Genomic DNA, 55,805 nt, shown 5'->3' on the forward strand with positions numbered 1-55,805 from the left:
GGCGCCACCGGCACGGTGCGCATCCTGGGGGACAGCACGGCCAGCGTGCTGGACCTGCGCGGCGTGACGATCACCGGCGCGAACGTGGTGATCGACGGCGGCAACGGCAACGACACGATCTTCGGCAGCGCTGGCGCCGACACCCTCATCAGCCACAGCGGCGAGGATGTGGTCGACGGCGCGGGCGGCGGCGACACGTTCCGGGTGACGGGCAACCTCACCACCGGCTTCCACGGTTACGACACCTTCAAGGACAGCGGCACCGAGGGCGTCGACCGCATCGTGGCGCAGGGTACCGGCAACGTCGACATCGGCGTGCGGGGCTTCGCGGCCAGCGGCATCGAGGAGATCGACGCGCGGGGCGCGACCGGCACGGTGCGGCTGCTCGACACCGGCGACGCCAACCTGATCGACCTGCGCGGCGTGACGGTGCTGGGCACGAACCTGGTGATCGACGGCGGACATGGCAACGACACGATCTTCGGCAGCGCGGGTGCGGACACGATCGTCGGCGGTGCGGCGGACGACCTGCTCGATGGCGGCGAGGGCGGCGACACCTTCCAGGTCAGCGGCAACGAGGCGGGGGGCTGGTCCGGCTTTCATGGCTACGACACCTTCAAGGACAGCGGCGCCGGCGGCACCGATCGCATCGTGGCGCTGGGCAGCGGGTCGGTCGACATCGGTCTGCGCTCCTGGGTCGACACCGGCATCGAGCAGATCGACGCCAGCGGCGCCGCCGGCACCGTCCGGCTGCTGGGTGACACGGGGCACAACCTGTTCGACTTCCGCAGCACGACGCTGACCGGCGCCAATCTGGTCATCGATGCGAACCGGGGCCACGACACCGTCTTCGGCAGCGCCGGCGACGACACCATCGTGGCCGGCGCGGGCGACGATCTGCTCGACGGTGGCGAGGGCGGCGATACCTACCGCATCACCGGCGGCGTCTACGGCAGCACCGAGTTCATGGGCTGGGACACCTGGGCGGACACTGGCCTGGACGGCATCGATCGCATCGTCGCGATCAGCACCGGGAGCATGGACATCGGTGTTCGCGACCTGTCGGCCGGCGGCATCGAGATCCTGGATGTCCAGGGTGTCGCCGGGCAGGCCCGGCTGCTGGGCACCAGTTCCGACGACATCATCGATCTGAGCGGCACGACGGTGCAGGGCAGCCTGCTGATCGACGCCGGCGGCGGGACCGACCTGGTGCTGGGCTCGTCCGGCAACGACACCATCCTGGGCAGCGGCGGCGCCGATTCTCTCGCCGGTGGGGCGGGCAACGATGTCTATCGCATCGGCCGCGATACCGGCCTGGACGTGATCTGGGACTGGGACGACGCCGAGGGCAACCAGGATGTGGTCGAGTTCGGTGCCGGCATCAGCGCCGAGCAGCTCTGGTTCCAGCGCCTGGACGGCTTCGTCGAGGTCACGGTCCTGGGCACCTGGAACCGCGTCTACCTGATGGACTGGGACACCGATCCGGCCGCGCGCATCGAGGTCTTCCGCACCGCCGATGGCCGCACGCTGCAGGCCGCGCAGGTCGACACGCTGATCGAGGCGATGTCGGCCTTCGCGATGCCCTCGATCGGCACGACCACGCTGCCGGCCGACTACCAGACGGCACTGCAGCCGGTGATTTCAGGTACCTGGTCTTCCTGAATGTAAAAACCATGTCCTGAGTGATGCATGTCAGGCAGATGTTCGCCGGGCGGTCCAAGATGTCCGTGACAAACGGACGCAAGGACCGGCCGCAGGCGGCACTGACCGCTCTTCGCGTGCCGGCTGCAACCCCCTTGGGACAGAAGGAGACAGGCACATGGCAGCACTCGTGCACGACGAACCCTGGGTGGACTGGATGCAGTCCTGGTCCCCGGCCGGCTGGCTGGGCATGGCGAACCGGGTGCCGGCCGCCTCCGCCGATCTGGTGCGCCGGCGCCAGCGCGACCTGCTCGAGCAGGCCCATGCGCGCAGCCAGTTCTACCGCCGTCATCACGGCCGCCATCCCGGCGCGCTGATGCCGGCCTGGCAGGATCTGCCGCCGGTCGACAAGACCATGCTGATGGCGAACTTCGACCAGTGGGTCACCGATCCGGCGATCACCCGCGCCGGCGTCGAGGACTTCCTGGCCGACCGCTCGCGCATCGGCGAGGATTTCCTGCGCCGCTACGCGATCTGGACCAGCTCCGGCACCAGCGGCGAGCCGGGAATCTTTGTCCAGGACAGCGGTGCGCTGGCGGTCTACTCCTCGCTGCTCGAGAGCCGCATGGACCGCCGCTTCGCGACCCAGCGCTGGTGGCCGATGGCCGCCAGCGGCGCCTTCGGTCCGTGGGGGCTGCAGCCGCGCAGCGCGCTGGTGGCCGCGCTCGACGGCCATTACGCCAGCGTCTCGTTCTGGCGCCGGCAGTGCCGCTTCAATCCGGTCTCAGGCAGTGCCTCGCGGGCCTTCTCGGTGACGCAGCCGATCGAGGAGATCTGCGCCGGCCTGCAGGAATGGCGGCCCGCCTTCCTGGCCAGCTATCCCAGCATGCTGGCCGAGCTGGCGCGCCAGCAGCAGGCCGGGCGGCTGCGCCTCACGCCCCTGGCGCTGTGGGCCGGCGGCGAAGGCCTGCCGGCGAGCACCCGCGACTGGATCGAGTCGGTCTTCGGCGCGCCGGTCATCAACGACTACGGCGCCTCCGAGTGCCTGAGCATCGCCTTCGAGTGCCCGCACGGGCGCATGCACCTGAACGACGACTGGGTCGTGATGGAGCCGGTCGACGCCGATGACCAGCCGGTCGAGCCGGGCACGCCGTCGAAGGCGGTGCTGCTGACCAATCTGGCCAACCGGGTGCAGCCGCTGATCCGCTACCGCCTGGGCGACAGCGTCACGATGCACGCCGACGACTGTCCCTGCGGCAACCACCGGCCGTCCTTCACCATCGAGGGCCGCGGCGACGACACGCTGCGGCTGCGCGACGCGCGCTCGGCCGAGGTGCGGCTGTCGCCGCTGGCGGTGACCACCGTGCTGGAGGAGGGCGCCGACCTGCACCGCTTCCAGCTGCTGCAGACCTCGGCCGATGCGCTGTCGCTGCGGCTCGACGACAGCCTGAGCAGCGATCCGGCCCGCCTGCGCGAGCGCGCGCTGACGGTGCTGCGCGACTACCTGCGCCGCCAGGGCCTGCCCGAGATCAAGCTCAGCGTCGACGCCGCGCCGCCCAGCGTCGACCCGGCCAGCGGCAAGCTGCGCCAGGTCATCGTGATGGCGGACTGATCAGTCGCCCTTGAAGCCGCTGCTGCGCACCACGCCTGCCCAGCGGCGCGCCTCGGCCACCAGCAGCCGCTCGGCCTCGGGCCGCGAGCTGCCGGTGATCGAAAAGCCGGCCTCGCTCAGCTTCGTGCGGGTTTCCGGATGCTGGAGTGCGCCGACCGTCTGGCGCTGCAGCAGGTCGAGCAGCGCGGCCGGCGTGCCCGCGGGCGCCATCAGCATGAACCAGGCCGAGACATCGAGCGCCGGCCAGCCGGCCTCGGCGAAGGTCTGCACCTCGGGCAGCGCGGCCAGGCGTGCCGGTGCGGTGGTGGCCAGCGCGCGCATGCGCCCGCCGCGGATCTGCGCCAGGCCCAGCGCGGTCGACACGAAGGCGCCGGCCACATCCCCGGCGATGATCGCGGTCACCGCGTCGCCGGTGGCCCGGTAGTGGACCGGCTCGACCGTGAAGCCAGCGGCCTCGCCGAGCATGTCGGCGGCGAAATGGCCCGGCGTGCCGGCGCCGAAGGTCGCCAGGTTGGTGCGGTCGCCGCGCAAGCGTGCGGCCTTGACGAAGGCGGCCAGCGAGGCGTGCGGTGAGGTGGCCGGCACCACGAACAGGAAGTCCGAGCGCACCGCCTCGCTGATGCCCGCCAGCTCCCGGGCGGGCGCATAGGGCAGCTTCTCGAAGGCGGCCGGCGCGATCGCGATCGAGCCGACTTCGCCGAGCAGCAGCGTCGTGCCGTCGGGCGCCGCACGCGCGACCGCCTGGGCGGCGATCTGGCCGCCGGCGCCGGCGCGGTTGTCGACGATCACCTGCTGGCGCAGCTGCTCGGCCAGGCGCTGCGCCAGCACCCGCGCGACCAGGTCCGGGCCGGTGCCGGGCGGAAAGCCGACGATCAGCCGGATCGGCCGGTCCGGCAAGCCCTGGGCCGACGCGGTCGGCGCCCAGGCGGCGAGCGGGGTCAGGGCGACGGCCGCGAGCAGGCGGCGGCGGGCGAGAGCGGTCATGCGCAGGTCTCCTCGGTCTGGACAGGCCGCAGTCTGTGCGCCGTGCCGCCATCCTCCTGTCGTCCGCGAGGTCGACAGGGTCAACCCGCAGCGGTGGCGCGAGCTCAGTGCGGTGCGTGGCCGAAGCGGGCGAACAGCTCGCTGCGGAAATGCAGACCGAGCCGCTCGAAGGCGCGGGCCCGGTAGGTCTTGACGGTCGACAGCGTCAGTCCGAGGTCGGCGGCGATGCCGTCATGGCTCCAGCCGCGCAGCAGCCGCTCGCAGACATCGAGCTCGCGCGGGGTCAGGGCCGCGCAGGCCTGCAGCAGCCGCTGGCGCGGATCGGCGGCCGGTGCCAGGGCGCAGGCGCGTCGCTCCAGCGCGAGATGGCGCTGCACGCTCGAGCGCACCAGCGGCGCCAGCGCGACCAGCATGTCCTGCTCGGCCGGCGTGAAGCGGCCCTGGTGCTCATGGTGGTAGAGGTTGATCGCCAGCAGCGAGCCGTCGGGCTCGACGCTGGCCACCGACAGCCGCTCGACCACCCGGTGGCGGCGGTAGATCAGCTCGCGGTGCGCCGGGCTCGGAGCCTCGTCGCCGTGCATGCGCAGCACCTGCGGGTCCGAGGGCGGCCCGCCGGGACGCAGCCGTGCGAAGCTGCGGTCCTGCCGGTACAGGCCGGCGTCCCGATAGGCGCGGAAGCAGTCTTGCGTCGCGTCCTCCACGCCCCGGCTGGCCGAGAGGTGCAGCTCGGGCGGCATGTCCTGCGGGTGCAGCCGGTAGACCGACCAGGAGGCTGCACGCACCGTCTCGTTCAGGGCGGCCAGCGCGCGGGCGGCGAAGTCCTCGCGGCCGATCGCGTCGATCAGGCCAGTCAGGGCGGTCTGGACATGCGGGGCGGAGAGGTCGGTCAAGCGCTGTCATCCTCAAGGTGGACACAAGGCCGGGGCCGGGCGACCGATGATCGGATCCCCGCCCGGACCGGAGCCCGATGATGACACCCGCCCCCTTCGCCTGCCCACCCGGCCTGACCCCGATGGCGCACCTGCGCTGCGAGGTCGGCGCGCTCGCCAGCCTGGGCGCCGCGCCGGCCGGCGAGCGGCGCTTCGTGCCGCTGGGCGCCGGCGAGGTCAGCGGCCCGGAGCTGTCGGGCACGCTGGTCGAGGGCGGCATCGACTGGCAATGGATGCGCAGCGACGGCGTGCTCGAGATCGCCGCGCACTACGTCATCCGTGCCGACGACGGCGCCCTGATCGAGGTGCGCAGCGAGGGCCTGCGCCACGGCCCGGCCGAGGTCATGGCCTGGCTGGCCGCCGGCGAGGCGGTGCCGCGCCAGGACTACTTCTTCCGCACCCTGGTGCGCTTCACCACCGGGGCGCCGGCCTGGGCGCATCTGAACCGGACGATGGCGCTGGCCACCGGCGAGCGCCGCGCCCGCCAGGTGCTGCTGGACCTCTACCGCATCAGCTGAGCGGGCCGAGGCGCTCGGGCCCGCCGACGATGCCGTCGGCGCGCAGCCGCGCGATCTCGTCTTCGCCGTAGCCCAGCTCGCGCAGCAGCGCCTGCCCGTGCTCGCCGATCGCGGGCGGCGCGTGGCGCAGCGGCAGGCGCTGGCCGTCGAGCGTCAGCGGCAGCAGCGGCAGGCGCGTCTCCACCGGCTGGCCGGCGCCGCTGGCATCGGCCGGCAGCGTGACCGGCGCCAGGCCGCCGGTGGCGTTCAGGTGCGCGTCGTCGAACAGCTCGTGCGGGCGCACGATCGGCGCGTAGGGCAGGCCGATGCGCTCGAAGCGTGCCGACAGCTCGGCCGCCGCGAAGCCGCCGAAGCGCTCGCGCAGCAGCGGCAGCAGCCACTCGCGGGCGCGCACCCGGTCGTTGTTCGTCGTCAGGCGGGCATCGTCCTTCAGGTCGCGCCAGCCGAAGGCCTCGCACAGCAGCGCCCACTGCGTGTCGCTGACCGCCGCCAGGAAGATCTGCTCGCCGCCCTGCACCTCGAAGACGTCGTACAGCCCCCAGGCGCTGATGCGCGCGGGCATGGGCGCGGCCGGGCGGCCGGTGACCGCGAACTGCATCATGTGCTGCGCCATCAGCAGCACGTTGTTCTCGAACAGCGCGCTCTGCACCTGGCGGCCGCGGCCGGTGCGCTCGCGCTGGGCCAGCGCCGCCAGCACGCCGATGGCGCCGAACAGCCCGCCCATGATGTCGTTGACCGAGCTGCCCGCGCGCAGCGGCCGCCCCGGCGGGCCGGTCATGTAGGCCAGGCCGCCCATCATCTGCACCACCTCGTCCAGCGCGGTGCGGTGCTCGTAGGGGCCGGGCAGGAAGCCCTTGTGCGAGACCTGGATCAGCCGCGGGTTCAGCCGTTCGAGCACCTCGACGCCCAGGCCGAGCCGCTCCATCGTGCCGCTCTTGAAGTTCTCGCTGAAGACGTCGGCGCCGGCGATCAGCCGCAGCACGATCTCGCGGCCGCGCGGGTCCTTCACGTCCACCGCCAGGCTTTTCTTGTTGCGGTTGAACATACCGAAGAAGCCCGCGCCCGAGCCCAGCAGCCGGCGGGTGTTGTCGCCGGCCAGCGGCTCGACCTTGATGACCTCGGCGCCGAGGTCGGCCAGCACCATGCCGCAGCTCGGGCCCATCACCATGTGGGTGAACTCGATGACCCGCACGCCGGCCAGCGGCAGCGCGTCGTCGTGGCCCGGGGTGGGGGCGGCGCTCATGCGGCCTCCTGCGGCGGGGTCGGGCGGCGGCCGTCGGCGTAGACGAAGCCCGGCGGCAGGCCGGCCTCGGGCGTCATGCCGTGCAGCGGCTCGTCCGGCAGGCCGGCGCGCAGCACCGCGCGCGCGGCCATCAGCCGCGCCAGGTCGATTCCGGTGTCCAGGCCCATCGCCTCGAGCATGAAGACCAGGTCCTCGGTGACCACATTGCCCGAGGCGCCTGGCGCATAGGGGCAGCCGCCCAGCCCGCCCTGCGAGCTGTCGAAGGTGCGCACGCCCGCATCCAGTGCCGCCAGCACATTGGCCAGGCCCAGCCCGCGGGTGTTGTGCAGATGCGCCGAGCCCAGGTGGCGGCCGATCGCCGCGTGGACCTGGCGGAAGCGCCGGCGCACCTGGGCCGGATCGGCCATGCCGGTGGTGTCGGACAGGCCGACCTCGTCGGCGCCGGCCTCGACGGCCGCCGCAGCCAGCCGCACCACCTCGTCCTCGGCCACCGGGCCCTGCAGCGTGCAGCCAAAGGCGGTGGACATGCCGACCTCCAGCGCCACGCCCGGCGCGACGCGGTCGCGCAGCCGGGCGATGGCGCGCAGCTCGTCGAGCATCTGCGCGCGGCTGCGGCGCACATTGGCCTGCGAATGCGCCTCGCTGGCCGAGAGCGGCAGCGTCAGCTTGTGCACGCCGGCGGCCAGCGCGGCCTCGGCGCCGCGCAGATTGGGCACCAGCGCCATCACCGTCCAGCCGGGGCGCGTGACCGCATGGCACACCACCTCGGCCACGTCGGCCATCTGCGGCAGCCGCGCCGCCGGCACGAAGGAGCCGACCTCTATCTCGCGCACCCCGGCGGCGTGCAGCGCGTCGATCCAGGCGATCTTGGCGGCGGTCGGCATCACCGCGGTGACGCTCTGCAGGCCGTCGCGCGGACCGACCTCGCTGATCAGCACTGTCGGAGCGGCAAGGGATGGAAGGGACATCGGGAATCCTTCATCTGTTCTGTAGAATGAAACATGCGTTTCAATGAACGATCAGGATCATAGCCGATGCCCCGCAAGTCCACGAACCCATCCGTCGCCGACGAGGGTGCCGCGCCCGGCGGCACCGCGGCGGTCGATCGCGCGCTCAGCCTGCTGTCGGCCTTCCGGCCGGGCGACCGCGCGCTGGGCGTGACCGCGCTGGCCGAGCGCACCCGGCTGCACAAGAGCACCGCGCTGCGGCTGCTGAACTCGCTGGCGCACGCCGGGCTGCTGGTGCGCGACGAGACAGGGGGCTGGTCGCCGGGGCCGGAGATCGACCGGCTGGCGCAGGTGCGCGCGGCGGCCTTCCCGCTGGAGGCGGTGGCGCTGCCGCGGATGCGCGAGCTGGTGGCGCAGACGCAGGAGAGCGTCGCGCTGCATGTGCGCCGTGGCGCGCAGCGGCTGTGCCTGCTGCGGGTGGATTCGCCGCATCTGCTGCGCGACCATGTGCGCGCCGGCGACCTGCTGCCGCTGGAGCGTGGCGCCGGCGGCCGGGTGCTGCTGGCCTTCTCCGGCGAGCCGGGCGCGCTGAGCGAGCAGATCCGCTGCGACGGCTACCTGATGCGCACCGGCGACCGGGTGGCGGGTCTCACCGGCATCTCGGCGCCGGTGTGGCGCGCCGGCGGCACGGCGGGCGCCGCGCCGGTGCTGGTGGGGGCGCTGACGCTGACGGTGCCCGAGCCGCGCCTGCGCCCCGAGCTGGTCGGGGCGCTGCGCGAGGCGGCCGCGCAGCTGAGCGCGGCGCTGGGGGCGGGCTGAATGGCAGGGCGACTTTGTATCAATTTCAATGTAAGCTCAAAGTGAGCCCAATTGAATCTGTTGCAGCATGCCCGCCCGCCAGTCCGCTTCATCCTCCTCTGAATTGCCTCCGTCGTCCGCGGATGGACTCACGCCCACAGGGGTGGTGAGCACCATCGCGATGCGCATCGTGGAAAGCCTGTGTGGTCAGGCCTGTGAACCCGGGCATCGACTGATCGAACAGGCCCTGGCCGATGAACTGGGGGTGTCGCGCTCGCCGGTGCGCAAGGCCCTGCAGTATCTGGAGACACTCGGTGCGGTGGAGTCGGTGCCCAACCGCGGCTTCCGTCTGGTGCAGGTCGGCGATGCACTGCGCCATCTGGCCTTGCCGACCGACAGCGATTCCGACGAGGCCAACTACCTGCGTGTGGCCGATGACTGCCTGAGCGGTGTGCTGGCCGCCGAGGTGTCGGAGGTGGAACTGATGGACCGCTACGAGCTCACGCGCATCCAGGTGCAGCGTGTGCTCAATCGCATGGGGCGCGAAGGCCTGGCCGAGCGCAAGCCGGGCCGGGGCTGGGTGTTCCGGCCCTTTCTGCGCTCCAGCCGCTCCTACCATGAGTGCTACCGCTTTCGCATGATCATCGAGCCCGCGGCGCTGCTGGAGCCGGGGTTCCGCATCGACATCGCGGCTTTCGCGCGTGCGCGTCGCGAGCAGCTCGCCATGCTCGATGGCGGTATCGCGCGCTGGTCGCGGGCGGAGCTGTTCCGTGTCGGTGCGGAGTTCCATGAAACCGTGGTCGCCTGTGCGGGCAATAGCTTCCTGCTGGAGTCGCTGCGCAACCTCAACCAGCTCCGCAGATTGCTCGAATACCGCAGCAATCTCGATCGGACCCGGCTCTACCGCCAGAGCGAGGAGCATCTGGAGCTGCTCGATCTGATCGAGGCCGGCGAGCGCGTGGAGGCCTCGCACCGCATGCGCCAGCATCTGGATGTGGTGCGCGGACTCAAGCTGCAAGACCCTTCGCCACCCCATCCCCACGACGCGGACAGACCGTCGGGCAGCGGCATCGAGGTCCACCTGTGAGCGCGTCCGCATCGCCTCGGATTGCACTGATCCATGCGACCGCTGCGGCGGTGGATCCCATCCATCAGGCCTTTGCTGCAGGCTGGCCCGGAGCGCGGTGCAGCAATCTGCTCGACGACAGCTTGTCCTCGGACCTGAGTGCCGCTGGCGAGATCACGCCAGCGCTCACGCAGCGTTTCGTGGCCTTGGCACGATATGCGCGCGGTGCAGGGGCGCAGGGCATCTTGTTCACCTGCTCTGCGTTTGGCCCGGCCATCGAGGCGGCCGCGCAGGCGCTGGACGTGCCCGTGCACAAGCCCAACGAAGCCATGTTTCTGGAAGCGCTGGCACATGGCGGGCGCTTGCTGATGCTGACCACCTTCGCGCCAGCTGCGGCGCCGATGGTGGCCGAGTTCGAGGCATTGCGAGCTCGAGTTCACGCCCATTCCGCCGAGGCGCACGCTTGCACCCTGCGCTGCGTGCAGGTCGACGGTGCACTGCCCGCGCTGCTGGGCGGCGATGTGGCCACGCATGACCGTCTCTTGATCGAGGCCGCGCATGCGGCGGGCGCGGCGGATGCCGTGCTGTTGGCTCAGTTCTCGATGGCGCGGGTCGCGCCTGTCCTGACGGAACGGCTGAAGGTTCCCGTGCTTTCCAGTCCGGCCTGTGCGGTGCGCCGCCTGCAGGATGCGATGGCGTGTGGCGTGCGATGATGACACCATAAGTATTTGTACTTTGTGATTGTTTAGTACAAAGCATCTAGAATCCGGAGCGAGGACTTCGGCAGAGTGACTGCCGTTGGGGGCCTCGTCCATCAGGAGACTAGGATGAAGATGCTTGTGTTGCCCGGCGACGGGATTGGTCCTGAAATCGTGGCTGCCGCGGTCGAGGTGTTGCAGGCAGCGAATGTGTCGCTCGATCTGGGCTTGAGTCTGGAGTACGACGACGTGGGCTTTGCCAGCCTGGAAAAGCACGGCACGACGCTGAGGGACGAGACGCTGGCCAAGGCCCGGACCTTCGACGGCATCATCCTGGGCACGCAGTCGCATGCCGACTACCCGACCCCCGAGAAGGGCGGGCGCAATGTGTCGGCGGGGTTCCGCATCGGGCTGGACCTGTATGCCAATGTGCGGCCGGCACGTACCCGACCCTTCATCGAGTCGAACATGAAGCCGGGCAAGACCATGGATCTGGTCATCATGCGCGAGGCTACCGAAGGCTTCTACCCCGATCGCAACATGACGCGCGGATGGGCCGAGCTGATGCCCAGTCCCGACATGGCCCTGTCGATGCGCAAGATCACCCGCCATTGCAGCGAGCGCATCGCTCGCCGCGCGTTCGAGCTGGCGATGAAGCGGCGCAAGAAGGTCACCGCCATCCACAAGGCCAACAGCTTCCACATGACGGACGGCCTGTTCCTGGAGTGCGTGCGCGATGTGGCCAGGGACTTCCCCGAGGTGGAGCTCAACGACCTGCTGGTCGATGCCAGCACGGCCCACCTGGTGCGTCAGCCTGAGCGCTTCGATGTGCTGGTGGCCACCAATTTCTATGGCGACATCATTTCGGATCTGGCCAGCGAGCTCTCGGGCAGCCTGGGTCTGGCCGGCTCGATGATGGCCAGCGACACCCATTGCTGCGCACAGGCCCAGCATGGCTCGGCCCCGGACATTGCGGGTCAGGACAAGGCCAATCCGGTCTCGATGATCCTGTCGGTCGCCATGCTGCTGCAGTGGATGGGCGAAAAGCACGGTCGGCCGGCGCTGGAAAAGGCCGCCGCACTGATGACGCAGGCGGTCGATTCGGTGCTCGAGACCCCGGCGAACCGTACCGCTGACCTGGGCGGGCAGACCGGCTGCCGCGCTTTTGGCCAGCTCACGGCGCAGGCCGTGGTGGCGGCAGCACAGCGGAGCGCCTGAGCATGCTGAAGCTGGGCTGCATTGCCGACGATTTCACCGGGGCCACTGATCTGGCGTCCAACCTGGTGCGCCAGGGCATGCGCGTCGTGCAGACCCTGGGGGTGCCCACGGCATCGGTCGGCGTCGATGCCGATGCCGATGCCGTGGTGATCGCGCTGAAGTCGAGGACGATTGCACCGCAGGATGCGGTGGCGCAATCGCTGGCGGCTCTGGCCTGGCTGCGGCAGCAAGGGGCCGGACAGATCTACTTCAAGGTCTGTTCCACCTTCGACTCCACGCCGCAGGGCAACATCGGGCCGGTGGCCGATGCGCTGATGTGCGCCCTGGGCACCGACTTCGCCCCGGTCTGTCCGGCCTTCCCCGAGAACCTGCGCACCGTCTACAAGGGCTATCTGTACACCGGCGATGTGCTGCTCAGCGAAGGCAGCATGCGTGACCATCCCCTGACGCCGATGCGCGATGCCAACCTGGTGAGGGTGTTGCAGCCGCAGACGACCCGGCGCGTCGGTCTGGTGCCGTTCGACGTGGTCTCGCAAGGGACCGAGGCCATCGACGAGCGCCTGCGTGCCTTGCGCGAGCGTGGCGTGGGCCTGGCCATCGTGGACGCACTGAGCAACGCCGATCTGTGGGCCATGGGGCGTGCTTTTGCCGATCTGCCGCTGATCGTGGCGGGATCTGGCGTGGCCATCGGCCTGCCGCAGAACCATGGCATGCAGCCGAGTCCGGAGGCCGAGAGGCTGCCTCAGGTTCACGGCCATCGCGCGGTGATCTCCGGCAGCTGTTCCTCGGCCTCCAACGCGCAGGTGGCCGACTTCGTGAAGCGCCATCCGGGCCGCAACTTCCCCATCGACGCGCTGGCGCTGGCCACCGGTGCGTCGGTGGTCGACGACGCGGTGGCCTGGGCTCGCCCTTTGCTGAGCAGCAGCACGCCCGTGCTGATTCACGCCACCACCACGCCCGACGCGGTGCAGCGTGTGCAGGAGCAGCTGGGCGTGGCTCGTGCAGGCCATCTGGTTGAGCAGGCGCTGGCGGCCATCGCCGTTCAGCTGGTGCAGGCGGGCGTGCGGCAACTGGTGGTGGCCGGCGGCGAGACCTCGGGGGCCTGTGTGCAGGCTCTGGGCATCACTCGGCTGCAGATCGGCGCGCCCATCGATCCGGGGGTGCCGTGGTGCCACGCGCATTCGCCCGCGGCGGAGCCCGGCGGCGTGCGCGTGGCGCTCAAGTCGGGCAACTTCGGCACGGTCGATTTCTTCGACAAGGCGTTCCGGAGCGAGGCATGAGCACGCACACGCACATCAGCACGCAGACTCACTGGCGCGATGAGATCTGCCGCACCGGTCGCAGCCTGTTCGAGCGAGGCTGGGTGCACGCCACCGCGGGCAACATCAGCGTGCGGCTGGAGGACGGCAGCTTCCTGATCACGCCCACGGATGCCTGTCTGGGCTTTCTCGATCCGGCACGTCTGGCCCATGTGAGCGGCGACGGCCGCCAGCTCGGCGGCGACCGGGCCAGCAAGACCCTGGCGCTGCACCGGCGCATCTACGGCGCCGACCCCAGCGCGCGCTGTGTGATGCACACCCATTCCACCCACCTGGTGGCGCTGACGCTGCAAGGGGTCTGGACCCCGGAGGCCATCCTGCCCCCGATCACGCCCTACTTCGTGATGAAGGTGGGCCGGGTGCCGCTGGTGCCTTATCACCGTCCGGGTGATCCCCAGGTGGGCGAGATCGTCGCGGACCTGATCGAGCGCGCATTCGCAGCTCAGCGCCTCCTGCGTGCGGTGATGCTCGATCGCCTGGGGCCGAACGTCTGGCACGACAGCCCGGCCAGCGCGATGGCGACGCTGGAAGAGCTGGAAGAAACCGCCCGGCTCTGGCTGCTCAGCGCCGGCCGCTGCCAGCCGCTGACCGCCGCGCAGCTCGACGAGCTGGGTGAGGTGTTCGGCAGTCGCTGGTGAGGCCTGGCCGAACGCAGCCGTTTCAGGCCGCCGACCAGCCGTACAGGCGCGCCGGGTTGTCCACGAGCAGGGCCTGCAGCACGGCATCGTCAGCCAGCCAGGCGCGCAGGGCGGCGAGTTGCGCCGCATCGTCTTCCTGGCGAAAGGGCTCGATGGTGTCGCGTCCCGCTGTGGCGGCGCGGTGAGCGCCTGCCGGGTGCGGCCAGTCGCTGCCCCAGAGCACCCGCGCTGGAGCCGCCTCGATCAGCGCACGCGCCAGCGGTGCCACATCGCCATACGGGGCGGCCCGCGCCGAGATCTGGTAGGGGCCCGACAGCTTGACCCACAGGTCCGGTGAGGCCCGCAGCGCGGCGATGACCTGAGCGCGCATCTCCGCCCCGTCCTGTCCCAGGGGCAGCAGGGCATGGTGATCGAGCACCACCGGGCGCTGGAGCGCGCTCAGCTGGGGCAGGCAGGCCAGAAGATGTTCGGGCCGAACATGCAGCTGCAGGTGCAGCTCGGGGTGCGCTGCCATCTGCGCTGCCGCCTGCTCAATCTCCTGCCGGGCCTCTCGGATCGTGCTGTGGCGATTCACCGCCAGATTCAGCCGCACGCCGCGCACGCCGGCCTGCACCAGTGCGCTGATCTCGGCCTCGCTGTGCGAGGGGGCCAGCACCGCCACGCCGCGCGCCGCCGCTCCCAGGCGGGCCAGGCCGTCGCACAGGCAGCGGTTGTCGCTGCCGTAGACGCTGGGTTGCACGCAGACCACGCGCTGCATCCCGATGCGCTGCAGATGCGCCCGCAGGTCGGTCACCGTGGCCGGCGCGGGCGTGTAGCGGCGTGTGGGGGCAAACGCGAAGGCCGGGTCCATCAAATGCACATGGGCATCGACGGATCCGGCCGGGGGCCAGAACGTTGCTGCCAGACTCATTCCGCCTCGATCCGGCGTGTGCGGACCACATCGGTCCAGCGGGGGACTTCCTGCGCGATGAACTGGTTGAAGGCCTCGCGCGTGCTGCCGACCGGTGTCACACCCAGCTCGGCCAGACGGGCCTTGACATCGTCGGCGGCCAGAGCCTTCACCGCCTCCCGATTGAGCTTGTCGAGGATGGCCTGTGGCGTCTTCGCCGGTGCCGCCAGACCCACCCAATGGGTCATCTGGTAGCCCGGCAGGCCGGCTTCCGCGAAGGTGGGCACCTGCGGCAGTCTGGGCAGGCGCTGTGCGCCCGTGACGGCCAGCGCCCGCACCTTGCCGGCCTGAAGATGCTGGCCCCCGCTGATGATGCTGTCGAGGAAGAGCGTCACCTCGCCACCGATCAGGGCCATCATGGCCGGGCCGCCTCCCTTGTACGGGATGTGCAGCATGTCGGTCTGCGTGATGGATTCCAGCAGCGAGGTGGCCAGATGCGGCGTGCTCGCCACGCCACCGCTGGCGAACAGCAGCTTGCCGGGTTGCGTGCTGGCGGCGGCCAGCAGCTCCTTCAGCGTGCGGTACGGTGAACTGGCGGCCACCATCAGCACCATCGGGGACTCGGCCACCTTGGTGATCCCGGTGAGGTCTTGCAGGGTGTCATAGCCCAGCTTCTTGCCGTAGAGCGCTGGCGCGGTGACGAAGGGGGCGCTGGGGAAAAGCAGCGTGTAGCCGTCGGCCGGTGCCTTGGCCACGGCATCCGTGCCGATGGTGCCCCCGGCCCCCGCCTTGTTCTCGACGATGAACTGCTGGCCCAGATTGGCCGACAGACGCGCGGCCAGCACGCGCGCCATCACATCGTTGGGCCCGCCGGGAGAGAACGGGACCACGATCTTCACCGGTTTGTTGGGGTAGTCCGCCGCCGGGGCCTGGGCGAGTGCACCTGATGTGCCTATGGCCAGCAGCAGCGAGGCTGCCAGGCTGCGACGTGCCCATGACAGGGGCTTGTGACGATGTGGAGGACGCATGACAGCACTCTTGTGTGGCAGTTTGATTGACGCAATAATTGTACTTGTTTTGTTTTTGGTGCAATCATGGGGTTTCCATGAGTGCCGTGTAGACATCGCTTTCTCTCTGATGTGCACTAAGTGTTAACGCGATTGATGGAGCTTTCAAAGAAAAAGACACTTGGCATCTTGTAATTTTTTAGTGCAATTCTGTGGTGAAAAAGAGATGGGAGGCGACATGCGTGTCGATGTGCTGATCCAGGGCTTTCCCGGTCGATCGCTCTGTCATGGTGGGCTGGGCTGGAGCACCATCACGCTGCTGCGCGACACGCAGCGCACCGTGCTGATCGATGTCGGTGCCTTCGGTGTGCGGCGAGAGCTGATCAAGCAGCTGCGCGATCACGGGGTCGCCCCAGACGCTGTGACCGATGTGGTGCTCACGCATGCGCACTACGACCACAGCGTCAACTTCACGCTGTTCCCGAATGCCACGCCGTGGATCGGTGACATCGAGCTGGAATGGGCGGCTTCGCAGCCACCCGGCTTCAATCCCTTGCCCGAGCTGTATGTGCAGGCGCTGGCGAAGGATCCGCGCACCCGCCGCATCCGGGGTGATCAGGAGTTCCTGCCTGGCCTTCGTGCCATTCCTGTTCCGGGACACACGCCGGGTGGCCTGCTCTACCTGCTCGAGTGCCCGCAGCGAACCCTGCTGTTCACGGGCGACAGCGCCAAGAACCGCGCGGAGCTGCTCAGCCGCGATGTGGATTCTTCGCTCGATCCGGTCGCCAGTCGGCAAAGCATCGACACGATCTGGGCGCTCTGGCGCCACCGCCCCGGCACTGTTCTTGTGCCAGGACATGACCTGTGCATGGTGCTCGATGCCGAGGATCAGCCGGTCTATCTGGGCGAGCGCCGCGCCGGGATCGAGGCCTGGTTCAGCGAAAGCATCGCATCGGTCGCGAACATCGACCTGTGCTGCGAGCCCGATCCACGAGCCCGGCGTCAGGCCTGGGCGTGGACGGATTGATCACGACACGAAGGAGACTTTTGCCATGACGTCCTTGACTCGTCACCATGTCCTGCGTCTGCTGGCCGGTGCAGCCGCAGCCTCTCTGCTGCCGCCGCTGGCTCAGGCCCAGGCCAGCGACTATCCCAGCAAGCCCATCAGCTTGATCGTCTCGTTTGCCGCCGGAGGCAATGCCGACCTGCGTGGCCGGCAACTTGGTCCCCTGGTCGGTGCAGCCTTGGGCAAGACGCTCATCATCGAGAACAAGCCGGGGGCCAGTGGCAACATCGGCCACGATTTTGTCGCCAAGGCTGCGGCGGACGGCTACACGCTGGGCCTGGGTGGGATGGGTCCGCTGTCGGTGAATGCCCACCTGTTCCCGAAGATGACCTTCGACCCGTCCCGTGACTTCACGCCCATCATGCTGATCGAGCGAGCGCCTCTGGTGCTTGTGACGCGTGTGGACAAGCCGTTCAAGACCCTGAAGGACGTCGTGCAGGCGGCCAAGGCACGGCCAGGTGCGCTCACCGTCGCCAATGCAGGCACGGGCGGTGCCCACCATCTGAGCGGTGAAATGCTGCAGAGTGTGGCCGGCATCGATCTGCTGCCGGTGCCCTACAAGGGCGGTGGCCCGGCGGCGGGTGCCTTGCTGGCTGGTGAGGTGGACATGCTGTTCGAGCAGACCTACGCCGCGCTGCCTTCGATCCAGGCGGGCAAGACACGCGCGCTGGCGGTCACCAGCGACAAGCGTCTGCCCAGCCTGCCCGATGTGCCCACCATGGCTGAACTGGGCTACCCCGATGTCACGATCTACAACTGGGTCGGACTGATCGGTCCGAGGGGCCTGCCCGCACCGATCGTGAAGAAGCTCAACGAGGTCTTCAATGCGGCGCTGGCCAACCCGGAGCTGCGCGAAAAGATCACCGGGCCCGGCAATCTGATCGGCGGAGGCACGCCGGAGCAGTTCGCGGCGCTGATCGCCAGCGACAGCAAGCGCTGGGCCGCGCTCATCAAGGCCAAGGGCATCAAGATGGAGTGAGCGCGGCGGCGGCGCGCCCGCTCAGCTGCGGCACTCGAAGCTGCTGGCGTCGTCCAGGCTGCCGGTGCCCTTGTAGCGCGCGACCTTCGGCCAGGCGCACAGCGGGCGGCTGCGGTCGACCGCCCAGGTCGAGGGCACGTCGGCATTGACGCCGCCGGCGTTGCCGGTGCCGCGCGCCTTGGCGATCAGGCTGTCGGGCGCCTGGCCCTGCTCGACCCACTTCACCAGCGCCGAGACCGCGTCGAACTGGTCGGTGGCCGGGCCGCCCGAGCAGTGGCCCATGCCGGGCACGCGGAATAGCCGCGCGAAGTTGCTGGCGTCGCCGCTGTTGGCCGCGGCCAGCGCCTTGTACCAGGTGGTGGTGTCCTCGACCGAGAAGATCGGGTCGCTCACGCCGTGGTAGACCATCATCTTGGCGCCGCGGTTCTTCAGCTTCGACAGGTCGGTGGGCGAGGGCGGGGTCATGAAGGCCATCGACGATTCGGTGTAGGTCGCGTTCGTCGCCTCGATCTGCTGCAGCAGCGTGTCGATGTTCGAGTTCAGCGCGAAGGCCACGCCATCGAAGCCGACCGGATTGTCCGGCGGTGTCTTGAAGGTGAAGGCGATCGCCACCGCATCGCGCTGCGACGGCGCGGTGAAGGCCCAGGACGGAATGCCCGAGCCGGCATAGCCCGGATCGAAGGGGAAGCGTGCGTAGAAGGCCTTGCCGCTGCTGTCGACGGCGCCGCTGAAGATGGGCGCGATGGCGGTCTTCTGCGCCGCGGTCAGGCAGGTGCCGTCGCGGGTGTCGCCGCTGCAGGTCGGCACGTCGCGATCCCACTGGAAGGCGGCCTGGCAGGCGTCGGTGTCCTGCACCAGACCGTCGGTGGCGCCGTCGAGCGCGTCGCACTTGGCCAGCACCGCGTCGGCCACCACCTTGCGCTCGGCCGTGGTGATCGCGGTCGACAGGTCGGTCGTCGGGCTGGTGGCGACCATCGCGTAGCGCTGGCCCTTGTAGATGTTGGCGGTCGCCGCCTTGGGCAGATTGAAGCCGGGCGCGCCGACCAGGTAGCCGTCGTAGCTCTCGGGCATGCGCGCGGCGGCCACCATCGCGTGGCGTCCGCCGTTGGAGCAGCCGCCGAAGTAGGCGCGGTCGGCGTTGCGGCCGTAGGCGGTCTGGATGATCGCGTGCGCGATCGGGGTGAGCTTGGCGGCGGCCTGGTAGCCGTAGTTCAGCCGCGCCTGCGGATCGATGCCGAAGGCCGGGTTCTGCGCCGCGGTGTGGCCGGCGTCCGAACTGAGCACCGCGAAGCCCTGAGCCAGCGCGTGCGTCAGCGGTCCGCCGCCCGAGGCGCCGGTGGCGGTCAGCACGCTGCCGTCCAGCCCGCCGTTGCCCTGGTGGAAGAAGCGGCCGTTCCAGGCCTTGGGCAGGCGCATCTCGAAGCGGATCGCGTAGGTCTGGCCGTCGACCGCGCTGGTGCGTGACTCGGTCAGCGCCGTCACCTGGCAGTGCTCGGCGATGTCCTGCCCGCCGATCTTCAGGCCGCCGGCTGCGATCGTCGTGACTGCAGTGACCGAAATATTGCTCAGTGAATTAAGCTTTGTCGCCAGGCTGGCGCAGTCGCCCGACAGCGTGCCGGCCTGCGCTGCAGACAGCTGGGGTAGGGCCGTCGGCGGGGTGCTGGTGTCGTCCTCATCGCTGCCGCAGCCGGTCAGCGCCAGAATGGCCAGCATGACCGGCAGCAGCGCACGCGGGCGGGCGGCGGTCGGCTTTGTGCGGGAAGTCAAAGGGGTGTTCATCGGTGTCTCCTCATGTCGTCGGGCTTGAGCGTGGAAGGCGTTCCATCCGCGCATTTGCTTAATTTACTTAAGTTCATGCGGGTGAAAGATTCGGGTAAGCCCGCAAGCGGGAACCGGGGTGAGGCCATGCGACGACAATTCCGGCATGAGCACCGATGCGCCCGATGTTTCCGATCTGCTGTCCGATCTCACCGATGACGCCACCCCGGCGGGGCGCTTGCACGAGGGCACGCTGTTCACGCTGCTGGGCTACCAGCTGGCGCAGGCGGCGGTGACGACGACCGCGGTGTTCGAGTCGCGCGTGGGCGAGCCGCACGGGCTGAGGCCGGTCGAATACACCATCCTGATGCTGGTGGGCGGCAACACGCAGGTCTCGCCGACGCGGCTGGCGCGGGCGCTGGCGGTCACGCTGCCCAACATCAAGATGTGGCTGGACCGCATGGAGGCGCGCGGCCTGGTGCGGCGCGAGCGCAGCGAGCGCGACCGCCGCATCCAGCATGTCACGCTGACCGAGACGGGCGCGGCGCTGGCCGCGCAGGCCACCGCGCTGCTGCACGAGGGCGAGCGCGAGGTGCTGGAGGGGTTCAGTCCGGGCGAGCGGCTGCTGCTGGTGGAGCTGCTGCACCGCATCGCGCGGGCGCGCTGACGCGGGCGTGCCGGACACCCGCGCCTGACGGTCGGTGTCGGCCGATGAGCGGGAAAGACCGCCCCAGGTCCCGCAGACAGATGGAACCCGGGGCGGCAAAAACGAGGCAGGTGGCGCGGGCGGCTCAGTTCTTGCCGACGTAGCGCGCCATGTTCTCCGGCGTCACCAGCTCGAAGGGCACGTTGACGAACTTCTCGACCGGCTGCTTGCGGATCAGCTTCAGCGCCGCCTCGACCGAGCCCGCGCCCTGGGCGGCGGCGTTCTGGAAGACCGAGACCTTCAGCTCGCCGCTCTTCATCGAGGCCAGCGCGTCGGGCGTGGCGTCGATGCCGGCCACCACCATGCCTGGCGTCCACTTGCGCGCGCCCTTGAGCGCATTGATCGCGCCCAGCGCCATCTCGTCGTTGTTGGCGACGATCGCGTCGAACTTCAGGCCCGAGGTCAGCCAGTTGGTGGTGATGTCCTGGGCCTGGGTGCGGCTCCACTTGCCCTCGCGCTTGTCGGCCAGCTTCAGGCCGGCGCAGTCCTTGTCGCTGGCGATGACGGCCTCGACCGCCTGGGTGCGGGTGCGGGCGGCCTCGTGCACCAGATCGCCCATCAGCACCAGCACGTTGCCGCGGCCCTTGAGCTGGCGGCAGACCTCGCGGGCCTGCAGCGTGCCGCCGACCTTCTCGTCGGAGGCCACGACGGTGACGCCGGCGGGCAGCCGCTCGAAGTCCGAGGGCTTGAGGTTGACGTAGACCAGCGGGATCTTCGCCTCGGTCGCCATCTTGGTGATCTTCGGCGTCACGTCGGTGTCGACCGGCTGGATGATGATCGCGTCCACCTTCTGCGCGATCATGTTCTGCACCTGGCTGAGCTGGGTGCCGACGTCGGACTTGCCGTCCTCGAACTGGAAGACCACGCCCTGCTTCTTGCCGGCCTCGGCGATGCCGTTGCGCAGCAGGGTGCGGAAGGTGTCGTTGAAGTCGGTCATCGTCACGCCGATCTTCTGCGCGTGCGCGGCCGGGGCGCCCAGCAGGGCGAGCAGCAGCGTGGCGGCGGCCAGGGCGGTCGGGCGGGGGGTGAGGTTCTTGCGGTTCATGCTTGTCTCCGGGTGGATTTGGAATGGGAACGGGCAAAGAGCGGTCAAAGAACGGTCAAAGAGCGCCGGCGGCATGCCGCTGCACGGCACGCCTCCAGCAGTCCAGCACCTGCTCGCGCAGGTGGCGGGCATCGGTCCAGCGGTCGGAGCGGTCCTGGCCGTCCGCGCCGGTGATGGCGTAGGGCGCGGGGCCCAGCTCGCAGGTGAAGGTGAGGCTCTCGCCCGGCGCGGCGCGGCCGAGCCAGTCGACGAAGCCGTCCTCCCACCAGCGCAGGAACAGGGCCGTCCAGGGCGCGTGCGCCTCGGCCCAGCCGATCTCCAGCTGGATCTGGCCCGAGCTGGCCACGCGCCCATGGAAGGCGCCGCTGCGCGACAGGATGCGCCGGATCATGGCCTCGTGCTCGGGCGTGACCGGCAGCGTGATCTCCTGGCCGCAGACGTAGTGCGAGAGATCGGCCAGCAGCGTCACCTCGGGCACGCGGTCGAGCAGCTCGCGCGTCACCCACAGGTCGTTGGTCAGCGTGTGGCGGTGGGTCTCGATGCGCAGCGGCACGCCGTGCGCGTCGGCCAGGGCCTGCCAGCCGCGCAGGATCGGCGCCGCCTCAGCCGCGTCGTAGGGGCGCACCAGCCCCTGCACCACGACATGGTGGATGCGGTGGCGCGCGGCCAGCTCCAGCGCCGGGCGCAGGTCCTCGACGCGGGTCGGGAAGGCGCAGCCCTCGATCACCAGGCCCAGGTCCTGCGCCTCGTCGATCCAGGACGACACCGCTCTAGCGTCGTGGAAATGCGCCGAGACGCCGTCGAAGCCGGCCGCGTGGCTGCGGCGCAGGCGCTCGGGCACCGTCAGCTCGCGCGGGGCGCCGCGCAGCCGCTCGAAGCCCCAGAGCGATTGCAGCACCTGCAGGCGGGGCGCACTCATGCCAGGCTCCTCAGGGCGACGGCCGGATCGGTCAGCGCCTCGGGCGCCGGTCGGGCCTGCTGGCGGATCAGCCGCTCGGCCAGGCGGACCTCGCGCGCCAGCGTCGTGCCGGGGCCGAGCGCGGCGGCGCACTGCAGCCGGCCGCTGTCGTCGAGCTGGAAGGCCAGCTGCTGGTCGGGGGCGGGCGTGCGCAGCCAGACCGGGCGGCCCGCGTCCGGCCAGCCCGCCACCTGCAGGCCCAGCTCATGCTGGTCGGACCAGAACCAGGGCACCGCGTCGAAGACCGGCGGCACCTCGCCGCGCTCGGCCGCCAGCATCGTGCGAGCGGCGTGCCGGCCCTGGTCGATGGCATTGCGCCAGTTCTCCTGGCGCTGCGCGGGTCGGCCCGGCCACCAGGGCGAGGGCGCGCTGGCGCCGTCGCCGGCGGCCCACACCGCCGGGTCCGCGGTGCGCAGATGGGCATCGACCTGAAGGGCGCCGGCCGCATCCACCGCCAGCCCGGCCGCGCGGGCCAGCTCGCTGCGCGGCTCGGCGCCGACGGCCGCCACGACCAGATCGGCCGGCAGCGTCTCGCCGTCGTCCAGCACCACCCGGCCGAGCTCCAGCCGCGCGAGGCGGCAGCCGGTGCGCAGATGGGTGCCGGCGGCGCGGTGGCGCGCGGCCAGCCGCTCGGCCAGCGGCGCCGGCACCGCGCGGGCCAGCACCCGCTCGCCGGCCTCCAGCACCGTCACCGGCAGGCCGCGCTGCTGCAGCACGGCCGCCAGCTCCAGCCCGATCAGGCCGGCGCCGACCAGCACCGCGTGACGGGCGCGGGCGGCGCGCTCGAACAGCGCGAGTGCATCCCGGTGGGTGCGCAGGCCCAGCGCCTGCTCGGCGCCCGGCAGATTCAGTGCGCGCGGCCGCGCGCCGGTGGCCAGCAGCAGCCGGGCGTAGGCCAGCTCGTGGCCGTCGTCCAGGCGCAGCACCTGGCGCGCACGATCGATCGCCGCCACCGGCGTGGCCGGCCGGAAGTCGATGCGCGCGGCGTCCAGGCGGGCGGCGTCGGTGACCTCGCGGCGCTGCACCCGGCCGCCCTCGGGCTTGGACAGCGGCGGTCGCTCATAGGGCAGGCCGGGCTCGTCGCCGATCAGCACGATCTCGCCGTCCCAGCCGCCCTCGCGCAGGGCGAAGGCGGCGGTGCAGCCGCACTCGCCGGCGCCGATGATGACCATCGCGGCCATGGCCTCAGACCTCGATCTGCACCCGGCCGCCCGCCAGGCGCACCGGATGCACGCCCAGGTTGCGGCAGGCCGGCGAGCGCAGCGCCTCGCCGGTGCGGATGTCGAACTCGCCGTTGTGCTTGGGGCACTCGATGGTGTGGCCCATCACCAGGCCGTCGGCCAGGTGCACCGCCTCGTGGGTGCACAGGCCGTCGGTGCAGTGGTAGGTGTCGGCGTCGCTGCGGTAGAGGGCGAAGGTGCGGCCCGCGTGGTCGAAGCGGACCACGCCCTCGGGCTCGATGTCCTGCGCGGCGCAGGCGTCGATCCATTGCGTCATGACGATGTCTCCTGAAGAACGTGTGAAGGTGGCGGGGGAATCAGGACGCCGAGGACGAGGCGTTGACGCGCTCGCGCCGGCGGCGGAAGCGCTCCTGCATGCGCCGCTCGCCCTCGGGCGAGCCGTCGTGCCAGGAGCCGAACCAGTGGTCGAGCGGGAACACGCCGTTGTCGCAGTAGTTCACGTCGAAATGCTTGTGGTGCAGGTAATGGGCGTAGGCCGAGCTGCGGGGGGCGTGCGTGTCGCCCAGCTCGATGCGGTCGAAGCCGATGTGGCCGACGATCGCGCCATAGCCGGCCAGGTGGAAGAACAGCACCGCGATGAAGCCGTGGGTCGGCAGCGCGAGCATCCACAGCGCCACGCCGAAGTAGGCCGCGGCTTCCACCGGATGCATCGACAACGAGGACCACGGCGAGGGGTTGACCGAGTTGTGGTGGATCGCGTGCACCCAGCGGTACAGCGGGCCCCAGTGGATGGCGCGGTGGATCCCGTAGAAATGCACCTCGTGCACGATCGGTGCCAGCAGCGCCAGGCCGGCGAGGTAGAGCGGCGCCTCGGTCCAGCTCACCGTGGCCGCCTGGCCGCTGGCGCACAGCCACAGCAGCAGCGCCTCCAGCGCCGTGCCGATCGGCACCGAGATCAGGAAGCAGCGCAGCGCGTTGTCCAGATTCTGGCTGCGGAACCAGAACACGTCCGAGGGCTGCTCGGCCGGGAACTTGCCGTTGTACTTGAAGCGCCGCTCCTGGGCGCGGCGGCGGTACAGCCGCGCCTCGAAGGCGCCGAACCACAGCGCGATGCCGGCGGTGTTGGCCAGCCACAGCGGCACGATCCAGCGCCACGACAGCTCGGCCATCTGCGCCGCGTCCGGCAGCACCAGGAACCAGACCGCCAGCGCGGTGGCCAGCGCCACCAGGTTCCAGGGCCAGACATAGCCCACCAGCCAGCGCGCCACGGCGCCCGGCTGCGGCGGCCAGGACCAGATCGGCGCCAGGCCGAGCGGCTCGGTGGGGGCCCAGTCGCCTTTCTTGTTGCGGGTGCCGTGCTGCAGGTCATCCATGGGAGGGGTCTCGCTTGTCTCGGTGAGCTTGGGGTGTTCGGTCTGGACACCTTAGGCAGCCGCCCCGCAGGCCTACAACGGAGCCGCCCCGCGGATGATGCATTTCGTCTCATATCATCTCATTCAACGTATCATCCGCTGCGATGAGTTGAGACGATGCCGGCGGCGGCGAGGGCTGCGGGCCGGGCGGGATGAGACGAATGCAACGAAAGGGAAGCACGATGGCACGACCCACGATCCGGGACCTGGCCGAGCGCGCGGGCGTGTCGGTGGCCACCGTCAACCGGGTGATCGGCGGCGGCCCGGTGCGCGAGGCGACGATGCAGCGCGTGGTCGAGGCCGCGCGCGACATCGGCTTCTATGGCCTGGGCGCGCTGCAGCACCGCGTCGAGGTGGCCGCGCGCGGGCGCCAGGCGCTGGCGGTCGTCATCCAGACGGCGCACCGGGCGTTCTCGGCCCGGCTGGCGGCGGCGCTGGAGGCGGCGGCGCAGCAGGCCGCCCGCGTGCCCGGCGCGCCGGCGCTCACGCTCCAGGTGGTGCAGCTCGAAGACCTCGCGCCCGAGCGGGTCGCGGCGCTGATGCGCGAGCACGCGGCCCAGGCCGACGCGCTGGCGGTGCTGGCCGCCGAGCATCCGCGGGTCACCGGCGCCATCGACGAGATCGTCGCCGCCGGCGTGCCGGTGCTTGCGCTGGGCTCGCCGCTGTCGGCGCGCTCGCGCGTGGGCTATGTCGGGCTCGACAGCTGGAAGGTCGGGCGCACCGCCGCCTGGGCGCTCAGCCACCTGTGCCGCCGGCCCGGCCGGGTCGGGCTGCTGGTGGGTACGCACCGTTACCGCTGCCATGATCTGTATGAAAGCGGCCTGCGCTCCTTCCTGCGCGAGCATCCGGGCGAGCTGGAGCTGATCGAGCCGCTGGCGACCTTCGAGTCCGACGCCATCGCGCGCGAGCTGACCGAGACGCTGCTGCGCACCCAGCCCGAGCTGTGCGGGCTCTACGTCTCGGGCGGCGGCATCGGCGGGGTGATGGCGGCGCTGCGCGATCGCCCGCCCGAGCGCGCCCGGGCGCTGGTCACCGTCGGCCACGACCTGCTGGAGAGCACCCGCGCCGGCCTGCTCGACGGCACGCTGACCTTCCTGATCTCTCACCCCTTCGAGCGCCTGGCGCAGGAGACCCTCGCGGCGATGCAGCGCGCGCAGGCTGCCGGCGCCCCGGCCGGCGGCGAATCGGTGGCGGTACCCTTCGAGATCTATACCCGCGAGAACCTGTGAGGGGCGGCCGGGTGCGCGCCGGCGTCCACGCCGCGCCACCAGGCCTCGCCAGGCTGGATCGCGTCCAGCCCGACGCGCTCGCCCATGCGGGGCGTCGTCACCTGCACGCCCTGGGCGGCGGCGGCCTTGAGCACCCGCTCGAAGGGCTGCTGCCAGGGGTGGAAGGCCAGGTCGAAGGTGCCGTTGTGGATCGGCATCAGCCAGCGCCCGCGCAGGTCCTGGTGCGCCTGCACCGTCTGCTCGGGGAGCATGTGGATGGCGCTCCAGCGCGGGTCGTAGGCGCCGGCCTCCAGCATCGTCAGGTCGAAGGGGCCCAGGCGCTCGCCGATGGTGCGAAAGCCGTCGAAGTAGCCTGAATCGGCGCCGAAGAAGAGGCGGCGCTCGCCCGCGCGGATCGCCCAGGCGCACCACAGCCGCCGGTTGGTGTCCGTCAGCCCCCGGCCGGAGAAATGCTGCGTCGGCACCGCCGTCCACTCGACGCCGCTCACCGTCGTGCCCTGCCACCAGGCGAGCTGGTGCACCCGGTCCGCCGCGATGCCCCACGCGACCAGCAGGTCGCCGACGCCGGTGGGCGCGATGAAGTGCGCTGTCTTGCTGCGCAGCGCCATGACGCTGGCGTGGTCGAGGTGGTCGTAATGGTCGTGCGAGATCACCACCGCCTCGATCGGCGGCAGCTCGTCGATCGTGATCGGCGGCGCGTGGAAGCGTTTCGGCCCGGCCCACTGCACCGGCGAGCTGCGCGGGCTGAAGACCGGATCTGTCAGCCAGAAGCGGCCCTGCAGCTTCAGCAGCACCGTCGAGTGGCCCAGGCGCCAGACGCTGTTGTCGGGCGCGGCCTCCAGATCGGCGCGGCGCAGCGGCTGCACCGGGATCGCGCCGCGTGGTACGGTGCTGGCGGGCTTGTTGAAGAAGAAGTCCCACCACAGCCCGAGCCGGCTGGCGGGCGGCGCGCCCTCTTGGGGCGCGGCGTGGGTGGACGCCGGCACGGAGGCCGTGTCGGACGAGGGATTGCAGGCGGCCAGCGCACTGGCCAGCAGGGGACTGAGCAGGCGAATTCGGGTCTTCATGGCGTCATGAGGCAAGGGGGCGCGAGCGCGCCGTGGGACCGGGCAGGATGCAGACCAGCGCGACCAGCAGCGACAGGCCGAGCAGGCCGGCGCTCAGGTTCAGGCAGGCAGCCACGCGATGCGCCAGATCGGCGGCCGTGCTGCCGTGATGACCCGCGCTGGCGCTGTAGACCACCACCAGCAGCGCCAGACCGAGCGAGCCCCCGAGCTGGTGCGAGGCATTGACCAGGCCCGAGGCGGCGCCGGCATCCTCCGGCGCGACGCCGGACACGCCCGCCAGCGTCAGCGGACTCAGCGCCAGGCCCTGGCCCACGCCCAGCACCGCCATCGGCAGGGCCACGCCCGTCAGGTAGGCGGTGTCGATCCCGATCCGGGCCAGCCAGGCCATGCCGGCCACGCTGCACGCCAGCCCGGCGACCAGCACCCGCTCGTGCCCCCAGCGCCGCGCCAGGGCCGCGACCCCCATGGCCGCCCCCAGCTGCACCCCGGTGGCGGGCAGGAAGGCCAGGCCGGCCTGCATCGGCGTCATGCCCAGCACGCCCTGCAGGTACTGCGTCAGGTAGAACCAGAAGCCGATCACGCCGGCCAGAAAGAGCAGCCGCGCAGCATACGCGCCCGAGCGCACCCGGCTGTCGAACAGGCGCAGCGGCAGCAGCGGCTGGGGCGCCCGGGCCTCGTGCCAGAAGAAGCCCAGCAGCAGCACGCCGCCCAGGCCCAGCGCGCCTTGGCCCATGCCGCTCTGCCATCCGGTCTCGGCGGACTCGACCAGGCCGAACACCAGCAGCACCATGCCCGCGGTGGACAGCAGGGCGCCGGGCAGGTCGAGCCGGCCGGCGCGGGGCGTCTCTCGCGGCACATGGCGGGCCGTCATCCACAGCAGCCCCAGGCCGATCGGCAGATTGACGAAGAATCCCGCGCGCCAGGACAGCAGCTCCGCCAGCACCCCGCCCAGCACCATCCCCAGGCTGGCGCCCACCCCGGCGGTGGCGCCGTACCAGCCCAGCGCGCGGGTGCGCTCCGGCCCTTCGGCGAAGTGTGTCGCCAGCAGGGCCAGGGTGGCCGGCGCCAGGACGGCCGAACCCAGACCCTGCACCGCCCGCGCCGCCACCAGCATCTCCGGCGAGACGGCCAGACCGATGGCCAGCGAGGCCGCGATGAACAGGGTCAGGCCCAGCAGCATCATGCGCCGCCGGCCGAACAGGTCGCCGGCCCGCGCCCCGGCCATCAGCCCGCCCCCGAAGGCCAGGGTGTAGGCGGTGTGCACCCACGACAGCATCGCCGGGCTGAAGCCCAGGCTCTCGCGGATCCGGGGCAGCCCGGTGATGACGATCGAGATGTCGATCACGATCATCAGGTAGCTGGCCAGGATCAGGGCCAGCACCGGGCGCAGGTGCGCTCTCATGAGGTGCTCACGCCGAGGCTGCTGCGCACTTCACGTCCGGGCGTCAGCGCCAGATCCACGATCAGCCGCGACAGGCTGGCCAGCGACACGTCATGCCCCTGGAAGGGCTCGCCCTTGCGCGTGATCCGACAGGGCACCGCAGGGCCGCGGTGGAACCAGCCTGGGCGCAGCACCGTGTAGTCCAGGTCGGAGGCCTCGACCAGCGCGGCCGCATCGCGGTAGGGGTCGAGCACGCTGCGGTAGCGCTCGCCGGGAACCTCGCCGTAGATGCCCATCGAGCTGATGAAGATCAGCCGCTTCAGGCCGGTGGCCTGCATCGCCGCGATGATCGTGCGGGCCTGGCGGGGCAGGTCGCCCGCCAGGTTTGCGTAGACCACGTCATGCCCAGGCATCACCGCTTCGAGTGCGGCGCGGTCGGTCACGTCGCCTTCGACGAGGTTCACCCGCGCCGGGTCCGGGTTGGCCAGCCGCTGCGCTCGGCGCAGGAACAGCGTGAGCTGCACCTGCGGATGCTGCAGGAACACCGGGGTGGTGTGGCGCGCGAGCTGGCCGTTGGCGCCGAGGATGAGGATGCGGGTCATGGCGGCCGTGCGCTCACTTCGGTTCGACGAACGCGCTCTGGTCGCGCCAGGAAAAGCGCGCCAGGCGCTGGGCGATCAGCCACTGCCCATCGCGGCGCACGTACTGGTCCTTGTAGATCACGCCGTTGATCGTCTTGACTGGCTGGCCCTGGGCCTGGCCGGCGGTGAGCACCACCAGGCAGTAGTGGTCGGCCGTGGCCTGGTCGCCGTCGATGTTCACCGTCATCTGGCCGTTCAGGTGGTAGACGGTCTCGAAGTTCGCGAGGAAGCCGGAGAACACCTGGGCGATCTGCTCGCGGCCCGTCATCTGGGCGAACAGCGTGTCGCCGAAGTAGGTGGTGACGGTGGCGTCCTCGGTGAACAGCAGCATCTGGGCCGCGACGTTCTTGTCATCGGCCAGGTTGGAGAAGGTGTCGACCAGGTGCTTGAGCGCGGACTGGTCTTCCAGGCGTTGGAGGCGTTGTTCGAGGTTCATGTCGGTGTCCAGGAAAAGGGGCGTGTCGGGTGGAAAGGGCGGGGTTCAGCTCGGGCAGGCAAAGGTCTGAGTCCGGGCGTCGTCGAGGGTCTTCCGGGCCTCTTCGGGCAGCAGCACGCCGTCGAGCACGTTGGCGCGCACGATGGCTTGCACCCGGCTCACGTAGTTCGCGTGGCTGCCGTAGCGCTGGCACAGCTGGGCCGGCGAGAGGTCCACGTGGTAGCCGGAGGGGCCGCAGAACCACGGTCCGCTGCCGATGCCGGCGTTGGTGGCGATCGGCGCGTCCTGGGCGGCGGTGCGAATGCCGCCGAGCACCTGGCCGCTGGCGTCGCGCACATAGCGCTGCTGCTCGTCGACCACGAAGCGCGGCGTGCGGGTGGGCGCGGGGCCGCCGGCGATCCAGCCGTCCAGCGACTTCAGGGCCGCCTTGAGCACGTCGCCATTGGGCACGCGGCTGTAGATCGTGTCGGGGCTGCACGGGCCTTTGCTGCGGGTGAGGGCCGTGAGGCTCAGGGCCTGGCCTTGCGTGTCGCGGAAGGTGCCGTCGCGCTGCAGCATCGGATCGACATAGCCGGCGATCTCGTCGAGCGAGAAGTGCGAGGCACCGTTGATCTCCCACCAGCGCTGGTGGTCGGTGTCGGGCTGCGGCGCGTAGCCCATCAGCGCGGTGAAGATTTCGGTGCCCACTGCAATCGTCTTGGCGGGCACATCGGTGCGCAGTGGGCCGCTGCGGTCGTAGAGCAGGAAGCCGTCGTACACGCCGTGCAGCGGCTGGATGCTGTTGTAGTAGGTCGAGACCTTCAGCGTGGACTGTGATTCGGCTGCGGCGATCAGGCGCCGGGCCTGGAGGCCGCCGAGCAGGCCGTTCGACGCGGTGCGGGCCAGCTGTCCCACCTGCGAGAAGATGTCCCAGGCCAGCACATCACCGCCCACCGCCATGATCTGCGGGTCGGGCGGATCGATGTCGCGGCCGGTGGCCGGATCGGTGTTCGGTGCCGAAACCGCCAGCGCGGCGTAGCGCTGCGGGTTCCAGCGCTGGAGCGCCGCCACGCCGTTGCGCTGCACGCTCACGCCCACCCAGGCGTAGCCCTCGCGCACCAGCAGCTCGCGGGTGGCGCCGAACACGAAGTCGATGTCCTGGTCCAGCGACACGTTCAGCCACTCGACGATGACCGTGCCGTTGAAGCGTGCGGCATCGGCCGGGCGACGCACCAGCACGCGGGTGGCGTAGGGGTGGCCGGTGTCGATCGGCTGCGCGTCCTGCATCGGATGAACGATCCGGTAGCGGCCGGCCGTGCCACGCACGATCATCTCGTCTTCGCGGTAGCCGAGGTCGCGCAGCGGCATCACCGTGGCGCTCATCGGCGAGCCGATGGCCGGGCTCGACTGCACCGAGGGCAGCAGCACAGGCCCCGTGGCCGCCGACGCCGCAGCCAGCGCCGCGCCGCTCGTGCCGATCAGCATCAGACCGGCCAGGGTGGCGGCGAGCCGCTTCACAGTGCGCCCTCCAGGAGGGTGGCCAGCACGGCGCGAGGATAGGTCTCGGCCAGGCCGAACCAGCGCGCGTTGCCTTCCAGGTTGTCGAGCAGCGCGGGCAGGTCCGCGGCGGTGATGCCCAGCTGCGACAGCCGGGTGGGCGTGCCGATGCGGTCGAACCAGGCCTCCAGCGCGGCGATGCCTTGCTCGGGGGTGTCCTTGCCGAAGATCTGGCGCGCGAAGCGGGTGAACTGCGCCGGGTTGCGGCCGTGGTACCACTTCATCCAGGCCGGCATCACCACCGACAGGCCCGCGCCGTGCGGCACGTTGAACAGCGCCGACAGCGCGTGCTCGATCATGTGGTTGGGGTAGCTGAAGCCGGCGGTGCCCGCGTAGGTCAGGCCGTTGAGCGCCTGCGTCGAGGCCCAGGCGAACTGCGCGCGCGCGTCCAGGTCGGCGGGATGCTCCAGCAGCGTCTCGGTGGTCTCGATGACGGTCTGGATCACCGCCTCGACCAGGCGCGACTGGAAGGCCGGCTGCACGGTGGCGGTGAAGTAGCCCTCGATCGAGTGGGCGATGATGTCCGCGGCCGAATAGACCAGGTAGTCGCGGCTGACGGTCTGCATCAGCGCCGGGTTGACGACCGAGACGCGCGGGAACAGGTGCGGTGACTGGATGGCGAACTTCTCCTTCGTCACCTCGTTGGTGACGACCGCGCCGCTGTTCATCTCGCTGCCGGTGGCCGCCAGCGTGAGCACCGCGAAGACCGGCAGGGCCGACTGCACCGGCGCCTGGCCGGTGAACAGGTCCCAGACCTCGCCGTCATGGCGGGCCGCGGCGGCGATGGCCTTGGCGCTGTCGAGCACCGAGCCGCCGCCCACCGCCAGCACCGCGCCGACCTGATGCGCCCGCGCCAGCGCCACGCCCTCGCGCACCTTCGAGAGGACGGGGTTGCTGACGATGCCGCCGCACTCGACGAAGGGGATGTCGTGCTCGGCCAGGCTCTGGCGCACGGTGTCGAACAGGCCGTCGCGCTTGATGCGCTCGCTGCCGAAGCACAGCAGCACCGAGCGCACGCCGTGCTCGGCCAGATGCAGGCCGATCTGGCGCTCCTTGTCGGCGCCGAACTCGATGCGGGTGGGGTTGTGGAAGGTGAAGCTGTTCATGTCCGGTCTGGGGTCGTCGTGTGATGGACCGGACTGTAGGTCGCTGATACTTGCTGGAATAGACGGCAATCCTTTGAATGATTTACAACTGATGGTTGTGAAAAAGAGGAGATCTCATGCCGATCAACGAGTTGCGCGCCATCACCACCTTCGTCCGCACCGTCGAGCTGGGCAGCCTGAGCCAGGCCGCCGCGGCGCAGCAGATCACGCCCCAGGCCGCCAGCAAGGCGCTGACGCAGCTGGAGCAGCATCTGGGCGTGCGGCTGTTCCACCGCACCACCCGGCGCATGGCGCTGACCGAGGAGGGGCGGCGTTTTCTCGATTCGGTGCAGCCGGCACTGGCCGGGCTGCAGCAGGCGCTGCAGGGGGTGCGGCAATCGCGGCAGGCGATGGGTGGCCCCTTGCGCATCGTCGGGCCGCGCACGGTGCTGCCCCTGGTGCTGGGGCCGCTGCTCGACGAGTACTGTCGGCTCTATCCCGAAGTGGAGCCGGACGTGCAGCTCGACGACCGCATCGGTCACTGGGTGGATGACCGGGTGGATGTGGGCTTTCGCCTCGGCAATTCACCCGAGGAGGGCGTGATCGCGCGGCGACTCTTCCCGATGCAGCTGCTGGTGTGCGCCGCGCCGACCTATCTGCGCCGCCATGGCGTGCCGCGCAGCCTGGCCGATCTGGCGTCGCACCGCTGCAGCGCCTTTCGGCGCCTCTCCGACGGCGGTGTCGTGCCTTGGCGGGTGCAGGTCGGTGACAGCACGCAGGACCTGCCCGTGCGCCCGGCCTTCTGCACCAACGACGAGGCCTTCGAGCTGCGTGCGGTGCTGGCGGGCGATGTGCTGGCGCAGCTGGCCATGCCGACTGCGGCGCCTCACATCCGGGCCGGTCGCCTGGTGCCGCTGCTGGTCGAGCACCTGTGCGACACCTTCAGCATGCATCTCTACTACGGCAGCCGGGTGGCGCAGCCGGCGCGGGTGCGCTGCTTCATCGACCTGGCCGTGGAGCGGCTGACCGACAGCCCCGCGCTGGTGCTGGACGCCGAGACGCTGATGACCGCACACGAGCGCGGCCTGGCTGCGCTGGCCGGGCGCTGAGCAGCGCTCAGTCCGCCGCCGGCTGCACCTCGATCACCCGGCGCGCGGGGCGCTGCGGCCGCTCGGCGCGGGCGCGCAGCTGGCCGCAGCCGGCGTCCACGTCCTGGCCGGCGGAGCGGCGCAGGCGGGTGAGCACGCCGCGCTGGTTGAGCCAGCGCGCCATCTCGGCGGCGCGCTCCCAGCTCGGGCGGCGGAAGCCGCTGCCTTCGACGCTGTTGAACGGGATCAGGTTCATCATCGCGTACTTGCCCGTCAGCAGCGCGGCGATGCCTTCGAGCTCGTCGTCGCCGTCGTTGACGCCTTCGAGCAGCGTCCACTGGTACTGGATCGGGTACTGGGTGGCCTGCGCGTAGTCCTCGGCCAGGCGCACCAGCTCGGCCGGGGCCAGGGCAGGCGCGCGCGGCAGCAGGTCGGCGCGCAGCTCGGGCCGGGTGGTGTGCAGCGACAGCGCCAGCGCCGGCTTCACGCGCCCCTGCGGCAGGCGCTCGAACACCCGCAGGTCGCCGACGGTGGAGAACACCAGCTCCTTGTGGCCGATGTTGCCGGCGGTGCCGAGCAGCTCGATGGCGTCCATCACCTCGTCGAGGTTGTGCGCGGGCTCGCCCATGCCCATGAAGACCACGCGGCGCACGCCCTTCAGGCCGGGGCGCTGCTGCCGCGCCAGCGCCACCTGCGCGACGATCTCGGCGCTGCCGAGCTGGCGCACCAGGCCGCCCTGGCCGGTCATGCAGAAGCGGCAGCCCACCGCGCAGCCCACCTGGGTGGACACGCACACGCCCCCGCCCTTGGGGCCCATCGGCAGCAGCACGCTCTCGACCATCTGCCCGTCGCCCAGCCGCACCAGCAGCCGCGCCGAGCCGTCCTCGCCGGGGTGGCTGGCGTGCAGCCGCGCCAGCCCGGCCAGCTCCTCGCGCAGCGCGGGCAGCGCCTCGAGCAGTGCCTTGGGATAGAAATGCTCGGGCGCATGGGCGCCACGGTCATGCGCGTGGGCCTGCGCCCAGTGGCGCAGCACGCGCTGCACATGGGTCGGTCCGGCGCCCAGGGCGTGCAGTCGGGAGGTGAGGTCGGGGAGGCGCATGAGCGTGATTGTCGATGATGCTGGGCCGCCGTCGGACCGGCCCGTCACACCGACATCAAGGACTGGCCTCAGAGGCCCGCCTCGCAGGCTTCACTTGAAATAGAAGCCGAACAGGTTCTGAGGCGTCGCCGAGTCACCGTTCGGTGCGGCGGCCGAGGGCATCTGGGTATAAGGCGTGCGGACCACCATCACGCCCAGGCCTTGCACCGACAACGCCATGCTTCCGCCGAAGTTGTAACCTCCCCGCGGATCCTTGGCGACCCCAAGGAGATAATCTGCCGACACAGGCGTTGAACCCGGGATGGCCTTGATCATGCGATTGGCGGCCACGTCATAGGAACGCCACAGACTGGAGTCGGAATTCATCGCCATGTAGTTGCCGTTGCGGTCCATCGCCCACAGGCCAGAAAACTCCGACGAACTGTTCAGGCCGCAATCGGCGGGCAGATCGACCCGCGGCAGCCACTGGCCCGAACGGCGACTGGCGAGCGTGCAGCCACTGAACAGCAGCACGTCCCCGCTGGTGCCATCCGGCACACGCAGCGCCCAGTTGCTGGACAGCGCCGCGCCCAGATCTGCCGAGACATCCCGGGCGACCGCCCAGGTGCCCGAATCAGGGGACCAGACCGACAGCAGTGTGGCCCGGGTGGTCGTGGCGGTCGTCTGCTGGAAAGCGGCCGCGACGGTGCCGTCCAGACCCACGGTGATCCCATGCAGCGTTGCGCTTGAGGATCGGTCTTCCAGGGCCTCGGCCACGGGTGTGACGCCGAAACCTGCTGCGACCGTGCCGCGATAGGCCACAAGGTCGAGCGTGTTGCTTGTGTTGGTCTGCTCGCCGACCAGCGTGATGCGCCCCGCCTTGTCCATGCCCATCTGCACCTGCTGACCGAGTTCGCGCACCGTGCCGATCGGCCACCCGGTGAAGGACTGCACCCGGTAGCCGGCTTCGCTGGCCTTGCGCATGGCGACGGCCACATGGCCGGTGTTGACCGCTTCTTGCTGCCCGTCGAACAGAATGGCCACGTCGCCGCTGTCATTGATGACCGGAATCGCGTCACGAGCCGCATTCTTCGACTGCAGGATCGCCACGGGCGCTTCCCACGCTGTGTGGCTCGACAGGCGACGGGACACGTTCAGGATGTACATCGAGAGACAGCCCTCGCTCGCCGTGCAGTCACGGGAACTAGCCCAGAGGACGACTGCCTGCCCATTCGGTGACACGGCCAGGGCCGGCAACTGGATGCCGGTCAGACGCGTGGACGCCACTGTCTTCGCTGCACTGTCGATGGCCACTGGGGCAGTCCAGACCGGCGCACTTCCTGCCGGGCCGGCGACACCGTCCACGACCTGCAGCGACTCGCCACCCGAGCCGTCCTCTTGAAGGAAGGCGAGCACCGCCGCGCCGGTATCCGACAGACCGACCCGGTAACGGCTGTACAGCACACCGCCAATCACATCGCCGACACTCGACTCCAGCAACTGACCTGGTTGCCAGGTTCGTCCGGCCAGAACGCTGGTCGCACTGGCTGCGCAGGTGACGCGCACGGAGGCCACTGCCTCAGAGGTGACGGTGCCGCTGCCCCCTGCAACTGTGCAGGTCTGGCCGGTGGGCTGCGTGCCCACCGTCACTGCATAAGGGGAACCGCTGGCCAGCCGGGTCGGGAAGCTGAAGGAGCCGCTGGTCGTGAGCGACAGCGTATCGCCACCGTTGTTTTTCAGCGTGAGACTGCCTGACAGGCCCGATACGGTGCCGCCAATCGCATACGTGGCGATTCCAGGGTCAGGGTTGGTGGAGTCACTGCCGCTGTCATCACCGCCACCGCAGGCGACCAATATTCCGGCAGATCCGGCCAAAAGAATCGTGGTCCACGAACGGAAAGCAGGATTCTTGTCATTGTGGATACTGGGCATTCTTCACTCCCTCAAAATGATTGAGCCTGAATCTTGGGCAGGGTCGTTTCTGACTCGGAATGGTCAGTTCATTGGCTCGGCTGAAAGGCCTGCCGAGCTTTTGAATGCGTTCTTTATTCGCAAATAATAATTGCGCACAGCGGGTGTGCCAATGTGCCGGCGGGCGCACCATGAAACCGATGTGCACTATCTTGGTGCGTTTGTGTGCGTTTTGACGGTTTGCGAGTTACATCGTCAGCGATAATTCTTGAAATTTAAATTCTGTGCGCATGAGGCGTTTTGTCATTGATGCGCATGGTGTTGCTTGAGTGAATATTCCCGCAGCCAAGACAAGGCTGGTAACAATCCGGCTTGGGGCGGCACGAAAGATTTCACCGCGCAGACCGTTGCGCACCGCGGAAGTCGCGCATTCTTGCAAGCGACCTGAGTGCGGCCTGCCGCCCTCGGCTGCGCTGCTTACAACTTCATCTCCAGCCTCACCGCCCACGCCGTGCTGCTGCGCCCCCAGGTGGTGGCCGTCTGGCGGGTGGTGGCGCCGTCCACGGTGGTGGTCGAGACGCTGTCGCGGGCGGCGAGGTTGCTGGCGGAGACGCGCAGCTTCAGGTCCGGCGCGAAGGTCCACAGCGCGTAGGCGTCGATGACCTGGCGGGTGTCGACGGTGGCGCGGCGGCTGGCGTCGAGCTGCACCGCGTAGCCGGGCGTGAAGCTCACGCTCGCGCCCAGCGTCAGCGGCGTGCCGCGCACCCGCCAGTCGGCGCCGGCGCCGGCGCTCCAGCCGGGCTGGTTGTCGAGGCGGTTGTCCGGGCCGGAGAGCGATTCCACCCGCGAGCGGTAGACGCTGAGGTTGGCGCGCAGGTCGACGGCGGGCAGCGGCGCGGCGCCTTCAGCGGGAGGGGCGATCAGCGCGGCCAGCTCGGCGGCGCGGGCCTTGGCCTCCAGCTCCAGCCCGCGCGAGCGCGCGCGGCCGATGTTCTGCGGCCGCGAGACCCAGCGCAGCGCCGCGTCGCCGGTGTTCTCCAGCGCGACCTGGTTGCGGATCAGGTCGTCGATTCGGCGCTCGAAGACGCCGACGCTGAACACGCCGCCCTGCGCCAGATGCTGCTCCCAGGCCAGGTCCAGGCCGGTGGCCAGCTCCGGGCGCAGGTCGGGGTTGCCGCCGCGGTCGGGGTTGATCTCCAGATTGCTGCCATTGGCGCGGGTGCTGCGGGCGATCATCTGCGCCAGCGTCGGCGCCTTGTAGCTGCGCGTCAGGCCGGCGCGGATCAGGCTGCGGCCGCCTTCCTCCAGCCGGTAGACCGCGTGCAGCATCGGCGCGGTGACCCGGCTGCGGTTGACCGCCTCGGCCTGGCCGGCGATGCCGGTGCTGCCGCGGGTGTCGATGCGCTCATGGCGCAGTCCCGCCTGGATGGACCACTGCGGCGTGGGCGTCCATTCGTCCTGGATCCACAGCGAGGCCCGGCGGCTGCGCGACTGCAGCGTGTCGCCGAAGTCGCCGTCGAGCACGCGGGTGCTGCCGTCGGCCTCGGTCTGCAGCGTGCTGCGGCTCTCGTCGCGGCGGCCGCTCTCCAGCTCCCAGCCCAGCGCGAGCAGATGGCGGCCCTCCACCAGCGGCCGGCTGGCCTTGCCGCCGGTGCTCAGCCAGCGGTCGCGGCCGTCGCGCTCCTCGTCGATGCGGCGCAGCGGGCTGCCGGCGGCATCGGCCTCGGTGCGCCGGCTGCTGCCGTCCGAGCGCGAGCCGGTGGCGCCGGCGCGCAGCTCCAGCCGCAGGCCGCCCTCCAGCCGGGTCTGCCACTGCGCGTTGAGTCGCGCCAGCGAGAAGCCGCTCTCGCCGGAGGTGTCCGCCTGCGCGTAGTCGGCGCTGCCGGCGCGGGTGAGCAGCGTGCGGCGGCCCGCGCTGACATTCTCCGAGCGCAGCAGGAAGGGCATCAGCGCGAAGCTCTCGCCCGCGCCCAGCCGCCACTGCACCCGTCCGCCGGCATGCACCGAGCGGCGCAGCGAGCGGCTCTCGTCCACCCGGTCCTGGTCCAGCGCGAGCTGGCCGTCGGCCTGCGTGGTCTCGACGGTGCGCAGCAGGCTGCCGTCATCGCTGCGGCTCTCGCGCAGATGCACCGAGAGGTTGTAGGACAAATCCTCGATCTGTTCGGCGCGGGTCCAGCTCAGGCCCGGCTGCCAGCGGCCGTCGTCGCGGCCCAGGCTCAGGTGCAGATCGTTCAGGCGCTGGCGCACGTCCTCGCGCAGCACGATGTCGATGGTGCCGGCCACCGCCTGCGCGCCGGTCTCGGCGGTCGGGCCGCGGGTGATCTCGATGCGCTCGACCTGGCCCGGGGTGAGCGCGTCCAGGCTCATGCCCATCGGCAGGCGCTCGCCGTTGATCAGGATCTGGGTGTAGCCGCCGCCCAGGCCGCGCAGGCGCGGATTGCCGCCGCGCCCCGGGCGGCCGTCGAGCGTCACGCCGGGCTGGCGCTTGAGCACCTCGGTGACGGTGGCGTCGCCCTGGCGCTCCAGCTCCTCGCGGCCGATGACGGTCTTGGCGGCGGTGGCCTGGCGGCGCTCGTGGCTCTCGTCGGGCCGGCTGGCGCGGATCTCGACCCGCTCCAGCGTGGCCTGCGGGGGCTGCGCCGGCACGGTCGGCACGCTCTCCTGCGCCTGAACCTGCGCGGCGGCCAGCGCGGCGACCGAGGCCAGCGGCAGCAGCAGGCGTGCGCCCCGCTGGCCTGGGGTGTTCGTTCGAGCGATCGTTCGAGCGTTCCTTGGGGCCTTCTTGGGAGTGTTCATACGTGGAGGGGTAGTTTTTTCGGACACGGCGTTCATTGTCTGCCGCGTTGCTCACCCGTATAGACTCGCGGCCCATGACCGAATCCACGCTCATGACCTCCGCCCCGTCCGCCCCGGGCCCCCGGGCCGATCTTGCCGGCCGCCGCATCGTGCTCGGCCTGAGCGGCGGCGTCGCCTGCTACAAGAGCGCCGAGCTGGTGCGCCTGCTGGTCAAGGCCGGCGCCGAGGTGCGGGTCGCGATGACCGCCGGCGCGCTGCATTTCATGACCGCCGAGACGATGCAGGCGCTCTCCGGCCACCCGGTCGCGCAGGACACCTGGGACGCGCGCGAGCCCAACGGCATGCCGCACATCAACCTGACCCGCGGCGCCGACGCGGTGCTGGTCGCGCCCGCCAGCGCCGACTTCATCGCCCGCCTGGCCCAGGGCCGTGCCGACGACCTGCTCAGCCTGACCTGCCTGGCGCGCCCGCTGGCCAGCGGCGCGGCCGACGCCCGCCCGGTGCCGCTGATCGTCGCGCCGGCGATGAACCGCGAGATGTGGGCCCACCCGGCCACGCAGCGCAACCTGCGCCAGATCGCCGCCGACGGCGCGCAGGTGCTCGGCGTCGACGCCGGCGCCCAGGCCTGCGGCGAGATCGGCGACGGCCGCATGATCGAGCCCGAGGCCGTTGTCGAGGAGCTGGTGGCGGCGCTCTCGCCCAAGCCCCTGGCCGGGCGGCGCCTGCTGATCACCGCCGGCCCGACCTTCGAGGCCATCGACCCGGTGCGCGGCATCACCAATTTGTCCAGCGGCAAGATGGGCTTTGCGATCGCGCGGGCTGCCCGCGAGGCCGGCGCCGAGGTCACGCTGGTGGCCGGCCCGGTGCACCTGCCCACGCCGCGCGGCGTGACCCGCGTCGACGTGCGCTCGGCGCAGCAGATGCTCGACGCGGTGATGCCGCGCGCGCCGCTGCACGATCTTTTCATCGCCACCGCCGCGGTGGCCGACTGGCGCCCGGCCTCGCTGTCGGAGCACAAGATCAAGAAGGATGGCAAGAAGGTCGCCCCGAGCTTCGAGCTGGCCGAGAACCCCGACATCCTGGCCACGGTGGCGCGCCTGCCCGAAGCGCAGCGCCCGTTCTGCGTCGGCTTTGCCGCCGAGAGCGAGAAGCTCGAGCACCACGCGCGCGAGAAGCTTCAGAGAAAGAACATTCCGCTGATCGTCGGCAACCTGGGCCCGGCGACCTTCGGCCGCGACGACAACACGCTGCTGCTGGTCGATGCCCGGCACAGCCGCCCGCTGCCCGAGGATGGCCACCCCTGCGACAAGCAGACGCTGGCGCGCGCGCTGGTGGCCGAAATCGCGCGGCGGCTGCATTCCGGGGCGTGATGTATCCGCGACGCAGTGAAAAATAACAACCTGTTGACATATAGCCAATAACTATCGGTACGTTAAGATTTGTCGAGTTGGGTTTCCGATCGACAACATCATTGACGGACTGAAATGAAGAAGAACACCAGGCTGGCGGCCACCGCCGCACTGGCGCTGCTGCCGGTGGCCGCGGCCGCCGCCGAAGCCCTCGAGCTGTCGCGGGTCGAGGTGACCGGCAGCCGGATGCTGCGCAGCGTGGGCGAGGGCAGTGCGCCGCTGCGCACGCTGCAGCGCGCCGAGATCGAGCGCTCCGGCGCCAGCAGCGTGGCCGAGCTGCTGGAGCGGCTGCCGCAGATGCAGGGCATGCTGGCGCTGTCGGACAGCGTCGGCAATGACGGCAACGGCGTGACCGCGGCCTCCATTCACGGCCTGGGCGCGCGCTACACGCTGGTGCTGCTCGACGGCCAGCGCCTGGCACCGGCCGATTCCGGCTCGGTGGTCGATCTGGGCTCGCTGCCGCTGGCCGCGCTCGAGCGCATCGAGATCCTGAGCGACGGCGCCTCGGCGCTGTACGGCGCCGATGCGATCGGCGGCGTGGTCAACCTCATCCTGCGCCGTGGCGAGCGTGCGCCCGAGCTGTCGGTGCGCGCGCTGCGGCCGCAGCACGGGGGCGGGCGCGGCTGGAGCGCCTCGCTGTCGCAGGGTCTGGGCGACGAGCTGCGCGACGGCGGCACGCTGTCGTGGACGCTGGAGCTGGCGCGCACCGAGGCGATCCGTGCCTCGCAGCGCCCCTTCGCCTCGACCGGCCTGATCCGCTTCCGCGACGCGCAGGGGCGCGATCTGCTGTTCTTCAACGGCTCGATGCGCACCGTGCCGGCCAACGCCACCGTCAGCTACACCGATGCGGCCGGCGAGGCCGGCACGGCCTGGATCAATCCGGGCCTGCAGGCCAGCGGCAGCTGCGGCAGCCGCCACATCGAGGCCGGCGGGCTGTGCTACTACGACTATGCCTCGACGGTGGATGTGGCGCCGCAGACCCAGAGCACCGGCCTGACGCTGGACGGTGCGCGCCGGCTCGACGCCGGCTGGACGCTGCGCGGCACCGCGCTGTGGCGCGAGACGCTGACCCGCGCGACGGTGGCGCCGTATCCCGCCGATGTCTCGCTCGAGGCCAGCTCGGCGGCCTTCACCCGCAGCCTGGCCCCGTGGCTGACCCAGGAGCAGATCGACGGCCATGACGGCACCGTGGTGAGCTGGCGCCTGCAGGATGCCGGGCCGCGGGTGGTCGACTACCGCAACCGCCGCATGCATGTCAGCGCCGGGCTCGACGGCGAGGCGGCGGGCTGGCAGCTGCGCACCCGCGCGCTGCTGTCGCTGCACGAGCAGCGCCAGGACCTGCGTGAGGGCTGGCTGCTGGCGGCACCTTTCCAGGCGGCGCTGGCCGACGGCCGGCTCGATCCGTTCGCGGCGAGCCAGGACGCCAGCGGGCTGGCGGCGCTGTCGCAGGCCGGCTGGCGCGGTCGCTATGACACCGCGCGCACCCATCTGGCGGGTCTGGAGGCTGGAGGCACCACGGCGCTGTTCGAGATGCCCGGCGGCCCGGCCCAGCTTGGCCTGGGCGCGGAGTGGCGCCGCAGCGGCTGGAGCCGCACGCTGTCGGACACCGCCCGCAGCGGCGCGCTGCTGTCGAGCGACGCCCAGACCGCTGCGGACCTGAGCCGCGACAGCGCCGGCGCCTACGGCGAGCTGGCGCTGCCGCTGCGACGCGACATGCGTCTGGATGCCTCGCTGCGTGCCGACCGCATCGGCCCGGTGCAGGACCATCTGGCCGGCCGCAGCATCGGCCGCTCGGCCAGCGAGGCCACCGGCCGCATCGGCTGGCGCTGGCAGCCCTCGGCCTCGACGATGTGGCGGGCTGCGGCCGGCACCGGCTTCCGGGCGCCCGACCTGCTGCAGATCGCCCGCGCCGAGCAAGACTACGGCGTGACCGCCGGCAGCTACGCCTGCCCGTTCACCGCCGCCAACGGCCTGGACTCGCATCCCTATGCCGCGCTGTGCTGGCCGGGCAGCAACCAGATCGACCTGCTCAAGGGCGGCAACCCGGACCTGAAGCCTGAGCGCTCCAGCCACTGGTCGGCCGGCCTGCGCCTGGCGCCTTCGGCCGATGTCGGCTTCGGCGCCGACCTGTGGTCGGTGCGCATCCGCGACGCGGTGCAGGAGATCAGCGAGCAGCTGATCCTCAACGACCCGGTGCGCTACGCCAGCCTCTACACCCGCAAGACCAGCGCCTCCACCGGCACCGAGGTGCTGGCGCTGCGGCAGCTGCCGGTCAACATCGGTCGGGTCGAGCAGCGTGGCCTGGACTGGCAGGCGCACCTGCGCCACGGCTCGCCCTGGGGACGGCTCACCCAGCGTGTCGAGGGCACCTGGCTGCTGCATTCGCGCTACACCGTGCCGGGCAGCGATGGCGAATGGGCCTCCAGCCTGGGTCGCTTCGGCCTCGACGACCGGGTGGCCTTCCGCCATGTGGTGGCGCTGTCGAGCACCCTCGAGCGCGGCCGCTGGTCGCACCAGGCGCGGGTGAACTGGCGCAGCGGCTACCAGGACATGGTGCAGACCGAGGCCGGCTGCGCGGTCACCAGCGCCGACGGCCTGAGCTGCATGGCCGTCGAGCGTCGGGTGCCCTCGCACTGGACGCTGGACTGGACCAGCCGCTGGCAGCCGCGCGCCGACCTGACGCTGACGCTGTCGGTGCTCAACCTGCTCGATCGCGATCCGCCGCTGACGCTGCGCACCAGCGGTGCGCACATGATCGGCTTCGATCCGCGCTATGCCAGCGGCCAGGGCCGCGCGCTGCAGATGGGGCTGGACTGGCGCTTCTGAACCGAGGCGTCCGGGGGCGGCGGATCGGCTAACCTTGCGGCATGGAACGCAATACCCGTCAGCGCATCGCCATCCGCGAGGCGATCGAGGTGGCCCGCCGGCCGCTGCTGCCCCAGGAGGTGCTCGACCAGGCCCAGTCGCTCGCACCGGGCCTGGGCATCGCCACCGTCTACCGCAATCTCAAGGCCCTGGTCGATGACGGCACGCTGGCGGTGGTGCAGCTGCCGGGCGAGAACCCGCGCTACGAGCCGGTCAGCCGCCGCCACCATCACCATTTCCAGTGCCGGCGCTGCCAGCGCGTCTTCGACGTGCACGCCTGCCCGGGCGACCTGTCCCGGCTGGCCCCGCCGGGCTTCTCGGTCGAGGACCACGACCTGACGCTGTACGGCTGCTGCGCCGACTGCGCCGCACCGGCGGGCACTGTCACGCTCACCCCGGCCTGCGACGACACCGCAGCCCACGCGCACGGCCACGGCCACGACAGCTGCTGTTGAACTCATTCCTGGCCTCGTCATCCCGCTTGGCCTCGTCATCCCCGCGCAGGCGGGGACCCACGCCCAGTCCCTCCGCTTCACGACCGCGCAACCCCATTCCAGCAAGCCTCATTGGTAATGAAATATCATTAGCAATCGAGAATCATTCGCCGCCCGCCTTGGCGGCCCTTGCTGATGAGCCTGTTTCCTGTCGCGCCGGCGTTCGTCCGGCGCCGTGGCCTGCTGGCGCTGGCCGGCCTGCTTCCTTTCACGCCCGCGCTGGCGGCCGATGCGCGGCCGCTGCAGATCGTCGGCCCCTGGGAGATCACCGGCTTGCAGCCGGCGCAGAGCGGCTTTGTCTTCTCGCGGCTGCAGGTGGCCGAGACGCTGGTGGGCGCCGATGAGCGGGGTGCCCTGCGGCCGGCGCTGGCGCAGCGCTGGCAGGTCTCCGCCGATGGCCTGACCTGGCGCTTCGAGCTGCGCCCGGGCGCGCGCTTTCATGACGGCTCGCCGGTGACGGCGGCGGCGGTGCTGCGCAGCCTGCAGCCGGCGCGGGTGGCGCCGGGGCTGCTATCGAGCGCGCCGATCGTGGCGATGGAGGCGGAGGGCGACACGGTGCTGCGCATTCGCCTGAAGGCGCGCCATGCGGCGCTGCCGGCGCTGCTGGCGCATCCGAGCACGCTGGTGCTGGCGCCGGCCGCCTTCGATGCCGCCGGCCGGGTGCAGTCCATCCTCGGCAGCGGCCCCTATCGCATCACCCGGCTGCAGCCGCCGCAGCAGGTCGAGACCGCGGTGTTCGAGGGCTGGAACGGCGGGCCGCCGCCGCAGATCCGCCGCGTCGCCCATCTGGCCGCCGGCCGTGCCGAGACCCGCGCGCTGATGATCGAGAGCGGCCAGGCCGATCTGGCCTATGGCCTGGATCCGGCCAGCCTGCAGCGTCTGCGCCAGCGCCCGGCGCTGCGGGTGCAGACGGTGATGCTGCCGCGCACCGTCTACCTGAAGCTCAATGCCGGGCTGCCGGCGCTGGCCGATGTGCGGGTGCGCCGGGCGCTGAGCCTGCTGATCGACCGCGCTGGCATCGCACGTGCGCTGCTGCGCGATCCGGGCCTGGCCGCCACCCAGCTGCTGCCGCCGTCGCTGGGCGAGTGGCACGATCCGGCGCTGGCGCCGCTGCGCCATGATCCGGCCGCCGCGCAGCAGCTGCTGGCCCAGGCCGGTTGGCGGCGGGGCGCCGACGGCCGGCTGCAGGATGGGCGCGGCCAGGCGCTGACGCTGCAGCTGCGCACCTTCCCGGATCGGCCGGAGCTGCCGCCGCTGGCCACCGCGCTGCAGGCGCAGTGGCGCCAGGCCGGGATCGCGCTGGAGGTCTCGGTCGGCAATGCCGGCGACATTCCGCTGGGCCACCGCGACGGGCGGCTGCAGATCGGCCTGGGCGCGCGCAACTACGCCAGCACGCCCGACCCGGTCGGCACGCTGCGCCAGGACTTCGGTCCGGGCGGCGGCGACTGGGGCGCGATGGGCTGGCAGAACGCCGATGTCGGCGTCGCGCTCGACACGCTGGCCCGGCTCGGTCCGGAGGCGCCGCGCGCGGCCGAGCTGCGCCGCCGGGTGGTGGCGGTGCTGCACGACGAGCTGCCGGTCATCCCGATCAGCTGGTACCGCCAGCAGCTGGCAGTCGGCGCGCGGGTCGACGGCGTGATCCTGGATCCGCTGGAGCTGTCCTATCGGCTCGATGCGATGCGGTGGCGCGCATGAGGGCGTTCGAGCTGCTGCTGCGCCGGCTGATGCAGGCGCTGGCGCTGGCGCTGGGCGTGGGCACGCTGTGCCTGCTGATGATGCGCGCGCTGCCGGGCGACATGGCGCTGCGGGTGGCGGCCGGGCGCTACGGCTTCGACCTGGTCGACAACGCTGCGGCCGATGCGGTGCGCGCCGAGCTGGGCCTGGATCGATCCTTCTGGCAGGTGCTGCCGGGATGGTGGCTGGACCTGCTGCAGCTCGACCTGGGTCGCTCGCTGGTGACCGGCGCGCCGGTGCTGGAGGAACTGGCGCACCAGCTCGGTGCCACGCTGCAGCTGTCCGGCGTGGCGCTGGTGCTGGCGCTGCCGGTCGGGCTGCTGCTGGGCCTGCGCGCCGGGCTGCGGCCGGGCGGTCCGGTCGACCGGCTGACGCTGGCGCTGGCGGTGCTGCTGCGGGTGATGCCGAGCTTCCTGCTGGCGGTGCTGCTGATGCTGGTGGTGGCGGTCGGCACCGGCGCGCTGCCGGTGGCCGGCGACCAGGGCCCGGCCAGCCTGCTGCTGCCGGCAACCACGCTGGCGGCCGGGCTGGCTGCGGGTCTGGCGCGCATCACCCGCCAGGCGCTGCGCGGCTTTCTGGCCTCGGAGGCCTGGGAGTTCGCGCGGATGAAGGGCCTGACCGAAGGCCAGGCGCTGCGGCACCACGGCCTGCGCCATGTGGCGCTGCCGGTGCTGGCCTGGCTGGGCGTGCAGGCGGTCTTTCTGGTCGAGGGTGCGGTGGTGGTGGAGTCGCTGTTCGCCTGGCCGGGCATCGGGCATGCGCTGGTGCATGCGGTCTTCGCGCGCGACGTGCCGATGATCCAGGGCACCGCGCTGTGCATGGGCATGATGTTCGTGAGCTTCAATCTGCTGACGGACGCGGCCTCGGTCGCGGCCGATCCGCGCCGACGTGCGCCGCAGGCCGGGGAGGGCGCATGAAGCGCAGTGCTGGCGCGCTGCTGCTGGCGCTGGTGGCGCTGTTCGGGCTGGCGGGGCCGGCGCTGATCGGCATCGATGGGGCGCTGCAGGATCTCTCGGCCAGCCTGCAGCCGCCGGGCGCAGCGCATCCGCTGGGCACCGATCTGCTCGGGCGCAGCGTGCTGGCCCGGCTGGCCGAGGCGACCCGGCTGTCGCTGGGCGTGGCGCTGCTGGCGACGCTGGCTGCGGCGGTGCCGGGCGTGCTGCTGGGGCTGCTGGCGGCCTGGCAAGGCGGACGGGTCGAGCGCGCGCTGGTGCTGCTGGCCGATGCGGCGATGTCGATTCCCGGCCTGCTGCTGGTGGTGCTGTGCGCGGCCATCCTGCCCGGGCGCAAGGAGATGCTGGCGCTGGGCCTGGCGCTGGTGATGTGGGTCGAGCATTTCCGCGTCAGCCGCAGCGTCAGCCGCCCGGTGCTGGCGGGCGATGCGGTGCAGGCGGCGCGGCTGCTGGGCTTCGGGCCGCTGCATCTGCTGCGGCGCCACCTGCTGCCGGCGCTGGCGCCGCAGCTCGGCACGCTGCTGGCCTTCGGGGTGGCGCAGGCGGTGCTGGGCCTGGCGGCGCTGGGCTTCATCAGCGTGGGCATGCAGCCACCCGCGCCCGAGCTCGGCCTGATGATGACCGAGGCGCTGCCGCACTGGCATGAGGCGCCCTGGCTGATCGCCGCGCCGGTGGCGGTGCTGATGCTGACGGTGCTGGGCATGATGCTGTTGCTCGGCGACGAGGAGGTGCGCGCATGAACACGCCATCGCACACGACATCGAGCGAGGCATCGGGCGAGGTCCTGCTGCGGGTCGAGGACCTGACGGTGCGCGCCGGCGCCCGGGTGCTGCTGCGGCCGCTGTCGCTGGCGCTGCATGCCGGTGAGGCGCTGGTGCTGCTGGGCGAGAGCGGCGCAGGCAAGTCGCTGCTGGCGCAGGCGATCATGGGTACGCTGCCGTCGGGCCTGCAGGCGGGCGGCCAGGTCGTGATCGAGGGTCGGGCCAGCGCAGCCGACCGGCCGGCCCAGCGTCAGCCGCTCTGGGGCCGTCGCCTGGCGATGCTGCCGCAGGAGCCGGCGCAGGCGCTCGATCCGCTGATGCGGCTGCAGCCGCAGCTCGCGCTGGTGCATCACCATCTGCGCGGCGCCGCGCCGGCCGAGGCGGCGGCCCGCGCCGGGGCGGCGCTGACCGAGGCCGGGCTGGGGGCGGCGGCGCGGCAGTTTCCGTGGCAGGTCTCCGGTGGCATGGCGCAGCGCGCGGCCGCGGCGATTGCGCTGGCCGGCGGCGCGCGGCTGCTGCTGGTGGACGAGCCGACCAAGGGCCTCGATGCGCACTGGCGCGATCGCTGCGTCGCGCTGCTGCAGCAGCTGCGCCGCGAGGGCGGGGCGGTGCTGGTCATCACGCATGATCTGCAGGTGGCGCGCGCGCTGGGCGGCCGGCTGATGGTGCTGCGCGAGGGCGAGTGCGTCGAGCAGGGCGACACCGCCCGGGTGCTGGCTGCGCCGGCCCATGCCTTCACCCGTGCGCTGATCGCGGCCGATCCCTCGGGCTGGCCCGATGCCGAGCTGCCGACCCGCGCCCCGGCCGGCGAGCCGGTGGTGCGCGCCGAGGCCCTGGGCAAGCAGTTCTGCGGGCGCTGGCTGTTCGACCGGCTGGATCTGGCGATCGGCCGTGGCGAGCGCCTGGCGGTGCAGGGCCCGAGCGGCTGCGGCAAGAGCACGCTGGGCAATCTGCTGCTCGGCCTGCTGGCGCCCGACCGCGGCCGGGTGCGCCGCGCTGCGGGGCTGTCGCCCTGGGCGCTGCAGAAGCTCTACCAGGATCCGCTGGGCTCCTTCGCGCCGACGGTGGCGCTGGCCGACGCGCTGGGCGATGTCGGCCGGCGCCACCGGCTGGACGCGGCGGCGCTGCGCCGGCTGCTCGAGGCGCTGCAGATCGATGAGGGCCTGCTGGCGCGCCGGCCGGCGCAGGTCTCCGGTGGCGAGCTGCAGCGTCTGGCGCTGGCGCGGGTGCTGTGGACCGGCCCGGCGCTGCTGTTCGCCGACGAGCCGACCTCGCGCCTTGACCCGCTGACCCAGCAGCAGGCGCTGGCGCTGCTGGCCCGCGAGACCGCGCGCCTGGACTTCGCGCTGCTGCTGGTCACCCACGACGCCGACGTGGCGCGGGCGATGGCCCCGCACACGCTGCATCCGTCGGCGCCGGTATAGTCCGGCCCGATTCCTTCTTCTGGACGTCCTTCTGGAGCCTTTTGCGGTGACTGAAAGCAATCCCTACGGGCTGGCCGCGCTGTGGGCCGGCTCGGACCTGGTGGCCAAGCTGGTGCTGCTGATGATGGTGGTGATGTCGGCGGCGAGCTGGTATGTGATCGTCGTCAAGTGGCTGGAGCAGCAGCGCATGCTGCGCCAGGCGCGCGCGGCCGAGTCCTTCTGGCAGGCCGCCAGCGTCGCGCAGGGCGCCGAGGCGCTGGAGCCCGGCAGCCCCTTGCGCTTCATCGCGCTGGCGGGCGTCGAGGCCAGCGGCAAGCACGCCGGCCTGCTTGGGCGCATCGACCTGCACACCTGGATCACCATGTCGGTGCAGCGCGCCATCGAGCGGGTGCAGGGCCGACTGCAGAACGGGCTGGCGCTCTTGGCCACCGTCGGCTCGACGGCGCCCTTCGTGGGCCTGTTCGGCACCGTCTGGGGCATCTACCACGCGCTGACCGCCATCGGCGTGGCCGGCCAGGCCTCGATCGACAAGGTCGCCGGGCCGGTGGGCGAGGCGCTGATCATGACCGCCATCGGCCTGGCGGTGGCGGTGCCGGCGGTGCTGGGCTACAACTGGCTGGTGCGGCGCAACAAGGCGGTGATGGACGAGGTGCGCGGCTTCGCCGCCGACCTGCACGCGGTGCTGCTGGCCGAGCCGCGATGACGCTCCCGCGCGGCCCCTTCGACGCGCCGCCCGACGAGGACGCGGTGATGGCCACCATCAACACCACGCCGCTGGTCGATGTGATGCTGGTGCTGCTGATCATCTTCCTGATCACCATTCCGGTGGTGGCGACCTCGGTGCCGGTCGAACTCCCCAAGGAGCGGCTGCAGCCGCGCGAGACGCGGCCCGACAGCATCGTCATCTCGGTCGACGCGGCCGGGCGCCTGTTCTGGCACGACCTGCCGCTGGCCGGGCCGGACGCGCTGAAGGCCCGGCTGCTGGAGGCGGTGCAGGCCGCGCCGCCGGGCCAGACGCCGGAGGTCCAGGTGCGCGGCGATCGCCGCGGCGCCTTCGATCCGGTCGCGCAGGTGGTGCTGGCCTGCCAGCGCGCCGGCATCGCGCGCATCTCCTTCATCACCGAGCCACAGGCGCTGCGCTGAAAGGACCGATCCGATGGCGATGAACCTCGGCCCCGGCGACACCGCCGGCGGCGACGACGAGCCGCTGATGGAGATCAACACCACGCCGCTGATCGACGTGATGCTGGTGCTGCTGGTGATGCTGATCATCACGATCCCGATCCAGCTGCATTCGGCCGATCTCGACCTGCCGGTGACGCCGACCACGCCGCCGGCCGAGCCGCCGGAGGTGGTGCGCATCGACATCGCGCCCGACGGCGCGCTGCGCTGGCAGGACGAGCCGGTCGCCGACCGCGCCGCGCTGGTGGCGCGGCTGCAGGCCGAGGCGGCGCGAGTGCGTCCGGCCGAGCTGCATATCCGCCCGGCGCCCGGCTCGGCCTACGCGGTCTTTGCCGAGGTGATGGTCGAGGCGCAGCGCGCCGGGCTGCGGCGCCTGGGCGTGGCCGGCCTCGAACGCTTCGAGCCGGCGCGCTGAGGCGGGAGATCGACGATGCCCTTGCCTGAATTCGAGACCCCGTCACGCGCGCCGCGCTGGGTCGGCGCCACCGCCGTGGTCGGACTGCACCTGCTGGCGGGCTGGGCGCTGATGTCCGGTCTGGCGCGCCAGACGGTCGAGACGGTGCGCCAGACGGTGGAGATGGCGATCATCGATGCGCCGGCTCCGCCGCCGCCGCCCCCTCCGCCTCGTCCGAAGGAGACGCCGCCGCCCCCGCCCGCCCCGGCGCCGAAGACGCCGCAGCCGCCGGCCGTGGTGCCGCCCCCCCCCGCGCCCAAGGTCTGGGCGCCTCAGCCCGAGATCGCGCCGCCGCCTGCGCCCGCTGCCGCGCCAGTGCAGGCGGTTCAGCCCGAGCCGCCCCGGCCTGCGCCCCCCGCGCCGCCGGCACCGCCTGCGCCCCCCGCACCGGCGCCCGTCGCTGCGCCGGCCCCGGCGGTGCCTGCCGCGCCGGTGCGCGCCGAGGTCGGTCTGGCCTGCCCGGGCTATGCACAGATCATCCAGGACACGATGGCCGGCGCCTTCGACCGCTACGGCATCACCGGCGTGGTGAAGGTGCGCATGCTGGTGCGCGGCGGGCAGGTGGTGGAGACCAGCGTGCTGTCCGGGCCGCGTGAATACCACCGGTTGGCGGTCAGCGCGGCGCGGCGCATGAAATGCCAGGCCAGCGGCGCCGACGAGGTGCAGGTGAACTTCGAGATCAGCCTGCGCGAGGAGTGAGGCCCCGGACCGTCAGCGGGTCTTGGCCAGGTTCATCACCCAGTAGTTCGACTGGTTGGCGGTGTTGACCACGCAGGCGACGGCGACATCCCGCACCGTCGCGTTCATCAGGTTGGCGCAGTGACCGTCACTGCTCATCCAGGCGTCGACCACCCGGGTGATGCTCGGCTGACCGGCGGCGATGTTCTCGGCCACCGTCGACCAGGCATAGCCCGCAGCGCTGACCCGGTCAGCGACGCTGCTGCCGCTCGAGCCGGTGTGGCTGAAGAAGTTCTTGGCCACCATGTCCTTCGCATGCCCTGCCGCCGCGGCCAGCAGCTGGCTGTTCCAGGTCAGTGCGGTGGTGGCCGGGAAGCTACCCCGGCTGCCGCAGGTCTGCGCGCTGGCACGGCGGCGGTTGATCTCGGCCAGCATCGCTTCCTGGTAGCTGTCGATGCCACAGCGCTCGCTCGCCACGATCACCGATGCCGTCTGGGCCGGGGCGACCGTGCTGCCGGGGCTTGCCGGGCTGGTCGCAGCGACGTTTTCATCGGCGCCCCCGCCGCCGCAGCCGGTCAGCAGGGCGGCCAGCAGCGCGGTGGCGATGGCAGGCAGGGACAGGTGCTTGTTACAGATGCGGATCATGGCGGGACGAAGTCGAATGGCTGGCCGTGTTGTCGGCTCGATGGACTTCATTCTGGAGAGTCACCTCAGTCCGGCAAGGGGAAGCGGACGCCATGTTGCGGGGGTTGTGGCTTCTACACGCATCAACCTGCGCCATCTTCACGGATCTTGTTGAACATGCCCGTGTTCGGGGGGGCTGAGGCCGTAGCGCGGCGATCCGGCTCGAATCAGACTGTCGTTGCCGGATCTGAAATAAGCTGCATCGCCTCGTTGGCAACTTGTTCGGATCGGCTACAGGAGTCAGCATGTCTTTCCTCGCCGCGCCGAAGCACCAGAGCCACCCGGACACGCCGCCGGTGGTCATGGTTCGGCCGAACGTCTGGCGCATCACCTTCGCCGAGAGCGATCGCCCGTCCCGGCGCGCCCGTCATGGCCGGGCGCGCTGGAGCCTGAGCGCCGGTCTGCGCCGTCGCCCAGCCTTCCGTCCGGGCCGTCGCCCGGTACGGTGAAGATCTTGAAAGGTTCGCCGGGTAGGATCCGGCGATGTCAATTCACGTCTCCACGGGTATTCCGTCTTTTTCTTCACGATCGGAACGATTCCAGGCGCTGCCGCTGGTCGATCTGGGCAAGGCGCTGGCCTCGCAGCTGATCGTCTGGCATCACCTGGCGCTGTACGGGCCGATGTGCGAGGTGGCCGAGCCGCTGGCGCCGGCGCTGCGTGACTGGCTGGTCGAGCAGGGCCGGCTGGCGGTGCAGGTCTTCCTGGTGATGGCGGGGTTTCTTGCAGCGCGTTCGATGCTGCCGCACCCGGCGGCCGCGCCGCGTGCCACCGGGGTGGCCGCCGCGATCGGCCGGCGCTTCCTGCGTCTGGCCGAGCCGGCCTGGGTGGCACTGCTGGCGGCGATGTTCGCGGCCTGGGTCGCACGCGGTCTGATCGAGCATCCGACGATTCCCGAGGCGCCGACGCTGCTGCAGGTGCTGGCCCATCTGCTGATGGTCCAGGATGTGGCGGGGCTGGAGGCGCTGTCGGCCGGGGTCTGGTATGTCGCGATCGACCTGCAGCTCTTTGCGCTGGTGGCGCTGCTGTGCGGCCTGCGGCGCGGCATCGCCCGTCCGGCACGGTCGGCGCTGACGACGTTGACGACGCTGACGGTGATGCTGCTGCTGGCCGGCATCACGCTGTCGCTGCTGCGGTTCAACCGAGACCCTGATCTGGATGTCTGGGCGATCTACTTCGTCGGTGCCTACGGCCTGGGCATGCTGGCGCACTGGGCGGTGAGCGCCCGGCGGCCGGTCTCGCGCATCGGCTGGCTGCTGGCCATCCTGGCGCTGACCGGACTGGCGCTGTGGCTGGACTGGCGGGTGCGCATCCTGCTGGCCGGCACCAGCGCGCTGGTGCTGGCGCTGCTGGTGCCGCTGGATCTGCGCCTGCCGGCCTGGCTGGCGCGGCCGGTGGCCGTGCTCTCGCACATCTCCTACACCGTGTTCCTGCTGCACTACCCGGTGCTGCTGCTGACCGGTGCGCTGATCGGCCGTCTGTGGCCGGATGCGCCGGAGGTGCATGCGCTCGGGCTGGTGCTGGCCTGGGCGCTCAGCCTGCTGGCGGGCTGGGCGCTGCAGTCGGCGCTGGACCGCCGCGAGCGTGCCCGGCAGTCGGTGCGCCGGCCGCAGCCGCTTGCGCGGCCAGCGGCGGGCGCCGTCGGGGACGATCAGCGCACCGCGGTGCCGGGCTGAGCCGGCGCCTGCGTGTCGTCGCCGTGCGGCAGCGCGGCGTCGATCGCGTGGGTCAGGGTCTCTTCGGCCGGCATCGGCGACTGGCCGCTCAGCGCGGCGTTCATCTGGCGGCCGTCAAGCTGGCCGCACCACTTGGCGACCACCAGCGTGGCCACGCCGTTGCCGATCAGGTTGGTCAGCGCGCGGGCTTCCGACATGAAGCGGTCGATGCCCAGGATCAGCGCCAGGCCGGCCACCGGCACGCCGCCCACCGCCGACAGCGTCGCCGCCAGCACGATGAAGCCCGAGCCGGTCACGCCGGCCGCGCCCTTGGAGGTCAGCAGCAGCACGCCCAGCAGCGTGATCTGCTGCGTCAGCGTCATCGGCGTGTCGGTGGCCTGGGCGATGAAGACCGCGGCCATCGTCAGGTAGATCGAGGTGCCGTCCAGGTTGAAGGAGTAGCCGGTGGGCACCACCAGGCCGACGACCGACTTCTCGGCGCCGGCGTGCTCGAGCTTCTTCATGATGCGCGGCAGCACCGATTCGCTCGACGAGGTGCCCAGCACGATCAGCAGCTCTTCCTTGATGTAGCGGATGAAGGCGGTGATCGAGAAGCCGTGCGCCTTGGCGATGCCGCCCAGCACCACCAGCACGAAGATCAGGCAGGTGGCGTAGAAGGTGGCCATCAGCTGCGCGAGCTGCATCAGCGAGCCCACGCCGTACTTGCCGATGGTGAAGGCCATCGCGCCGAAGGCACCGATCGGGGCGACCTTCATAATGATGCCGACGATGGCGAACAGCACGTGCGAGAACTTGTCGATGAAGGTGAAGACGATGTTGCGCCGGCCACCGAACTTCTGCAGCCCGAAGCCGAACATCACCGAGAACAGCAGCACCTGCAGGATGTCGCCCTTGGCGAAGGCGTCCACCACGCTCGACGGAATGATGGCGAGCAGGAAGTCGACCGTGCCCTTCATCTTGCCCGGCTCGACATAGGCGGCGATGCCCTTGGTGTCGAGCGAGTTCGGGTCCACATGCATGCCGGCGCCCGGCTGCACCAGGTTGACGATCACCAGCCCGATGACCAGCGCCACCGTCGAGACGACCTCGAAATAGAGCAGCGCCAGGCCGCCGGTGCGGCCGACCTTCTTCATGTCGTCCATGCCGGCGATGCCCAGCACGACGGTGCAGAAGATGATCGGCGCGATGATCATCTTGATCAGCTTGATGAAGCCGTCGCCCAGCGGCTTCATCTGCTCGCCCAGCGCCGGCGCGAAGTGGCCCAGCGCGATGCCGATCGCGATCGCGGTCAGCACCTGGACATAGAGGGATCGGTAGAACGGCGCCTTGGCCGCTGTGGACGAAGTGCTTGTCATCGGGGTCTTTCTTAGGGTTTACCTTGACAGGGTTTTCGCCAGTCTAGGCGCCGAAGCCGGCCCGTCTGTCGTGGGTTCCACGTAGCGCCGGATCAAGCCGTGCGGCTGTGGCGCAGCGCCTGGTCGACCTCGTCGCGCAGCCGGCGCAGTGCCGCCAGCTCGGTGTCAGGCGCACGCAGCGCCGACCACAGCACCTCGACCAGATCGTTGGCGACCGCGTCGAGGTCGACCGGGCGGTCCTGCGCGACCACCTCCCACAGGATGTGCTCCATCGGCCCGAGCACCAGCGAGCGCAGCAGCCGCAGCGGCATGTCGGCGCGGATCTCGCCGCACGCCTGGCCGCGCGCGAGCAGCTCCATCAGCGGCGCGGTGTAGCGCTTCTGCAGCGGCAGGAAGCTCTCGCCGAGCTCCTGGCCCTTGGAGCGGCCCTCGGAGAGCACCAGCGCGCACAGCCCGGTGCCCTGGATCAGGAACAGGCGCAGGTGCGTGCGCACCAGGTGGTCGAGCTGCGCGCGCGCCGAGGCCTCGCGCGGCAGGCCGGCCTCCATCGCCGCGACGATCTCGTCGTACCAGTCCTCGATGACGCGCACGCACAGCTCGCGCTTGCCACGGAAGTAGGTGAAGACGGTGGCCTCGCTGATGCCCAGGCGCTGCGCGATCTCGGTGGTGGTGGCGCGCTCGTAGCCCTTCTCGGCGAAGACCTCGCGGCCGACGCGCAGCAGGTCGCGGATGCGCTGTTCGGACTTGGCGCTGGCCGGGGCGCGGCGTCGGGGGGAGCGGGGCTCGTCGGCATCGGGGGATGGGCTGCTGCGCATGGGGCGATCTTAGTGGTCCGGCGTCGCGCCCCCGCAGTCCAGTCATCCCGGCGGTCTCAGGCGGCGCATGGCATGACCGCCTCGACACACTCCTGCAGGATGTCGAGCGCGGCGTCGAGATCGGCATCCTCGATGGTCAGGGGGGGCAGGCACTTGACGACCTGATCGCGCGCACCGCTGGTCTCGATGACCAGTCCGCGCTCGAAGGCGGCGCGACAGATCGCGCCCGCGTGCTCGCCCGTGCCGCAGTCGATCGCCTGCACCATGCCGCGGCCGCGCACCGGTGCTGGCGCCTCGTCGTTCCAGCGCGCGGCGATCTGCTGCAGGCGGCTGCGCAGGTGCCGGCCCTTGCGCTGCACGTCCTGCGCGAAACCCTCATCGCGCCAGTGATGCACCAGCGCACTGGTGCCGGTGACGAAGGCCAGGTTGTTGCCGCGGAAGGTGCCGGAGTGTTCGCCCGGGC

At 71.1% G+C, this 55,805-nt stretch carries 51 protein-coding genes and 1 pseudogene (1 of these 52 running past the window's edge); 27 read left to right on the plus strand and 25 right to left on the minus strand.

Annotated features, from left to right (window positions below; translation table 11 throughout):
* Both BW996_RS09100 and BW996_RS09105 read left to right on the plus strand, forming a co-directional pair.
* Positions 1–1,662 (plus strand): calcium-binding protein (locus BW996_RS09100; RefSeq protein WP_139330814.1); only part of this gene is annotated, 1,662 nt, incomplete at its 5' end.
* A 157-nt stretch (positions 1,663–1,819) separates the two neighbouring features.
* Positions 1,820–3,253, plus strand: coding sequence for a phenylacetate--CoA ligase family protein (locus BW996_RS09105; protein ID WP_051631489.1), 1,434 nt, complete (start codon positions 1,820–1,822; stop codon positions 3,251–3,253).
* On the opposite strand, the gene BW996_RS09110 is transcribed toward BW996_RS09105, so the two are convergent.
* Positions 3,254–4,237, minus strand: coding sequence for a Bug family tripartite tricarboxylate transporter substrate binding protein (locus BW996_RS09110; protein WP_037477925.1), 984 nt, complete (start codon positions 4,235–4,237; stop codon positions 3,254–3,256).
* A 104-nt stretch (positions 4,238–4,341) separates the two neighbouring features.
* Positions 4,342–5,127, minus strand: coding sequence for a helix-turn-helix transcriptional regulator (locus BW996_RS09115; RefSeq protein ID WP_051631488.1), 786 nt, complete (start codon positions 5,125–5,127; stop codon positions 4,342–4,344).
* Between the two features lie 80 nt (positions 5,128–5,207).
* Between BW996_RS09115 and BW996_RS09120 the strand changes: the two genes are divergently transcribed.
* Positions 5,208–5,684, plus strand: coding sequence for a DUF3237 domain-containing protein (locus BW996_RS09120; RefSeq protein ID WP_037477948.1), 477 nt, complete (start codon positions 5,208–5,210; stop codon positions 5,682–5,684).
* On the opposite strand, the gene BW996_RS09125 is transcribed toward BW996_RS09120, so the two are convergent.
* Together BW996_RS09125 and BW996_RS09130 are read right to left on the minus strand one after the other, a co-directional pair.
* Entirely contained in the window at positions 5,677–6,927 is a 1,251-nt protein-coding gene (locus tag BW996_RS09125) for a CaiB/BaiF CoA transferase family protein (protein ID WP_037477923.1), read from the minus strand. The two genes, BW996_RS09120 and BW996_RS09125, sit on opposite strands and share 8 nt — an antisense overlap.
* Complete coding sequence (locus tag BW996_RS09130; protein WP_037477921.1) at positions 6,924–7,895, minus strand: hydroxymethylglutaryl-CoA lyase; 972 nt, start codon at positions 7,893–7,895, stop codon at positions 6,924–6,926. Before BW996_RS09130 ends, BW996_RS09125 begins: the two co-directional genes overlap by 4 nt.
* A 66-nt stretch (positions 7,896–7,961) precedes the next feature.
* On the opposite strand from BW996_RS09130, the gene BW996_RS09135 reads away from it, so the two are divergent.
* The 6 genes from BW996_RS09135 to BW996_RS09160 all read left to right on the plus strand — a co-directional run bounded on the left by BW996_RS09135 (position 7,962) and on the right by BW996_RS09160 (position 13,611).
* Positions 7,962–8,693 carry an IclR family transcriptional regulator gene (locus BW996_RS09135; protein WP_037477918.1) on the plus strand — a complete coding sequence of 244 codons (732 nt, stop codon included), beginning with the start codon at positions 7,962–7,964 and terminating at the stop codon, positions 8,691–8,693.
* 145 nt (positions 8,694–8,838) lie between these two features.
* Positions 8,839–9,759, plus strand: a complete 921-nt coding sequence (locus BW996_RS09140; protein WP_241461813.1) for a GntR family transcriptional regulator — start codon at positions 8,839–8,841, stop codon at positions 9,757–9,759.
* Positions 9,756–10,451 carry an aspartate/glutamate racemase family protein gene (locus BW996_RS09145; RefSeq protein ID WP_037477916.1) on the plus strand — a complete coding sequence of 232 codons (696 nt, stop codon included), beginning with the start codon at positions 9,756–9,758 and terminating at the stop codon, positions 10,449–10,451. The genes BW996_RS09140 and BW996_RS09145 overlap by 4 nt, the downstream gene beginning before the upstream one ends.
* Before the next feature lie 114 nt (positions 10,452–10,565).
* Complete coding sequence (locus BW996_RS09150; protein WP_037477915.1) at positions 10,566–11,654, plus strand: isocitrate/isopropylmalate dehydrogenase family protein; 1,089 nt, start codon at positions 10,566–10,568, stop codon at positions 11,652–11,654.
* The gene (gene otnK, locus BW996_RS09155; protein ID WP_175619106.1) at positions 11,651–12,934 is read left to right on the plus strand and encodes a 3-oxo-tetronate kinase; all 1,284 of its coding nucleotides are present in this window, start codon (positions 11,651–11,653) and stop codon (positions 12,932–12,934) included. The genes BW996_RS09150 and otnK overlap by 4 nt, the downstream gene beginning before the upstream one ends.
* Complete coding sequence (locus tag BW996_RS09160; RefSeq protein WP_037477911.1) at positions 12,931–13,611, plus strand: class II aldolase/adducin family protein; 681 nt, start codon at positions 12,931–12,933, stop codon at positions 13,609–13,611. The genes otnK and BW996_RS09160 overlap by 4 nt, the downstream gene beginning before the upstream one ends.
* A gap of 22 nt (positions 13,612–13,633) precedes the next feature.
* Here the strand turns inward: BW996_RS09160 and BW996_RS09165 are convergent, their stop codons facing one another.
* Complete coding sequence (locus tag BW996_RS09165) at positions 13,634–14,521, minus strand: amidohydrolase family protein (RefSeq protein ID WP_081837922.1); 888 nt, start codon at positions 14,519–14,521, stop codon at positions 13,634–13,636.
* Entirely contained in the window at positions 14,518–15,399 is an 882-nt protein-coding gene (locus tag BW996_RS09170; RefSeq protein WP_245801909.1) for a tripartite tricarboxylate transporter substrate binding protein, read from the minus strand. The genes BW996_RS09165 and BW996_RS09170 overlap by 4 nt, the downstream gene beginning before the upstream one ends.
* A gap of 289 nt (positions 15,400–15,688) precedes the next feature.
* Here BW996_RS09170 and BW996_RS09175 point away from each other — a divergent pair, with 289 nt between their 5' ends.
* Complete coding sequence (locus BW996_RS09175; RefSeq protein WP_241461812.1) at positions 15,689–16,534, plus strand: MBL fold metallo-hydrolase; 846 nt, start codon at positions 15,689–15,691, stop codon at positions 16,532–16,534.
* 34 nt (positions 16,535–16,568) lie between these two features.
* Positions 16,569–17,552: a Bug family tripartite tricarboxylate transporter substrate binding protein gene (locus tag BW996_RS09180; protein WP_241461811.1), complete on the plus strand. Its 984-nt coding sequence runs from the start codon at positions 16,569–16,571 to the stop codon at positions 17,550–17,552.
* 21 nt (positions 17,553–17,573) lie between these two features.
* On the opposite strand, the gene BW996_RS09185 is transcribed toward BW996_RS09180, so the two are convergent.
* Positions 17,574–19,331 carry a tannase/feruloyl esterase family alpha/beta hydrolase gene (locus BW996_RS09185; protein WP_081837920.1) on the minus strand — a complete coding sequence of 586 codons (1,758 nt, stop codon included), beginning with the start codon at positions 19,329–19,331 and terminating at the stop codon, positions 17,574–17,576.
* A gap of 145 nt (positions 19,332–19,476) precedes the next feature.
* Between BW996_RS09185 and BW996_RS09190 the strand changes: the two genes are divergently transcribed.
* A complete protein-coding gene (locus tag BW996_RS09190; RefSeq protein WP_051631484.1) occupies positions 19,477–19,977 on the plus strand; it encodes a MarR family winged helix-turn-helix transcriptional regulator in 501 nt (166 codons plus the stop codon).
* 124 nt (positions 19,978–20,101) lie between these two features.
* Here the strand turns inward: BW996_RS09190 and BW996_RS09195 are convergent, their stop codons facing one another.
* Genes BW996_RS09195 through BW996_RS09215 form a run of 5 tightly spaced genes read right to left on the minus strand, consistent with a single transcriptional unit; the run spans position 20,102 to position 24,573 of the window.
* Positions 20,102–21,061 (minus strand): sugar ABC transporter substrate-binding protein, encoded by a 960-nt coding sequence (locus tag BW996_RS09195; RefSeq protein WP_051631483.1) that lies wholly within the window; start codon positions 21,059–21,061, stop codon positions 20,102–20,104.
* Positions 21,062–21,116: 55 nt separating this feature from the next.
* Entirely contained in the window at positions 21,117–21,980 is an 864-nt protein-coding gene (locus tag BW996_RS09200; RefSeq protein ID WP_037477905.1) for a sugar phosphate isomerase/epimerase family protein, read from the minus strand.
* Positions 21,977–23,200 carry an NAD(P)/FAD-dependent oxidoreductase gene (locus tag BW996_RS09205; protein WP_037477903.1) on the minus strand — a complete coding sequence of 408 codons (1,224 nt, stop codon included), beginning with the start codon at positions 23,198–23,200 and terminating at the stop codon, positions 21,977–21,979. Before BW996_RS09205 ends, BW996_RS09200 begins: the two co-directional genes overlap by 4 nt.
* A 4-nt stretch (positions 23,201–23,204) precedes the next feature.
* Positions 23,205–23,516, minus strand: a complete 312-nt coding sequence (locus BW996_RS09210) for a MocE family 2Fe-2S type ferredoxin (RefSeq protein ID WP_037477901.1) — start codon at positions 23,514–23,516, stop codon at positions 23,205–23,207.
* A gap of 40 nt (positions 23,517–23,556) precedes the next feature.
* Entirely contained in the window at positions 23,557–24,573 is a 1,017-nt protein-coding gene (locus BW996_RS09215; RefSeq protein ID WP_037477898.1) for a sterol desaturase family protein, read from the minus strand.
* Positions 24,574–24,794: 221 nt separating this feature from the next.
* On the opposite strand from BW996_RS09215, the gene BW996_RS09220 reads away from it, so the two are divergent.
* Positions 24,795–25,841 carry a LacI family DNA-binding transcriptional regulator gene (locus tag BW996_RS09220; protein WP_037477896.1) on the plus strand — a complete coding sequence of 349 codons (1,047 nt, stop codon included), beginning with the start codon at positions 24,795–24,797 and terminating at the stop codon, positions 25,839–25,841.
* On the opposite strand, the gene BW996_RS09225 is transcribed toward BW996_RS09220, so the two are convergent.
* From BW996_RS09225 to BW996_RS09250, 6 genes are read right to left on the minus strand one after another with little or no spacing between them, the layout of a single operon-like run.
* On the minus strand, positions 25,820–26,908 hold the full coding sequence (locus tag BW996_RS09225) for an MBL fold metallo-hydrolase (protein ID WP_051631482.1): 1,089 nt from the start codon (positions 26,906–26,908) through the stop codon (positions 25,820–25,822). The two genes, BW996_RS09220 and BW996_RS09225, sit on opposite strands and share 22 nt — an antisense overlap.
* 4 nt (positions 26,909–26,912) lie before the next feature.
* Complete coding sequence (locus BW996_RS09230; RefSeq protein WP_037477893.1) at positions 26,913–28,310, minus strand: MFS transporter; 1,398 nt, start codon at positions 28,308–28,310, stop codon at positions 26,913–26,915.
* Positions 28,307–28,891: an NAD(P)H-binding protein gene (locus tag BW996_RS09235; RefSeq protein WP_037477890.1), complete on the minus strand. Its 585-nt coding sequence runs from the start codon at positions 28,889–28,891 to the stop codon at positions 28,307–28,309. Before BW996_RS09235 ends, BW996_RS09230 begins: the two co-directional genes overlap by 4 nt.
* Before the next feature lie 13 nt (positions 28,892–28,904).
* Positions 28,905–29,366 (minus strand): nuclear transport factor 2 family protein, encoded by a 462-nt coding sequence (locus BW996_RS09240; protein WP_037477888.1) that lies wholly within the window; start codon positions 29,364–29,366, stop codon positions 28,905–28,907.
* 45 nt (positions 29,367–29,411) lie between these two features.
* Positions 29,412–30,863, minus strand: a complete 1,452-nt coding sequence (locus BW996_RS09245; RefSeq protein ID WP_037477886.1) for an alpha/beta hydrolase domain-containing protein — start codon at positions 30,861–30,863, stop codon at positions 29,412–29,414.
* Positions 30,860–32,008, minus strand: a complete 1,149-nt coding sequence (locus BW996_RS09250) for an iron-containing alcohol dehydrogenase (RefSeq protein WP_037477884.1) — start codon at positions 32,006–32,008, stop codon at positions 30,860–30,862. The genes BW996_RS09245 and BW996_RS09250 overlap by 4 nt, the downstream gene beginning before the upstream one ends.
* Positions 32,009–32,124: 116 nt before the next feature.
* Between BW996_RS09250 and BW996_RS09255 the strand changes: the two genes are divergently transcribed.
* The gene (locus tag BW996_RS09255; protein WP_175619102.1) at positions 32,125–33,096 is read left to right on the plus strand and encodes a LysR family transcriptional regulator; all 972 of its coding nucleotides are present in this window, start codon (positions 32,125–32,127) and stop codon (positions 33,094–33,096) included.
* Between the two features lie 7 nt (positions 33,097–33,103).
* On the opposite strand, the gene BW996_RS09260 is transcribed toward BW996_RS09255, so the two are convergent.
* From BW996_RS09260 to BW996_RS09270, 3 genes are all read right to left on the minus strand, one after another.
* Positions 33,104–34,174 (minus strand): RNA methyltransferase, encoded by a 1,071-nt coding sequence (locus BW996_RS09260; protein ID WP_037477882.1) that lies wholly within the window; start codon positions 34,172–34,174, stop codon positions 33,104–33,106.
* Positions 34,175–34,264: 90 nt separating this feature from the next.
* Positions 34,265–36,085, minus strand: a complete 1,821-nt coding sequence (locus BW996_RS21275; RefSeq protein ID WP_139330815.1) for a hypothetical protein — start codon at positions 36,083–36,085, stop codon at positions 34,265–34,267.
* Positions 36,086–36,541: 456 nt separating this feature from the next.
* Positions 36,542–38,860: a TonB-dependent receptor plug domain-containing protein gene (locus BW996_RS09270; protein ID WP_051631481.1), complete on the minus strand. Its 2,319-nt coding sequence runs from the start codon at positions 38,858–38,860 to the stop codon at positions 36,542–36,544.
* Between the two features lie 92 nt (positions 38,861–38,952).
* Here BW996_RS09270 and coaBC point away from each other — a divergent pair, with 92 nt between their 5' ends.
* The 11 genes and pseudogenes from coaBC to BW996_RS22130 all read left to right on the plus strand — a co-directional run bounded on the left by coaBC (position 38,953) and on the right by BW996_RS22130 (position 50,835).
* On the plus strand, positions 38,953–40,230 hold the full coding sequence (gene coaBC / locus BW996_RS09275; RefSeq protein WP_051631490.1) for a bifunctional phosphopantothenoylcysteine decarboxylase/phosphopantothenate--cysteine ligase CoaBC: 1,278 nt from the start codon (positions 38,953–38,955) through the stop codon (positions 40,228–40,230).
* A gap of 114 nt (positions 40,231–40,344) precedes the next feature.
* Positions 40,345–43,095 (plus strand): TonB-dependent receptor domain-containing protein, encoded by a 2,751-nt coding sequence (locus BW996_RS09280; RefSeq protein ID WP_037477878.1) that lies wholly within the window; start codon positions 40,345–40,347, stop codon positions 43,093–43,095.
* Between the two features lie 41 nt (positions 43,096–43,136).
* Complete coding sequence (locus tag BW996_RS09285; protein ID WP_037477876.1) at positions 43,137–43,589, plus strand: Fur family transcriptional regulator; 453 nt, start codon at positions 43,137–43,139, stop codon at positions 43,587–43,589.
* A 174-nt stretch (positions 43,590–43,763) separates the two neighbouring features.
* On the plus strand, positions 43,764–45,323 hold the full coding sequence (locus BW996_RS09290) for an ABC transporter substrate-binding protein (RefSeq protein ID WP_037478862.1): 1,560 nt from the start codon (positions 43,764–43,766) through the stop codon (positions 45,321–45,323).
* Positions 45,320–46,279 (plus strand): ABC transporter permease, encoded by a 960-nt coding sequence (locus tag BW996_RS21665; protein ID WP_051631641.1) that lies wholly within the window; start codon positions 45,320–45,322, stop codon positions 46,277–46,279. Before BW996_RS09290 ends, BW996_RS21665 begins: the two co-directional genes overlap by 4 nt.
* Entirely contained in the window at positions 46,276–47,055 is a 780-nt protein-coding gene (locus BW996_RS21670; RefSeq protein WP_051631616.1) for an ABC transporter permease, read from the plus strand. The genes BW996_RS21665 and BW996_RS21670 overlap by 4 nt, the downstream gene beginning before the upstream one ends.
* The gene (locus BW996_RS09305; protein ID WP_051631617.1) at positions 47,052–48,500 is read left to right on the plus strand and encodes an ABC transporter ATP-binding protein; all 1,449 of its coding nucleotides are present in this window, start codon (positions 47,052–47,054) and stop codon (positions 48,498–48,500) included. Before BW996_RS21670 ends, BW996_RS09305 begins: the two co-directional genes overlap by 4 nt.
* A gap of 49 nt (positions 48,501–48,549) precedes the next feature.
* Positions 48,550–49,203: pseudogene (locus tag BW996_RS09310) on the plus strand (MotA/TolQ/ExbB proton channel family protein); the annotation flags it as partial.
* The gene (locus tag BW996_RS09315; protein ID WP_037478867.1) at positions 49,200–49,643 is read left to right on the plus strand and encodes an ExbD/TolR family protein; all 444 of its coding nucleotides are present in this window, start codon (positions 49,200–49,202) and stop codon (positions 49,641–49,643) included. The pseudogene BW996_RS09310 and the gene BW996_RS09315, both read left to right, overlap by 4 nt.
* Before the next feature lie 13 nt (positions 49,644–49,656).
* Positions 49,657–50,097 carry an ExbD/TolR family protein gene (locus tag BW996_RS09320; protein WP_175619103.1) on the plus strand — a complete coding sequence of 147 codons (441 nt, stop codon included), beginning with the start codon at positions 49,657–49,659 and terminating at the stop codon, positions 50,095–50,097.
* 15 nt (positions 50,098–50,112) lie between these two features.
* Positions 50,113–50,835: a hypothetical protein gene (locus BW996_RS22130; protein WP_076458856.1), complete on the plus strand. Its 723-nt coding sequence runs from the start codon at positions 50,113–50,115 to the stop codon at positions 50,833–50,835.
* 12 nt (positions 50,836–50,847) lie between these two features.
* Here the strand turns inward: BW996_RS22130 and BW996_RS09330 are convergent, their stop codons facing one another.
* The gene (locus BW996_RS09330; protein WP_051631620.1) at positions 50,848–51,459 is read right to left on the minus strand and encodes a CAP domain-containing protein; all 612 of its coding nucleotides are present in this window, start codon (positions 51,457–51,459) and stop codon (positions 50,848–50,850) included.
* 284 nt (positions 51,460–51,743) lie between these two features.
* Between BW996_RS09330 and BW996_RS21280 the strand changes: the two genes are divergently transcribed.
* Both BW996_RS21280 and BW996_RS09335 read left to right on the plus strand, forming a co-directional pair.
* Entirely contained in the window at positions 51,744–51,947 is a 204-nt protein-coding gene (locus BW996_RS21280; RefSeq protein WP_139330817.1) for a hypothetical protein, read from the plus strand.
* A gap of 34 nt (positions 51,948–51,981) precedes the next feature.
* The gene (locus BW996_RS09335) at positions 51,982–53,172 is read left to right on the plus strand and encodes an acyltransferase family protein (protein ID WP_051631621.1); all 1,191 of its coding nucleotides are present in this window, start codon (positions 51,982–51,984) and stop codon (positions 53,170–53,172) included.
* Here the strand turns inward: BW996_RS09335 and BW996_RS09340 are convergent.
* From BW996_RS09340 to ectB, 3 genes are all read right to left on the minus strand, one after another.
* Complete coding sequence (locus BW996_RS09340; RefSeq protein ID WP_051631622.1) at positions 53,148–54,527, minus strand: dicarboxylate/amino acid:cation symporter; 1,380 nt, start codon at positions 54,525–54,527, stop codon at positions 53,148–53,150. The two genes, BW996_RS09335 and BW996_RS09340, sit on opposite strands and share 25 nt — an antisense overlap.
* A 92-nt stretch (positions 54,528–54,619) precedes the next feature.
* Positions 54,620–55,342 carry a TetR/AcrR family transcriptional regulator gene (locus BW996_RS09345; protein WP_037478868.1) on the minus strand — a complete coding sequence of 241 codons (723 nt, stop codon included), beginning with the start codon at positions 55,340–55,342 and terminating at the stop codon, positions 54,620–54,622.
* Between the two features lie 56 nt (positions 55,343–55,398).
* On the minus strand, positions 55,399–55,805 hold the end of the coding sequence (gene ectB, locus BW996_RS09350) for a diaminobutyrate--2-oxoglutarate transaminase (protein WP_037478870.1). 856 nt of this gene lie beyond the right edge of the window; only the last 407 of its 1,263 coding nucleotides appear in the window; its start codon lies off the right edge, out of view; it ends in the stop codon at positions 55,399–55,401.

It is taken from the genome of Sphaerotilus natans (assembly GCF_900156335.1).
GTDB lineage: Bacteria > Pseudomonadota > Gammaproteobacteria > Burkholderiales > Burkholderiaceae_C > Sphaerotilus > Sphaerotilus natans.

What these genes read in the sequence shown, in the direction of transcription:
- BW996_RS09125 (WP_037477923.1), bottom strand. Translation starts at nt 6,927, where the DNA reads ATGAGCGCCGCCCCCACCCCGGGCCACGACGACGCGCTGCCGCTGGCC.
- BW996_RS09110 (WP_037477925.1), bottom strand. Translation starts at nt 4,237, where the DNA reads ATGACCGCTCTCGCCCGCCGCCGCCTGCTCGCGGCCGTCGCCCTGACC.
- BW996_RS09230 (WP_037477893.1), bottom strand. Translation starts at nt 28,310, where the DNA reads ATGAGAGCGCACCTGCGCCCGGTGCTGGCCCTGATCCTGGCCAGCTAC.
- BW996_RS09160 (WP_037477911.1), top strand. Translation starts at nt 12,931, where the DNA reads ATGAGCACGCACACGCACATCAGCACGCAGACTCACTGGCGCGATGAG.
- BW996_RS09335 (WP_051631621.1), top strand. Translation starts at nt 51,982, where the DNA reads ATGTCAATTCACGTCTCCACGGGTATTCCGTCTTTTTCTTCACGATCG.
- BW996_RS09235 (WP_037477890.1), bottom strand. Translation starts at nt 28,891, where the DNA reads ATGACCCGCATCCTCATCCTCGGCGCCAACGGCCAGCTCGCGCGCCAC.
- BW996_RS09220 (WP_037477896.1), top strand. Translation starts at nt 24,795, where the DNA reads ATGGCACGACCCACGATCCGGGACCTGGCCGAGCGCGCGGGCGTGTCG.
- BW996_RS09130 (WP_037477921.1), bottom strand. Translation starts at nt 7,895, where the DNA reads ATGTCCCTTCCATCCCTTGCCGCTCCGACAGTGCTGATCAGCGAGGTC.
- BW996_RS09190 (WP_051631484.1), top strand. Translation starts at nt 19,477, where the DNA reads ATGAGCACCGATGCGCCCGATGTTTCCGATCTGCTGTCCGATCTCACC.
- BW996_RS09330 (WP_051631620.1), bottom strand. Translation starts at nt 51,459, where the DNA reads ATGATCCGCATCTGTAACAAGCACCTGTCCCTGCCTGCCATCGCCACC.
- BW996_RS09305 (WP_051631617.1), top strand. Translation starts at nt 47,052, where the DNA reads ATGAACACGCCATCGCACACGACATCGAGCGAGGCATCGGGCGAGGTC.
- BW996_RS09150 (WP_037477915.1), top strand. Translation starts at nt 10,566, where the DNA reads ATGAAGATGCTTGTGTTGCCCGGCGACGGGATTGGTCCTGAAATCGTG.
- BW996_RS21280 (WP_139330817.1), top strand. Translation starts at nt 51,744, where the DNA reads ATGTCTTTCCTCGCCGCGCCGAAGCACCAGAGCCACCCGGACACGCCG.
- BW996_RS09105 (WP_051631489.1), top strand. Translation starts at nt 1,820, where the DNA reads ATGGCAGCACTCGTGCACGACGAACCCTGGGTGGACTGGATGCAGTCC.
- BW996_RS09120 (WP_037477948.1), top strand. Translation starts at nt 5,208, where the DNA reads ATGACACCCGCCCCCTTCGCCTGCCCACCCGGCCTGACCCCGATGGCG.
- BW996_RS09280 (WP_037477878.1), top strand. Translation starts at nt 40,345, where the DNA reads ATGAAGAAGAACACCAGGCTGGCGGCCACCGCCGCACTGGCGCTGCTG.
- BW996_RS21275 (WP_139330815.1), bottom strand. Translation starts at nt 36,085, where the DNA reads ATGCCCAGTATCCACAATGACAAGAATCCTGCTTTCCGTTCGTGGACC.
- BW996_RS22130 (WP_076458856.1), top strand. Translation starts at nt 50,113, where the DNA reads ATGCCCTTGCCTGAATTCGAGACCCCGTCACGCGCGCCGCGCTGGGTC.
- BW996_RS09315 (WP_037478867.1), top strand. Translation starts at nt 49,200, where the DNA reads ATGACGCTCCCGCGCGGCCCCTTCGACGCGCCGCCCGACGAGGACGCG.
- BW996_RS09215 (WP_037477898.1), bottom strand. Translation starts at nt 24,573, where the DNA reads ATGGATGACCTGCAGCACGGCACCCGCAACAAGAAAGGCGACTGGGCC.
- BW996_RS09210 (WP_037477901.1), bottom strand. Translation starts at nt 23,516, where the DNA reads ATGACGCAATGGATCGACGCCTGCGCCGCGCAGGACATCGAGCCCGAG.
- BW996_RS09185 (WP_081837920.1), bottom strand. Translation starts at nt 19,331, where the DNA reads ATGAACACCCCTTTGACTTCCCGCACAAAGCCGACCGCCGCCCGCCCG.
- BW996_RS09285 (WP_037477876.1), top strand. Translation starts at nt 43,137, where the DNA reads ATGGAACGCAATACCCGTCAGCGCATCGCCATCCGCGAGGCGATCGAG.
- BW996_RS09255 (WP_175619102.1), top strand. Translation starts at nt 32,125, where the DNA reads ATGCCGATCAACGAGTTGCGCGCCATCACCACCTTCGTCCGCACCGTC.
- BW996_RS09205 (WP_037477903.1), bottom strand. Translation starts at nt 23,200, where the DNA reads ATGGCCGCGATGGTCATCATCGGCGCCGGCGAGTGCGGCTGCACCGCC.
- BW996_RS09195 (WP_051631483.1), bottom strand. Translation starts at nt 21,061, where the DNA reads ATGAACCGCAAGAACCTCACCCCCCGCCCGACCGCCCTGGCCGCCGCC.
- BW996_RS21670 (WP_051631616.1), top strand. Translation starts at nt 46,276, where the DNA reads ATGAAGCGCAGTGCTGGCGCGCTGCTGCTGGCGCTGGTGGCGCTGTTC.
- BW996_RS09260 (WP_037477882.1), bottom strand. Translation starts at nt 34,174, where the DNA reads ATGCGCCTCCCCGACCTCACCTCCCGACTGCACGCCCTGGGCGCCGGA.
- BW996_RS09225 (WP_051631482.1), bottom strand. Translation starts at nt 26,908, where the DNA reads ATGAAGACCCGAATTCGCCTGCTCAGTCCCCTGCTGGCCAGTGCGCTG.
- coaBC (WP_051631490.1), top strand. Translation starts at nt 38,953, where the DNA reads ATGACCTCCGCCCCGTCCGCCCCGGGCCCCCGGGCCGATCTTGCCGGC.
- BW996_RS09270 (WP_051631481.1), bottom strand. Translation starts at nt 38,860, where the DNA reads ATGAACACTCCCAAGAAGGCCCCAAGGAACGCTCGAACGATCGCTCGA.
- BW996_RS09340 (WP_051631622.1), bottom strand. Translation starts at nt 54,527, where the DNA reads ATGACAAGCACTTCGTCCACAGCGGCCAAGGCGCCGTTCTACCGATCC.
- BW996_RS09290 (WP_037478862.1), top strand. Translation starts at nt 43,764, where the DNA reads ATGAGCCTGTTTCCTGTCGCGCCGGCGTTCGTCCGGCGCCGTGGCCTG.
- BW996_RS09320 (WP_175619103.1), top strand. Translation starts at nt 49,657, where the DNA reads ATGGCGATGAACCTCGGCCCCGGCGACACCGCCGGCGGCGACGACGAG.
- BW996_RS21665 (WP_051631641.1), top strand. Translation starts at nt 45,320, where the DNA reads ATGAGGGCGTTCGAGCTGCTGCTGCGCCGGCTGATGCAGGCGCTGGCG.
- BW996_RS09135 (WP_037477918.1), top strand. Translation starts at nt 7,962, where the DNA reads ATGCCCCGCAAGTCCACGAACCCATCCGTCGCCGACGAGGGTGCCGCG.
- BW996_RS09165 (WP_081837922.1), bottom strand. Translation starts at nt 14,521, where the DNA reads ATGAGTCTGGCAGCAACGTTCTGGCCCCCGGCCGGATCCGTCGATGCC.
- BW996_RS09200 (WP_037477905.1), bottom strand. Translation starts at nt 21,980, where the DNA reads ATGAGTGCGCCCCGCCTGCAGGTGCTGCAATCGCTCTGGGGCTTCGAG.
- BW996_RS09250 (WP_037477884.1), bottom strand. Translation starts at nt 32,008, where the DNA reads ATGAACAGCTTCACCTTCCACAACCCCACCCGCATCGAGTTCGGCGCC.
- BW996_RS09345 (WP_037478868.1), bottom strand. Translation starts at nt 55,342, where the DNA reads ATGCGCAGCAGCCCATCCCCCGATGCCGACGAGCCCCGCTCCCCCCGA.
- BW996_RS09240 (WP_037477888.1), bottom strand. Translation starts at nt 29,366, where the DNA reads ATGAACCTCGAACAACGCCTCCAACGCCTGGAAGACCAGTCCGCGCTC.